Source organism: Streptomyces sp. NPDC001617, from assembly GCF_053596855.1.
Map to the genome: position 1 here is coordinate 1 of NZ_JBSFHA010000075.1, position 54,016 is coordinate 54,016.

General features: G+C 70.5%; 46 protein-coding genes, 1 tRNA gene and 2 pseudogenes. 25 read left to right on the forward strand and 24 right to left on the reverse strand.

The features are described from left to right. Positions 1-1,677 (forward strand): glutamate synthase-related protein (locus tag ACWC09_RS39230; RefSeq protein WP_450855833.1); only part of this gene is annotated, 1,677 nt, incomplete at its 5' end. After that, positions 1,670-3,133, forward strand: coding sequence for a glutamate synthase subunit beta (locus ACWC09_RS39235; RefSeq protein ID WP_450855834.1), 1,464 nt, complete (start codon positions 1,670-1,672; stop codon positions 3,131-3,133). The genes ACWC09_RS39230 and ACWC09_RS39235, both read left to right, overlap by 8 nt. 261 nt (positions 3,134-3,394) lie before the next feature. Here the strand turns inward: ACWC09_RS39235 and ACWC09_RS39240 are convergent, their stop codons facing one another. Further along, on the reverse strand, positions 3,395-4,306 hold the full coding sequence (locus tag ACWC09_RS39240) for a rhomboid family intramembrane serine protease (RefSeq protein ID WP_450855835.1): 912 nt from the start codon (positions 4,304-4,306) through the stop codon (positions 3,395-3,397). A gap of 128 nt (positions 4,307-4,434) precedes the next feature. Here ACWC09_RS39240 and ACWC09_RS39245 point away from each other — a divergent pair, with 128 nt between their 5' ends. Beyond that, entirely contained in the window at positions 4,435-5,157 is a 723-nt protein-coding gene (locus ACWC09_RS39245) for a vWA domain-containing protein (protein ID WP_450855836.1), read from the forward strand. An 84-nt stretch (positions 5,158-5,241) separates the two neighbouring features. Beyond that, on the forward strand, positions 5,242-6,936 hold the full coding sequence (gene qcrB / locus ACWC09_RS39250; RefSeq protein ID WP_450855837.1) for a cytochrome bc1 complex cytochrome b subunit: 1,695 nt from the start codon (positions 5,242-5,244) through the stop codon (positions 6,934-6,936). Here qcrB and ACWC09_RS39255 read toward each other — a convergent pair. Together ACWC09_RS39255 and ACWC09_RS39260 are read right to left on the reverse strand one after the other, a co-directional pair. Then, positions 6,911-7,984, reverse strand: coding sequence for an acyl-CoA dehydrogenase family protein (locus ACWC09_RS39255; RefSeq protein ID WP_450855838.1), 1,074 nt, complete (start codon positions 7,982-7,984; stop codon positions 6,911-6,913). The two genes, qcrB and ACWC09_RS39255, sit on opposite strands and share 26 nt — an antisense overlap. Beyond that, entirely contained in the window at positions 7,984-9,123 is a 1,140-nt protein-coding gene (locus ACWC09_RS39260; RefSeq protein WP_450855839.1) for an acyl-CoA dehydrogenase family protein, read from the reverse strand. The genes ACWC09_RS39255 and ACWC09_RS39260 overlap by 1 nt, the downstream gene beginning before the upstream one ends. Before the next feature lie 50 nt (positions 9,124-9,173). Here ACWC09_RS39260 and ACWC09_RS39265 point away from each other — a divergent pair, with 50 nt between their 5' ends. From ACWC09_RS39265 to ACWC09_RS39275, 3 genes are read left to right on the forward strand one after another with little or no spacing between them, the layout of a single operon-like run. Next, on the forward strand, positions 9,174-9,965 hold the full coding sequence (locus ACWC09_RS39265) for an SDR family oxidoreductase (protein ID WP_450855840.1): 792 nt from the start codon (positions 9,174-9,176) through the stop codon (positions 9,963-9,965). A gap of 26 nt (positions 9,966-9,991) precedes the next feature. Beyond that, a complete protein-coding gene (locus ACWC09_RS39270) occupies positions 9,992-10,603 on the forward strand; it encodes a TetR/AcrR family transcriptional regulator (RefSeq protein ID WP_450855841.1) in 612 nt (203 codons plus the stop codon). Positions 10,604-10,629: 26 nt separating this feature from the next. Continuing rightward, positions 10,630-11,787 carry an acetyl-CoA C-acetyltransferase gene (locus ACWC09_RS39275; RefSeq protein ID WP_450855842.1) on the forward strand — a complete coding sequence of 386 codons (1,158 nt, stop codon included), beginning with the start codon at positions 10,630-10,632 and terminating at the stop codon, positions 11,785-11,787. On the opposite strand, the gene ACWC09_RS39280 is transcribed toward ACWC09_RS39275, so the two are convergent. Genes ACWC09_RS39280 through ACWC09_RS39295 form a run of 4 tightly spaced genes read right to left on the reverse strand, consistent with a single transcriptional unit; the run spans position 11,771 to position 15,145 of the window. Further along, entirely contained in the window at positions 11,771-12,829 is a 1,059-nt protein-coding gene (locus ACWC09_RS39280; protein WP_450855843.1) for an NAD(P)H-dependent flavin oxidoreductase, read from the reverse strand. The two genes, ACWC09_RS39275 and ACWC09_RS39280, sit on opposite strands and share 17 nt — an antisense overlap. Next, on the reverse strand, positions 12,829-13,560 hold the full coding sequence (locus ACWC09_RS39285; RefSeq protein ID WP_450855844.1) for a CoA-transferase subunit beta: 732 nt from the start codon (positions 13,558-13,560) through the stop codon (positions 12,829-12,831). Before ACWC09_RS39285 ends, ACWC09_RS39280 begins: the two co-directional genes overlap by 1 nt. Beyond that, positions 13,557-14,393 carry a CoA transferase subunit A gene (locus ACWC09_RS39290; protein ID WP_450855845.1) on the reverse strand — a complete coding sequence of 279 codons (837 nt, stop codon included), beginning with the start codon at positions 14,391-14,393 and terminating at the stop codon, positions 13,557-13,559. The genes ACWC09_RS39285 and ACWC09_RS39290 overlap by 4 nt, the downstream gene beginning before the upstream one ends. Continuing rightward, positions 14,390-15,145 carry an enoyl-CoA hydratase family protein gene (locus ACWC09_RS39295; RefSeq protein ID WP_450855846.1) on the reverse strand — a complete coding sequence of 252 codons (756 nt, stop codon included), beginning with the start codon at positions 15,143-15,145 and terminating at the stop codon, positions 14,390-14,392. The genes ACWC09_RS39290 and ACWC09_RS39295 overlap by 4 nt, the downstream gene beginning before the upstream one ends. A 54-nt stretch (positions 15,146-15,199) precedes the next feature. Between ACWC09_RS39295 and ACWC09_RS39300 the strand changes: the two genes are divergently transcribed. Together ACWC09_RS39300 and ACWC09_RS39305 are read left to right on the forward strand one after the other, a co-directional pair. Next, the gene (locus tag ACWC09_RS39300) at positions 15,200-15,940 is read left to right on the forward strand and encodes an SDR family oxidoreductase (RefSeq protein ID WP_450855847.1); all 741 of its coding nucleotides are present in this window, start codon (positions 15,200-15,202) and stop codon (positions 15,938-15,940) included. A 1-nt stretch (position 15,941) separates the two neighbouring features. Continuing rightward, entirely contained in the window at positions 15,942-16,847 is a 906-nt protein-coding gene (locus tag ACWC09_RS39305; protein WP_450855848.1) for an SDR family oxidoreductase, read from the forward strand. 49 nt (positions 16,848-16,896) lie between these two features. On the opposite strand, the gene ACWC09_RS39310 is transcribed toward ACWC09_RS39305, so the two are convergent. After that, the gene (locus ACWC09_RS39310; protein ID WP_450855849.1) at positions 16,897-17,790 is read right to left on the reverse strand and encodes a hypothetical protein; all 894 of its coding nucleotides are present in this window, start codon (positions 17,788-17,790) and stop codon (positions 16,897-16,899) included. Positions 17,791-17,914: 124 nt separating this feature from the next. On the opposite strand from ACWC09_RS39310, the gene ACWC09_RS39315 reads away from it, so the two are divergent. Continuing rightward, entirely contained in the window at positions 17,915-18,697 is a 783-nt protein-coding gene (locus ACWC09_RS39315; protein WP_450855850.1) for a S1 family peptidase, read from the forward strand. Here ACWC09_RS39315 and ACWC09_RS39320 read toward each other — a convergent pair. After that, the gene (locus tag ACWC09_RS39320) at positions 18,694-20,451 is read right to left on the reverse strand and encodes a glycoside hydrolase family 35 protein (RefSeq protein WP_450855851.1); all 1,758 of its coding nucleotides are present in this window, start codon (positions 20,449-20,451) and stop codon (positions 18,694-18,696) included. The two genes, ACWC09_RS39315 and ACWC09_RS39320, sit on opposite strands and share 4 nt — an antisense overlap. A gap of 103 nt (positions 20,452-20,554) precedes the next feature. Between ACWC09_RS39320 and ACWC09_RS39325 the strand changes: the two genes are divergently transcribed. From ACWC09_RS39325 to ACWC09_RS39355, 7 genes are all read left to right on the forward strand, one after another. Then, complete coding sequence (locus ACWC09_RS39325; protein WP_450855852.1) at positions 20,555-21,445, forward strand: helix-turn-helix domain-containing protein; 891 nt, start codon at positions 20,555-20,557, stop codon at positions 21,443-21,445. An 11-nt stretch (positions 21,446-21,456) separates the two neighbouring features. After that, positions 21,457-21,807, forward strand: a complete 351-nt coding sequence (locus ACWC09_RS39330; RefSeq protein WP_450855853.1) for a chorismate mutase — start codon at positions 21,457-21,459, stop codon at positions 21,805-21,807. Positions 21,808-21,948: 141 nt separating this feature from the next. Further along, positions 21,949-22,503, forward strand: a complete 555-nt coding sequence (locus tag ACWC09_RS39335; protein WP_450855854.1) for a response regulator — start codon at positions 21,949-21,951, stop codon at positions 22,501-22,503. Between the two features lie 56 nt (positions 22,504-22,559). Continuing rightward, a complete protein-coding gene (gene pepN, locus ACWC09_RS39340; RefSeq protein ID WP_450855855.1) occupies positions 22,560-25,058 on the forward strand; it encodes an aminopeptidase N in 2,499 nt (832 codons plus the stop codon). Positions 25,059-25,229: 171 nt separating this feature from the next. Next, positions 25,230-26,633 carry a pyridoxal phosphate-dependent decarboxylase family protein gene (locus tag ACWC09_RS39345; protein ID WP_450855856.1) on the forward strand — a complete coding sequence of 468 codons (1,404 nt, stop codon included), beginning with the start codon at positions 25,230-25,232 and terminating at the stop codon, positions 26,631-26,633. Next, on the forward strand, positions 26,630-28,051 hold the full coding sequence (locus ACWC09_RS39350; RefSeq protein ID WP_450855857.1) for a lysine N(6)-hydroxylase/L-ornithine N(5)-oxygenase family protein: 1,422 nt from the start codon (positions 26,630-26,632) through the stop codon (positions 28,049-28,051). Before ACWC09_RS39345 ends, ACWC09_RS39350 begins: the two co-directional genes overlap by 4 nt. Before the next feature lie 52 nt (positions 28,052-28,103). Further along, the gene (locus ACWC09_RS39355; RefSeq protein ID WP_450855858.1) at positions 28,104-29,252 is read left to right on the forward strand and encodes a GDSL-type esterase/lipase family protein; all 1,149 of its coding nucleotides are present in this window, start codon (positions 28,104-28,106) and stop codon (positions 29,250-29,252) included. Between the two features lie 7 nt (positions 29,253-29,259). Here ACWC09_RS39355 and ACWC09_RS39360 read toward each other — a convergent pair. Next, positions 29,260-29,490 (reverse strand): annotated as a pseudogene (locus ACWC09_RS39360) (bifunctional metallophosphatase/5'-nucleotidase); the annotation flags it as partial. Continuing rightward, complete coding sequence (locus tag ACWC09_RS39365) at positions 29,445-29,783, reverse strand: twin-arginine translocation signal domain-containing protein (protein ID WP_450855859.1); 339 nt, start codon at positions 29,781-29,783, stop codon at positions 29,445-29,447. The gene ACWC09_RS39365 and the pseudogene ACWC09_RS39360, both read right to left, overlap by 46 nt. Positions 29,784-29,824: 41 nt before the next feature. On the opposite strand from ACWC09_RS39365, the gene ACWC09_RS39370 reads away from it, so the two are divergent. Both ACWC09_RS39370 and pyk read left to right on the forward strand, forming a co-directional pair. Further along, positions 29,825-30,541: an SIMPL domain-containing protein gene (locus ACWC09_RS39370; protein ID WP_450855860.1), complete on the forward strand. Its 717-nt coding sequence runs from the start codon at positions 29,825-29,827 to the stop codon at positions 30,539-30,541. Positions 30,542-30,685: 144 nt separating this feature from the next. Next, entirely contained in the window at positions 30,686-32,122 is a 1,437-nt protein-coding gene (gene pyk, locus ACWC09_RS39375; protein ID WP_450855861.1) for a pyruvate kinase, read from the forward strand. 11 nt (positions 32,123-32,133) lie between these two features. Here the strand turns inward: pyk and ACWC09_RS39380 are convergent. Continuing rightward, positions 32,134-32,922 (reverse strand): annotated as a pseudogene (locus tag ACWC09_RS39380) (helix-turn-helix domain-containing protein). 80 nt (positions 32,923-33,002) lie between these two features. Further along, positions 33,003-33,085, reverse strand: a tRNA-Leu gene (locus ACWC09_RS39385). 99 nt (positions 33,086-33,184) lie between these two features. Here ACWC09_RS39385 and ACWC09_RS39390 point away from each other — a divergent pair. Next, positions 33,185-33,841 carry an ANTAR domain-containing response regulator gene (locus ACWC09_RS39390; protein WP_450855862.1) on the forward strand — a complete coding sequence of 219 codons (657 nt, stop codon included), beginning with the start codon at positions 33,185-33,187 and terminating at the stop codon, positions 33,839-33,841. 79 nt (positions 33,842-33,920) lie between these two features. On the opposite strand, the gene ACWC09_RS39395 is transcribed toward ACWC09_RS39390, so the two are convergent. The 9 genes from ACWC09_RS39395 to ACWC09_RS39435 form a co-directional block, all read right to left on the reverse strand. Then, positions 33,921-34,637 carry an ABC transporter ATP-binding protein gene (locus ACWC09_RS39395; protein ID WP_450855863.1) on the reverse strand — a complete coding sequence of 239 codons (717 nt, stop codon included), beginning with the start codon at positions 34,635-34,637 and terminating at the stop codon, positions 33,921-33,923. Continuing rightward, positions 34,634-35,530 carry an ABC transporter ATP-binding protein gene (locus tag ACWC09_RS39400; protein WP_450855864.1) on the reverse strand — a complete coding sequence of 299 codons (897 nt, stop codon included), beginning with the start codon at positions 35,528-35,530 and terminating at the stop codon, positions 34,634-34,636. The genes ACWC09_RS39395 and ACWC09_RS39400 overlap by 4 nt, the downstream gene beginning before the upstream one ends. 6 nt (positions 35,531-35,536) lie before the next feature. Continuing rightward, a complete protein-coding gene (locus ACWC09_RS39405; RefSeq protein WP_450855865.1) occupies positions 35,537-37,363 on the reverse strand; it encodes a branched-chain amino acid ABC transporter permease in 1,827 nt (608 codons plus the stop codon). A gap of 5 nt (positions 37,364-37,368) precedes the next feature. Continuing rightward, positions 37,369-38,301, reverse strand: coding sequence for a branched-chain amino acid ABC transporter permease (locus tag ACWC09_RS39410; protein ID WP_450855866.1), 933 nt, complete (start codon positions 38,299-38,301; stop codon positions 37,369-37,371). A 121-nt stretch (positions 38,302-38,422) separates the two neighbouring features. Then, a complete protein-coding gene (locus tag ACWC09_RS39415) occupies positions 38,423-39,652 on the reverse strand; it encodes a branched-chain amino acid ABC transporter substrate-binding protein (protein WP_450855867.1) in 1,230 nt (409 codons plus the stop codon). A gap of 288 nt (positions 39,653-39,940) precedes the next feature. Next, the gene (locus tag ACWC09_RS39420) at positions 39,941-40,558 is read right to left on the reverse strand and encodes a Tat pathway signal sequence domain protein (protein WP_450855868.1); all 618 of its coding nucleotides are present in this window, start codon (positions 40,556-40,558) and stop codon (positions 39,941-39,943) included. Then, positions 40,555-40,965: a hypothetical protein gene (locus tag ACWC09_RS39425; RefSeq protein WP_450855869.1), complete on the reverse strand. Its 411-nt coding sequence runs from the start codon at positions 40,963-40,965 to the stop codon at positions 40,555-40,557. Before ACWC09_RS39425 ends, ACWC09_RS39420 begins: the two co-directional genes overlap by 4 nt. 59 nt (positions 40,966-41,024) lie before the next feature. Beyond that, entirely contained in the window at positions 41,025-41,513 is a 489-nt protein-coding gene (locus ACWC09_RS39430) for a hotdog fold thioesterase (protein ID WP_450855870.1), read from the reverse strand. A 52-nt stretch (positions 41,514-41,565) separates the two neighbouring features. After that, positions 41,566-43,845, reverse strand: a complete 2,280-nt coding sequence (locus tag ACWC09_RS39435; RefSeq protein ID WP_450855871.1) for an FdhF/YdeP family oxidoreductase — start codon at positions 43,843-43,845, stop codon at positions 41,566-41,568. Between the two features lie 146 nt (positions 43,846-43,991). Between ACWC09_RS39435 and polA the strand changes: the two genes are divergently transcribed. Continuing rightward, the gene (polA, locus tag ACWC09_RS39440; RefSeq protein ID WP_450855872.1) at positions 43,992-46,718 is read left to right on the forward strand and encodes a DNA polymerase I; all 2,727 of its coding nucleotides are present in this window, start codon (positions 43,992-43,994) and stop codon (positions 46,716-46,718) included. Between the two features lie 172 nt (positions 46,719-46,890). Continuing rightward, on the forward strand, positions 46,891-47,280 hold the full coding sequence (locus ACWC09_RS39445; protein ID WP_450855873.1) for a hypothetical protein: 390 nt from the start codon (positions 46,891-46,893) through the stop codon (positions 47,278-47,280). Here ACWC09_RS39445 and ACWC09_RS39450 read toward each other — a convergent pair. Continuing rightward, positions 47,246-48,103 (reverse strand): DUF4184 family protein, encoded by an 858-nt coding sequence (locus tag ACWC09_RS39450; RefSeq protein ID WP_450855874.1) that lies wholly within the window; start codon positions 48,101-48,103, stop codon positions 47,246-47,248. The genes ACWC09_RS39445 and ACWC09_RS39450 overlap by 35 nt on opposite strands. 309 nt (positions 48,104-48,412) lie before the next feature. On the opposite strand from ACWC09_RS39450, the gene ACWC09_RS39455 reads away from it, so the two are divergent. The 3 genes from ACWC09_RS39455 (at position 48,413) to ACWC09_RS39465 (ending at position 51,450) form a co-directional block, all read left to right on the forward strand. Further along, the gene (locus tag ACWC09_RS39455; RefSeq protein WP_450855875.1) at positions 48,413-50,131 is read left to right on the forward strand and encodes a lytic transglycosylase domain-containing protein; all 1,719 of its coding nucleotides are present in this window, start codon (positions 48,413-48,415) and stop codon (positions 50,129-50,131) included. A gap of 170 nt (positions 50,132-50,301) precedes the next feature. Beyond that, positions 50,302-50,436, forward strand: a complete 135-nt coding sequence (locus ACWC09_RS39460; protein WP_450855876.1) for an SPW_0924 family protein — start codon at positions 50,302-50,304, stop codon at positions 50,434-50,436. Positions 50,437-50,457: 21 nt separating this feature from the next. Further along, positions 50,458-51,450: a DUF3068 domain-containing protein gene (locus ACWC09_RS39465; protein WP_450855877.1), complete on the forward strand. Its 993-nt coding sequence runs from the start codon at positions 50,458-50,460 to the stop codon at positions 51,448-51,450. Here the strand turns inward: ACWC09_RS39465 and hrpB are convergent. After that, complete coding sequence (gene hrpB, locus ACWC09_RS39470; protein ID WP_450855878.1) at positions 51,440-53,917, reverse strand: ATP-dependent helicase HrpB; 2,478 nt, start codon at positions 53,915-53,917, stop codon at positions 51,440-51,442. The genes ACWC09_RS39465 and hrpB overlap by 11 nt on opposite strands. Between the last annotated feature and the right edge of the window lie 99 nt (positions 53,918-54,016).

A 54,016-nucleotide genomic window follows, 5' to 3' on the forward strand; every position in this document is an offset into this window, starting at 1 on the left:
CTTCGTGCTCGCCTTCGCCCTCGGCCTGCTCGGCGCGCTCGCCCGTGGATCCCGTCTCCTCGTGCTGCGCGCACCCGCCGCCGTCTACGTCGAGGCCACGACATCTACTCCATCGAGGACCTGGCCCAGCTGATCCACGACCTCAAGAACGCGAACCCGCAGGCGCGGATTCACGTCAAGCTGGTCTCCGAGGTCGGTGTCGGCACGGTCGCCGCGGGTGTCTCCAAGGCCCACGCGGACGTCGTGCTGATCTCGGGGCACGACGGTGGCACGGGCGCCTCCCCGCTGACGTCCCTCAAGCACGCCGGTGGTCCCTGGGAGCTGGGCCTCGCCGAGACCCAGCAGACCCTGCTGCTCAACGGCCTGCGCGACCGCATCGTCGTGCAGACGGACGGCCAGCTGAAGACCGGCCGTGACGTCGTCATCGCCGCGCTGCTCGGCGCCGAGGAGTTCGGTTTCGCGACCGCGCCGCTCGTCGTCTCCGGCTGCGTCATGATGCGCGTCTGCCACCTGGACACCTGCCCGGTCGGCATCGCCACCCAGAACCCGGTCCTGCGCGACCGCTTCTCCGGCAAGGCCGAGTACGTCGTCAACTTCTTCCGGTACATCGCCGAAGAGGTCCGCGAGATCCTCGCCGAGCTGGGCTTCCGCTCCATAGAGGAGGCCGTCGGCCAGGCCGGGACGCTCGACGTGACCCGTGCGGTGAACCACTGGAAGGCGCAGGGCCTGGACCTGTCCCCCCTGTTCTACGTGCCGGAGCTGCCCGAGGGCACCCCGCTCCACCAGGTCATCGAGCAGGACCACGGCCTGGCGAAGGCGCTCGACAACGAGCTGATCAAGCTCGCCGCGGACGCCCTCGCCGCCGACTCGGCGACCGATGCCCAGCCGGTCCGTGCCCAGGTCGCGATCCGTAACATCAACCGCACGGTCGGCACCATGCTCGGCCATGAGGTGACGAAGAAGTTCGGTGGCGCGGGCCTGCCCGACGACACCATCGACATCACCTTCACGGGCTCGGCCGGTCAGTCCTTCGGTGCCTTCCTCCCGCGTGGTGTCACGCTGCGCCTGGAGGGCGACGCCAACGACTACGTCGGCAAGGGCCTCTCCGGTGGCCGTGTCGTGGTCCGTCCGGACCGGGGCGCCGACCACCTCGCCGAGTTCTCGACGATCGCGGGCAACACCATCGCCTACGGCGCCACCGGCGGCGAGCTGTACCTGCGCGGTCGTACGGGCGAGCGGTTCTGTGTCCGCAACTCCGGTGCGCTGGTGGTCTCGGAGGGCGTGGGCGACCACGGCTGCGAGTACATGACCGGCGGTCGCGCGGTGGTCCTCGGCGAGACGGGCCGTAACTTCGCGGCCGGCATGTCCGGTGGCATCGCGTATGTGATCGATCTGAACATCGACAACGTCAACGTCGGCAACGTCAGCGCCGTGGAGGCCCTGGACGACACCGACAAGCAGTGGCTGCACGACGTGGTGCGCCGCCACCAGGAGGAGACCGGCTCGACGGTCGCCGAGAAGATCCTGGCCGAGTGGGACACCGCCGTCGACCGCTTCAGCAAGATCATCCCCAGCACGTACAAGGCAGTGCTCGCCGCCAAGGACGCCGCCGAGCAGGCGGGACTCTCCGAGTCCGAGATCACCGAGAAGATGATGGAGGCGGCGATCAATGGCTGACCCGAAGGGCTTTCTGAACCACGGCCGTGAGGTCGCCAAGTCCCGTCCCGTCGACGTGCGTCTGAAGGACTGGAACGAGGTCTACGTCCCCGGCTCCCTGCTGCCGATCATCAGCAAGCAGGCCAGCCGCTGCATGGACTGCGGCATCCCGTTCTGTCACAACGGCTGTCCGCTCGGGAACCTGATCCCCGAGTGGAACGACTACGCCTACCGCGAGGACTGGAGCGCCGCCTCCGAGCGCCTGCACGCGACCAACAACTTCCCGGAGTTCACCGGTCGCCTCTGCCCCGCTCCCTGCGAGTCGGCGTGTGTGCTCGGCATCAACCAGCCGGCCGTGACCATCAAGAACGTCGAGGTCTCGATCATCGACAAGGCCTGGGAGACGGGCGATGTCGCCCCGCAGGCTCCCGAGCGCCTGTCCGGCAAGACGGTCGCGGTCATCGGCTCGGGTCCCGCGGGCCTGGCCGCCGCCCAGCAGCTCACGCGGGCGGGCCACACCGTGGCGGTGTACGAGCGCGCGGACCGCATCGGCGGCCTGCTCCGCTACGGCATCCCCGAGTTCAAGATGGAGAAGCGGCACATCAACCGCCGTATCGAGCAGATGCGCGCGGAGGGCACCCGCTTCCGTACCGGTATCGAGATCGGCCGCGACCTCAAGGCGACCGACCTGAAGAAGCGGTACGACGCGATCGTGATCGCCGCCGGTGCGACGACCGCGCGTGACCTGCCGGTGCCGGGACGCGAGCTCAAGGGCATCTACCAGGCCATGGAGTACCTGCCCCTGTCGAACAAGGTCCAGGAGGGCGACTACGTCACCTCCCCGATCTCGGCCGAGGGCAAGCACGTGGTCGTCATCGGCGGTGGCGACACCGGCGCCGACTGCGTGGGCACCGCCCACCGCCAGGGCGCGGCCTCCGTCACGCAGCTGGAGATCATGCCCCGTCCGGGCGAGGAGCGGAACGCGGTCTCCCAGCCGTGGCCGACCTTCCCGATGCTGTACAAGGTGACGTCCGCGCACGAGGAGGGCGGCGAGCGGGTCTACTCCGTGTCGACCACCCACTTCGAGGGCGACGAGGACGGCAACGTCCAGTGGCTGCACCTGGTCGAGGTCGAGTTCGTCGACGGCAAGCTGACCCAGAAGCCGGGCACGGAGCGCAAGATCCCCGCCCAGCTGGTGACGCTGGCGATGGGCTTCACGGGCACCGACCGCGAGAACGGCCTCGTGGACCAGTTCGGCCTGGAGCTCGACGAGCGCGGCAACGTCGCCCGCGACGCCGACTTCCAGACCAACGTCCCCGGTGTCTTCGTCGCCGGTGACGCGGGCCGCGGCCAGTCGCTCATCGTCTGGGCGATCGCCGAGGGCCGCTCGGCCGCCCGCGGCACCGACCGCTTCCTGACCGGCGCCAGCGACCTGCCGGCCCCGATCCGGCCGACGGACCGCTCGCTGATGGTCTGATCACAGCCGCACAGACGTCCCGTACAAAGGCGTACGGAACACAGGACGGCGCCTGCCCCACAGTCCCCGACCGGACGATGGGCAGGCGCCGCCGCATTTCCGCGTCGTGCCCATGCGCTCGGCCTCAGGGTGATGATCAAGCCGCACGTCGACCTGCCGGGCGAGGTCGACTCCGAACAGTTCGCGGTGGGCACCGAACTCGCCGCCTACGCACGCCACCAGGACCGCCGCATCCTCTTCACCGAGGCCAGGCGGTGGTGGTCACACGGTCAGTTCCGCCACCTTCGCCATCGCCAGGATCACCAGCAGCGCCAAGAGGGCCACGCACGCGCCCGCCTGGACGAGGGTGCGGCGCTTGTCGCGGGGTGCGTACGCGTAGGCGAGGGTGATCACACCGCCCGCCAGCAGCCCGCCGAGGTGGCCCTGCCAGGAGGTGGCCCACGCGGAGATCACCAGCCACAGCATCAGGCCCGCCATGAACTGGTTGACGACCCTCATGTCCGCGCCGAGTCGGCGGGCCATGACGTAGTACGCCGCACCGAGCCCGAAGATCGCGCCGGACGCGCCCACGGTCGGGACGTCGGGCGCGATCAGCAGGACCAGGACCGAGCCGCCCAGCGCCGACAGGAAGTACAGGGCGATGTAGCGGATCCTGCCGAGCTGGGACTCGACCACACGGCCGATGTTCCACAGCGACACCATGTTCATCACGATGTGCGCGAGCCCGAACGTCCCCTCGGTGGGCGGCAGGTGCAGGAACGCTCCGGTGAGGAGGCGGTACCACTCACCGGCGACGACACCGTCGAGGTGGTAGACCGAGGGGTAGTCGGCCACCCACCCGAACTGGCCGCCGTCCGGCCCGATCAGCCCCCGGCCCAGCATCTGGAACCTGTCCACGATCGACGGACGCACCAACTCGCCCAGATACGCGAGCACGTTGAGCGCGATCAGTACGTACGTCACGACAGGCGCCGACGTGATCCGGCCGCCGAACGCCGTGCGCGCCTGCCGTACCGAGCGCGCCCCCTCCTTCACACACTCCGGGCACTGGTGGCCCACGGCCGCCTCGCGCATGCAGTCGGGGCAGATATAGCGGTCGCAGCGGGTGCAGCGGACGTGGGACTCCACCTTGGGGTGGCGATAGCAGGTGGTGACGGTGGACTCGGATTCCACGGCCGGCTCCTCGGAAGCGGATGGGGAGGGAGAGGGGAAGGGGTGGGGCAGATGGGACGGGTGGTGAGCCGGTGGGGCGGCGGCGAACAAAATAACGAACGCCGGTGACTGGTGGGAAAGTAGGGGCCATGGTTGCGATCAGTCTGAAGAAAGTCGAGGAGACCGCGCCCGCGCTGGTCAGCCTCTACAAGAGCGCCGGGGTCTCGCTGCGCAAGCACGGACTGGAGGGTCTACGGGCCGCGGTCTACCTGGTGGTCGACTACTCGGGCTCCATGAAGCCGTACTACCAGGACGGCTCGGTCCAGGCGCTCGCCGACCGTGTGCTCGGCCTGTCCGCGCACCTCGACGACGACGGACGTGTGCCGGTGGTCTTCTTCTCCACGGACGTCGACGCCGAGACCGACATCGCGCTGGCCGAGCACGAGGGCCGGATCGAGAAGATCGTGGCCGGCCTCGGACACATGGGCAAGACCAGCTACCACCTGGCGATGGACGCGGTCATCGACCACTACATGGACAGTGGGTCGAGTGAGCCCGCCCTCGTCGTCTTCCAGACCGACGGCGGCCCGATCAACAAACTCGCCGCGGAACGGTATCTGTGCAAGGCGGCGAAGCTGCCGCTGTTCTGGCAGTTCGTGGGCTTCGGGGACCCGGGCAGCAAGCAGTTCGACTTCCTGCGGAAACTGGACGAGCTGGCGGTGCCGGCCAGGCGGATCGTGGACAACGCAGGGTTCTTCCACGCCGGTGCCGATCCGGGCAGGGTCTCCGACGCGGAGCTGTACGACCGGCTGGTCGGGGAGTTCCCGCAGTGGCTGGTCGCCGCCCGGGCGCAGGGCATCGTACGGGCCTGAGTCACCCGTGCGGCTGTCCGCACCGTTGGCTTGGCCGGGCCTCCGTGCAACCCTGAGGATGATCCGACGGGGAGGCGACGACGTATGGACGGCGCACGAACGGAGAACGAGGCGGCCGGCACGACCGCGGCCGAAGGCGCCGCGGCGGGTGCCGCGCGTACGGGTTCCGGGCGCAGGGATGCGGCGAGCTCGGGCGAGAGGCTGGCCGACTGGGCCGACGGGCGGCTCGGCCTCTATGCGCTGGCCAAGGCCAATATGCGCAAGGTCTTCCCCGACAACTGGTCCTTCATGCTCGGCGAGATCTGCCTCTACAGCTTCCTCATCCTGATCCTCACCGGCGTCTATCTCACCCTGTTCTTCGAGCCGAGTGGCGCCGAGGTGATCTACCACGGCTCGTACGTGCCGCTCAACGGCATCCCGATGACCAAGGCGTACGAGTCGACGCTCCACATCAGCTTCGACGTACGCGGCGGCCTGCTGATCCGGCAGATCCACCACTGGGCGGCCGTGGTCTTCATCGCCGGCATGCTCATCCACATGATGCGGGTGTTCTTCACCGGCGCCTTCCGCAAGCCCCGCGAGCTCAACTGGCTGTTCGGCTGGACCCTGCTGATGCTCGGCATCATCACCGGTCTGACCGGCTACTCGCTCCCCGACGACCTGCTCTCCGGCACCGGTATCCGCTTCGCCGACGGTGCGATCCTCTCGGTCCCGATCGTCGGCACGTACCTGTCGATGTTCCTGTTCGGCGGGGAGTTCCCGGGCCACGACATCATCTCGCGGCTGTTCCCGGTCCATGTCCTGCTGCTGCCGGGGCTGATGCTGGGACTGGTGGTCGCCCATCTGATCCTGGTCTTCTACCACAAGCACACCCAGTATCCGGGGCCCGGACGCGACCAGAAGTCGGTCGTCGGCATGCCCTTCCTGCCGGTCTACATGGCCAAGGCCGGCGGCTTCTTCTTCCTCGTCTTCGGCGTGCTGGCGATCATGGGCGGCATCGCGAGCATCAACCCGGTGTGGGCCTTCGGCCCGTACCGCCCGGACCTGGTGACGACAGGTGCCCAACCCGACTGGTACCTGGGCTTCTCCGAGGGCCTGATCCGGGTGATGCCGGGATGGGAGCTCAACTTCTGGGGCCACACCCTGGAGCTGGGCGTCTTCATCCCCTTCTCGCTCTTCCCGCTCATCCTGCTCGCCCTCGGCCTCTACCCCTTCGTCGAGGCGTGGATCACCGGCGACAAACGCGAGCACCACATCCTGGACCGGCCGCGCAACGCTCCCGTCCGCACCGGACTGGGCGCCGCTTGGCTGGCCCTCTACGCGGTGCTGCTGATCGGCGGTGGCAACGACATCGTGGCCACGCATCTGCACCTCTCCATCAACACGATCACCTGGTTCGTACGGGTCTCCTTCTTCGTGGCGCCGGTCGTCGCCTTCATCGTCACCAAACGGGTCTGTATGGGCCTGCAGCGCCGGGACCGGGACAAGGTGCTGCACGGCAGGGAGACCGGCACGATCCGGCGGCTGCCGCACGGGGAGTTCGTCGAGGTGCACGAGCCCCTGGAGCAGGACCAGCTGTTCACCCTCACCCAGCACGAACAGGAGCAGCCGTACGAGATCGGGCCGCGCGTCGACGCCAATGGGGTGCGGCGGCCGGTCACCGTCTCCCAGCGGGTGCGCGCCCAGCTGGCCCGGGTGATGTTCGGGCCCGACGCGCGGATCCCGAAGCCGACGGCGGAGGAGTACCGGGAGCTCACCAGCGGCGACCACCACCACTGACGACCAGTGCCCGGCACTCCCGCGGGCTGCCCCAGGCGGTTCGCAGGGCCCGGGCCTTGGTCAGCCACAGGGACAGGTCGTACTCCGCGGTGTACCCGATCGCGCCGTGCAGCTGCAGCGCGGTGCGAGCGGTGGCGTACGCCGCCTCGCACGCCGTGACCTTGGCGGCGGCGACATCGGCGGGGGCCATGGTGAGCGCGGCGCCGAACAGCAGCGGGCGCGCGAACTCCAACGCGATCTTCGCATCGGCCAGTTGATGCTTGACGGCCTGGAACGAGCCGACGGGAACGCCGAACTGGGTGCGCTGCCTGACGTAGGCGACGGTCCTGGTGAGCAGCGCCTCACCGACGCCGAGGGCTTGGGCGGCGGCGGCCAGGCGGGCGTGGACGAGGGCCTGGGCGGCCGCCGAGGAGACCTGGGCGCCGGTGGCGAGGAGTTCGCCGCCGTGGGGGGCGGGGAAGAGGCGGCGGCCCGGGTCGAGGGAGGAGCGGGGGGTGTTGGGTGCGGGGCTGGAGGTCGGGCGGGCGGTTCCCGGCGCGGGAGCGAGGGTGGTGTCGGGTGTGTCCGGTGGGGGAGCGAGGGTGGTGTCGGGCGGGGGAGCGAGGCGCAGTTCGGCGGGTGTCCGCGACAGCGTCAGTCGTACGTCCGCCACGTCCGCGTCCAGTGCGTACGTACCCGTCGCCAGCGTCGCCGTCGACTCGCCGGAGGCCAGCGCGGGCAACAGGCGCTTGGCAGGGCCGGGGTCGTCCAGCGAGGCGAGCAGCGCGGCGGCCGCGACCGTCTCCACCAGCGGCCCCGGCACCGCATGCCGCCCCAACTCCACGAAGGCGACGGCGAGTTCGACGGGCCGGGCACCCAGTCCGCCGTACTCCTCCGGGACCGCCAGCGAGAACACCCCCGCGTCGCCGATACGGGACCACAGCGCCCGCCCGCTCGTGTGCTCACCCCGGCTCCAGTCCCGCACCACCGACGGCGTGTCCGCCGCCGTCAACATCGAGTCCAGGGACCCCGCGAACGCCCGCTGTTCGGCATCGAGCAGGAAACGCATCAGCGGCGTCCCTTCGGCAGGCCGAGGAGGCGCTCGGCGATGATGTCCCGCTGGATCTCGTTCGTGCCCGCGTAGATCGGGCCGGCGAGGGAGAAGACGTAGCCCTCGGACCAGGCGGTGTCGGCCAACTCGCCCTCCTCGCCCAGCAGATCGAGGGCCGTCTCGTGCAGCGCGATGTCGTACTCGGACCAGAACACCTTGTTCAGGCTGGACTCCGGGCCGATGGACTCGCCCTCCAGGAAGCGGGATGCGGCCGCGGAAGTGAACAGCTGGTAGGCGCGGGCACCTATCAGCGCGTCGGCCACCCGGTCGTGTGCGTGCTGCGGACTTCCCTGGTCCGCCCAGAGCCTGCGCAGCCTGTCCGCCGAGGCGAGGAAGCGGCCGGGAGAGCGCAGCATCAGCCCCCGCTCGTTGCCCGCCGTCGACATCGCGATCCGCCAGCCCTCGCCGGGCGCCCCGATCACGTCCTCGTCCGGCACGAACACCTCGTCCAGGAACAGCTCGGCGAACGCCGGCTTGCCGTCCAGCCGGCCGATCGGGCGGACCGTGACGCCGGGTGCGTGCAGGTCGAACATCAGGTACGTCAGGCCCTGGTGGGGTTTCGGGGTGTCAGGGTCGCTGCGGAAGAGGCCGAAGGCGCGGTCGGCGAAGGCGGCCCGTGACGACCATGTCTTCTGCCCGCTGAGGCGCCAACCGCCCTCCGCGCGCACGGCTCTGGAGCGCAGGGACGCCAGGTCGGACCCCGCCTCCGGCTCCGACCAGGCCTGCGCCCAGACGACCTCACCGGTCGCCATCGACGGCAGCACCCGCGCCCGCTGCTCCTCCGTGCCGTGGTCGAAGAGGGTCGGCGCGAGCAGGCTGATCCCGTTCTGACCGACCCGGCCGGGCGCGCCCGCCGCCCAGTACTCCTCCTCGAAGGCCAGCCATCGCAGCAGTCCGGAGTCCCGGCCGCCGTACTCCACCGGCCAGTGGACGACCGACCAGCGGTCCGCGGCCAGCTCGGCCTCCCAGGCGCGGTGGGCCGCGAAGCCCTCCTCGGTCTCCAGGGACGGCAGGGGCTCGCGCGGCACACGGTCCGCGAGCCAGGCCCGGGCCTCGGCACGGAAGGCCTCGTCGGCGCGCGATGCGGTCAGGTCCACGGTCGTCGCCCTCCTTCCCTAACAAGTGTTTGGTAGATTAGCGTGGTGCTATGACAACGGTCGAGACTCCGGCCCCGGTTCCCGGTCACGGGCTGCTGAAAGGCCGTACCGCAGTGATCACCGCGGCGGCCGGCGCCGGCATCGGCGGCGCTACCGCGCGGCGCTTCCTGGAGGAGGGTGCCCGCGTGCTGATCAGCGACGCGCACGGGCGGCGGCTGAAGGAGTACGAGGCCGAGCTGGCCGGGGAGTTCGGCGCGGAGTCGGTCGGCGCGGTGGTGTGCGACGTGACCGACGAGGCGCAGGTGCGGGCGCTGTTCGACGCGGCCGTACGGGAGCACGGGCGGATGGACGTCGTCGTCAACAACGCCGGTCTGGGCGGTACCTCGGACCTCGTCGACATGACCGACGAGCAGTGGTCGAGGGTGCTGGACGTGACCTTGAACGGCACTTTCCGCTGCACCCGTGCGGCGTTGCGGCTCCTGCGCGAGCAGGGCCGCGGCGGTGTGATCGTCAACAACGCCTCCGTCGTAGGCTGGCGTGCCCAGGCCGGGCAGGCGCACTACGCCGCCGCCAAGGCCGGGGTGATGGCGCTGACCCGGTGCGCGGCGCTGGAGGCCGCCGAGTACGGGGTGCGGGTGAACGCCGTCTCGCCGAGCCTCGCCATGCACCCGCACCTGGTGAAGGTGACGACACCCGAACTGCTGGAGGAACTGACCGCGCGCGAGGCCTTCGGGCGGTACGCGGAGCCCTGGGAGGTGGCCAACGTGATCGTGTTCCTGGCGTCCGGCTACTCCTCGTACATGACCGGAGAGGTCGTCTCCGTCAGCAGCCAGCACCCCTGAGGACCGGAGCAGACGAGAATGGACCCGTGCCGACCAAGAAGAAGCCCCAGGTGACCGCCGCGCACGCCCGGCGCGCCGAACTCCTCGAGACCGCCGCCGAGGTCTTCGCCGAGCAGGGCTACAACGCCACCACCGTACGCAAGATCGCCGACCATGCGGGCATGCTCGCGGGCAGCCTCTATTACCACTTCGACTCCAAGGAATCGATGCTGGAGGAGATCCTGCGCACCTTCCTCGACGAGCTCTGGGGCGGCTACGACGCCGTCCTGGAGGCCGAGCTGGGGCCGCGGGAGACGCTGGAGGCCCTGGTCACGGAGTCGTTCCGGGAGATCGACCGGCACCGCGCCGCCGTCGCGATCTACCAGAAGGAGAGCAGGCAGCTGGTGGCGCAGGAGCGGTTCGCGTTCCTCGCCGAGTCGCAGCGCAGGTTCGAGAAGGCGTGGCTGTCCACGCTGGAGCGCGGGGTCGCCGCCCGGGTGTTCCGCGCCGACCTCGACGTCCGCCTCACCTACCGGTTCGTGCGCGACACCGTGTGGGTGGCCGCCTCCTGGTACCGGCCCGGCGGACAGCACAGCCCTGAGGAGATCGCCCGGCAGTACCTGTCGATGGTGCTGGACGGGATCGCCGTGCGCACATAACTCATTGTTCCCACAGGGGAGTTGTCATGGCCGAGGCCTACATAGTCGAAGCGGTCCGCACGCCCGTCGGGCGGCGCCGGGGCGGGCTGAGCGGGGTCCACCCGGCCGACCTCGGCGCGCATGTGCTGAAGGAGCTGGTCGCGCGCTCGGGCGTGGACCCGGCCGCGGTCGAGGACGTCGTCTTCGGCTGCCTGGACACGGTGGGACCGCAGGCCGGGGACATCGCGCGGACCTGCTGGCTGGCGGCCGGGCTGCCCGAGGAGGTGCCGGGCGTGACGGTCGACCGGCAGTGCGGTTCCTCGCAGCAGGCCGTGCACTTCGCGGCGCAGGGCGTCCTGTCCGGCACACAGGACCTGGTGGTCGCGGGCGGCGTCCAGAACATGTCGCAGATCCCGATCGCCTTCGCGACCCGGCAGGCCGCCGAGCCGCTGGGCTTCACCCAGGGGCCGTTCGCGGGGAGCGAGGGCTGGCGGGCGCGGTACGGGGACCGGCCCGTCAACCAGTTCGTGGGCGCCGAGATGATCGCGGCGAAGTGGGGGATCAGCCGGGAGGACCAGGAGGAGTTCGCGCTGCGGTCCCATCGGCGGGCCCTGCGGGCGATCGACGAGGGCCGGTTCGAGCGGGAGATCGTGGCGTACGGGGAGGTCGCCGTCGACGAGGGGCCGCGTCGGGACACCTCGCTGGAGAAGATGGCGGGGCTGAAGCCGGTCCTCGACGGCGGCACCATCACCGCCGCCTGCTCCTCGCAGGTCTCCGACGGGGCGGCGGCGATGCTGCTGGCCTCGGAGCGGGCGGTGCGCGAGCACGGGCTCACGCCACGCGCGCGCGTGCACCACCTCTCCGTACGTGGCGAGGACCCCATCCGTATGCTCTCCGCCCCCATCCCGGCCACCGCCCACGCCCTCAAGAAGACCGGCCTGACCATCGACGACATCGACCTCGTCGAGATCAACGAAGCCTTCGCACCGGTCGTCCTGGCCTGGCTGAAGGAGACCGGCGCCGACCCGGAGAAGGTCAATGCCAACGGCGGCGCGATCGCCCTCGGGCATCCGCTGGGCGCGACGGGCGTCAAGCTGATGACGACCCTGCTCCACGAACTGGAGCGCACCGGCGGCCGGTTCGGACTCCAGACGATGTGTGAGGGTGGGGGACAGGCCAATGTGACGATCATCGAACGGCTCTGAGCGACTCCAGGGACTTCAGGGTCTCCTCCGCCTCCTTCATGATCCGCTCCACCAGCTCCGCACACGACGGCAGGTCGTCGATCACCCCGGCGACCTGCCCGGACGCCATCACCCCGAGGTCCGTACGGCCGTCCACCATGGCCGACTTGAGCAGCATCGGCGTGTTGGCGGCGAGCAGGACCTGACTCCAGGACAGCTCCTTCCCGTGCTTGAGGGCGAGTCCGTCACGCACCATCTGCGGCCAGGTCAGTCCGGACAGCTTGCGGAAGCCGGCCGCCCGGCGGACCGCCTGGAACAGGGTCTTCGCGCGGCCGGAGTGCTGCAGGGCGGACACCAGTTCCGTACGCAGCATGCGGTGCGGCAGGCCGTCCACGGCCGTGGTGACGGTGACGTCCTTGACCGTCGCCGTCAGGTACCGCGCCTTCACCGCGTCCGGCACCGTCGAGTCGGAGGTGAGCAGGAACCGCGTGCCCATCGCGACCCCCGCCGCCCCGTAGGCCAGCGCCGCCACCAGCCCCCGCCCGTCGAAGAAGCCGCCCGCCGCCACGACCGGTATGCCGACCGCGTCCACCACCTGCGGCAACAGCACCGTCGTCGCCACCTCGCCGGTGTGGCCGCCGCCCTCTCCGCCCTGCACGATCACGGCGTCCGCCCCCCACGCCGCGACCTTCTCCGCATGCCGCCGGGCGCCGATGGAGGGAATGACGACGACGCCCGCCTCCTTGAGCCCGGCGATCAGCTCGGGGGAGGGCGCGAGGGCGAAGGACGCGACCCGGACACCCTCCTCGACCATGATGCGGACCCGGTCGGCGGCGTCCACCGCGTCGGCACGGAGATTGACCCCGAACGGCGCGTCCGTACGGGACCTGACCTCCCGTATCGCCTCACGCAACCGGTCCGTCGTCATCGTCGCGGAGGCCAGGATGCCCAGCGCTCCCGCGTTCGCCGTCGCCGCGACCAGACGCGGGCCCGCCACCCAGCCCATGCCCGTCTGCACGATCGGATGCCGGACCCCGACCAGCCGGGTGAGCGCGGTGTCCATCAGGAGCCGACCTCCCTGGAGCGGGTGTTCCGCGGATCGAGCACCTCGCGGATCAACTTCAGCTCCTCCGAGGTCGGTTCACGCGTGTACGGCACGTCGTCCGGGACCGTCAGCGCGAACCCCGTCGCCTCGCGGACCTGTTCGACGGTCGACCCGGGATGCAGCGAGGCCAGCCGCATCGAGTGGTCCGGCGTCGCGAAGTCGAAGACACCCAGGTCGGAGACGACACGCGGGATGCGGTGGAAGCGGCTCGTGTCCGGATGCGCGGCCGCATGGTCGTACCCCACCCCGCACACCATGTCGACCTTCTCCACGAAGACCCGTCGGGAGTGCTTCGGCACCCAGTAACTGGTCGGGTTGTTGAGGGTGTTGACCGGCGCTCCCCGCACCCCGAGCAACTGCCGCTTCGGCCGCTCCCAGTCGCCGATGCACGAGATGTTCTGGTTGCCGAACCGGTCGATCTGGCTCGCTCCCATCATCACGTGCCGTCGCCCGCCGCTGACCAGGGCCAGATGCTGCCGGTACGGCAGCCAGCCCTCGACGGTGCCGTCCGGGCGGACCAGCAGGGCCTCGCCGTCGGTCAGCAGCAGGTCCGGCGAGAACGTCAGGCGGGCCAGCCGGGCTCCCACGGAGGGGATCAGCCCCATCGGGCTCGCCAGGATCTCGCCCGCGTCGCGCCAGGCCTCGGCGCAGGCGATCACGCAGTACTCGGCGCGGGTGGGCCCCGTCATGAGTCCTCCCTGACCGCGGACTGATAGGCCTGCTCGTCCCCGGCGAGGAACCGCTCCGCGAACTCGGGCCAGGGCGTGGCCGCGTATTTCCCCTGGAACGCCTCGTCCCTCCCGTAGTCCGGCGCACAGGACGTGAAGTGCGCGCCGTTCGGAGCCTCCACGACGCCGGTGACGGTGTGCCGCTTGATCAGCAGCGACTGGGGCGCGGCCTCCTTCGACAGCTCGGCCGTGTCCACGATCCGTTCGCACGACATGTACGCCGCGTCCGCCGCCTCGCAGAATAGGTCGTCGAAGTACGGGTCGGGCCCGAGACACCGCCCGTTGCCCAGCCGGTCGGCGCGCCCCATGTGCACCAGGGCCGCGTCCATCCGCAGGGCGGGCATCGCCACGAACGTCTCCCCGTCCTCGTACGGTGAAGTCACCGTCCGCAGGCCGGGGTTGACCCGCATCACGTCCGAACCGATCCCGGCCCGCACCGGCAGGAACGGCAGCCGGTTCGCCGCCGCGTGCAGCCCCCACATGAACATCGCCTCGTCGATCTCCATCAGCTCGAAGGCGCCGCGCTCGCGGGCCGCGCGGTAGTGCGGTTCCAGCGGGATCGAGTCGAGGGTGACGAAGGCGGTCACCAGCCTGCGGATCCGGCCGGCGGCCGCCAGCATGCCGATGTCCGGGCCGCCGTACGAGACGATCGTGAGGTCGGTGACATCGGACCGCAGCAACGCCCGCACCAGGGCCATCGGTTTACGGCGCGAGCCCCAGCCGCCGATGCCGAGGGTCATGCCGCTCTCCAGACGGGAGACGACCTCCTCGGCGCTCATCGTCTTGTCGCTCACTCCTGTGCACCCTCCCTCTCCCTGCCGAACGTGTCGCGGACCCGGTCGGCCACCCCGACCGTGCTCGCCTCGTACGTGAAGCCCTGCTCGAAGCGGTAGCTGCGGCGCACGTCGACCGGATCGATGCCGTTGATGGCGGCCTTGGCCAGCCGCAGCAGCTGCCCGTCCTTGGCGGCTATCTCGCGTGCCAACTCCAGTGCCGCGGCGTGCAGTTCGGTGCGCGGCACCACGCGCCACACCGAACCGTGCGCATGCAGCTCGGCCGCGGTCGCCGTGCGCGAGGTGTAGTACAGGGCACGCATCAGGTGCTGCGGGACCAGCCGGGCGAGGTGGGTGGCCGCGCCCAGGGCGCCCCGGTCCAGCTCGGGCAGCCCGAAGGTGGCGTCCTCGCTCGCCACGATCACATCGGCGTTCCCGACCAGCCCGATGCCGCCGCCCAGGCAGTGGCCGTGCACCGCCGCCACCACCGGCACCTCGCACTCGTACACCGCCGCGAACGCCTCGAAACAGCCCCGGTTGGCGCCGACAAGCGCGCTCGTCCCCTGCGCCTGTATCTCCTTGATGTCCACGCCCGCGTTGAACCCCCTCCCCTCGGCGGTCAGCACCACGCACCGCGTCCGCGGGTCGCGGCCGGCCGCGCGCACGGCGTCGGCCAGGGCGTACCAGCCGCTCACCGGCAGGGCGTTCACCGGTGGGAAGTCGACCGCGACTACGGAAATCCCCTTTTCCGGGGAGGAGGTGGAGACACTCATGGGCGCATCAGCTACCTTTCCACCAAACATTTGTTAGGTGGAGGGTAGCGGCGAATGGAGTTGAACGGGAAGGTCGTGGTCGTCACCGGCGGCACGCGGGGCGTCGGGGCGGGTATCGCCCAGGCGTTCGCCGAGGCCGGGGCCGATGTCGTCGTCTGTGCTCGTCGGCCGCCCGAAGTTCCGGTCGAGGGCGTCGAGTTCAGCTCCCTCGACCTGCGGGACCCCGACGCCGTGCGTGCCTTCTTCAGTGCCCTGCCCCGGCTCGACGTGCTCGTCAACAACGCGGGCGGCGCCCCCTACCGTCGGCTCGCGGACGCGGATGCCGAGCGGCACGCACGGGTCGTCGAGCTCAACCTCATCGCGCCGCTGACGGCCTCCGTGGCCGCGTACGAACAGCTTCGACTGACCGGCGGCTCGGTCGTCATGATCGGCAGCGTCAGCGGCAGCCGGCCCTCGCCCGGCTCGGCGGCGTACGGGGCGGCGAAGGCGGGGCTGGAGCACCTGGCCCGTTCGATGGCCGTGGAGTGGGCGCCGGAGGTGCGGGTCAACACCCTGGTCGTCGGCATGGTGCGCACCGAACTGGCCCATCTGCACTACGGGGGCGAGGAGGGCGTCGAGGCGGTCTCCCGGACCGTGCCGCTCGGCCGGCTGGCGACCCCCGCCGATGTGGGCGCGGCCGCCGTCTTCCTCGCCTCCGATGCCGCCGCCTACATCACCGGGGCGAGCCTGCTCGTGCACGGGGGCGGGGAGCGGCCGGCCTTTCTGGATGCCGCAACTGCCAACAAGGAGACGTGAGATGAGCGGAATCTGCCACGGCCGGGTCGTCGTCGTCAGCGGGGCGGGACGGGGGCTCGGACGGGCGCACGCGCGCGCGTTCGCGGCGGAGGGGGCGCGGGTCGTCGTGAACGACCTGGGTGTCGGGCCGGCCGGGGAGCCGGGGGCCGACAGCCCGGCACAGGCCGTCGTGGACGAGATCCGCGCGGCGGGCGGCGAGGCGGTCGCCCATGGAGGCGACATCGCGACCACCGAGGGGGCGGCCTCCCTCGTCGCGACCGCCCTGGAGACGTACGGCCGCCTCGACACCCTGGTCAACAACGCCGGGTTTCTGCGCGACCGGATGCTGGTCAACCTCGGCGAGGACGACTGGGACGCGGTCATGCGGGTCCACCTCAAGGGACACTTCCTGCCGCTGAAGCACGCCGCCGCGCACTGGCGGGCGGAGGCCAAGGCGGGGCGGACACCGGTGGCGCGGATCGTCAACACCAGCAGCGGGGCGGGCCTGCTGGGGTCGCTCGGGCAGGGGAACTACAGCGCGGCGAAGGCCGGCATCGTCGGGCTGACGCTGGTCGCCGCGGCCGAACTCGCCCGCTATGGCGTCCAGGTCAACGCGATCGCGCCCGCGGCCCGGACCCGGATGACCGAGCGGACGTTCGCCGAGACGATGGCCGCCCCGGCGGACGGTTTCGACGCGATGGCGCCCGAGAACGTGTCCCCGCTCGTCGTCTGGCTCGGCTCCGCGGCGAGCGCGGGTGTGACGGGCCGGGTGTTCGAGGCGGAGGGCGGCCGGATCACCGTCATGGAGGGCTGGCGACCGGGGCCGAGCGCCGACAGGGGGGCGCGCTGGAGTCCGGCCGAGGCGGGGGAGACGGCGCTGAAGCTGCTGGCTGAGGCCGAAGTGCAGGGGGCGGTGTACGGGGCCTGAGTGCCCAGCCGGTCTGGGGGGAGCCCCCAGCACCACGGCCACCGAATGTCTATGTGTCGCACTCCAGCACCGTCCGGCACAGGCCGCACCGTGCCCGTACCCGCCCCTTCACCGGCACCCTGATCCGCTGATGGCAGGTCGGGCACGGGAACGAGACCCTGAGGGGGCCGTGGCCGTCCGGGGTGAAGGCGTAGGGGACCTCCGGGTGGGACGGGGCGGGGTGGTCCTGGGCGTGGCGGCGGTCACGGGCATAGCGCCGGCGCCCTGCCCACCCTGCTGCCGTGAGCGGGGGCTGTTGTTCGTCGCGGCGGGCCATGGTCATGCCCCGGGTGTAGGCCTCGTAGGCCTGGGGGCTGGTGAACCAGATGGACGGGTCCTCGTCGAAGACCAGGGCGCGTTTCGCCAGGACGTAGCCGAACTCCTCGGGGGTGAGGTAGCCGAGTTTCTGGGAGGAGGCGGAGTCCTCGCGGTAGGCGTCCAGGAGGAGCCAGCCCGCGCCCAGATACGTCGTCGCCGTGTCCGTGAGGATCTCGTTGTCGCGGGTGCCGGGGAAGGACAGGTCCATGCGGTGCAGGTACACGTGCATGATCTCGTGGGCCAGGGCGGCCCCGATGTCCCGGCGGTGGGTGCGGAAGCGGTCGTTGAGTTCGACGAAGTACTCGGGGCCCGCGGCGAGTTCGATGTTCGCCGCGTGTGTCATCTCGCGGAAGCCGACGATCAGGCGGGCGTCGGGGAGGCGGTAGTGGCGGACCAGTTCGCGGGCCACACGTTGGGCTCCGAGGTAGAGATCGTCGGTGTCGCAGAAGGCCACGTCGGCCGGGAGCACGCTGGTGGAGAAGGTCTGGACGGTGTCGTAGGACAGCCGCTTCCAGAGCGCGGTGATGGCGGCCCGCACCGTCTCCAGGTGTGGGTAGCCGTGCTCGACCGGTCCGCCGTTCGCCACGCCCGAACCCCCAAGACGCCGTGAACCCGACTCCACTCTACGGGGAGGCGAGCGGAATTTCCCTGGTCGGGTTGCTCGGTCCCGGCGTGAGATCCCTCCTTGTCATGTCTTCTTCCTGATCTTCATGCTGTGGGGCGCTCAACCTTCCACCCAAGGACACACGTTGATCCGTATCGCCGCCGTCGCCCTCGCCCTGGCCGCCGCAGTCTCTCCCGTCGCCTCTCCCGTCGTAGGGGGAACGCCTGCCGGGCAGAGCGAGTTCCCGTTCATGGTCCATCTCTCGATGGGCTGCGGCGGGGCGCTCTACAAGAAGGACGTCGTCCTGACCGCGGCCCACTGTGTGCACAGCGCCTCCGGCCCCAACACCAAGATCACCATCACCGCCGGGGTCGTCGACCTCCGCTCCGCCTCCGCGATCAAGGTGAAGTCGACCGAGGTCGTGCGGGCCCCCGGCTTCCAGGGCGAGACCAAGGGCAAGGACTGGGCGCTGATCAAGCTCGCCCGGCCGATCGACCTGCCCACCCTGAAGATCGCCACGACCACGCGCTACGACCGGGGGAGGTTCACCATCATCGGCTGGGGCACCACCAAGGAGCATGGCGGGAGCGGCTCGAACAAGCTCCTCAAGGCGACCGTCCCCTACGTCTCCGACAGCACCTGCAAGCGGCACTACGGCGACCGGTTGTTGGCCAAGGACGACATCTGCGCCGGCTACCCCCAGGGCGGCGTCGACACCTGCTCGGGCGACTCCGGCGGCCCCATGTTCCGCAAGGACGACGCCGGCCGCTGGGTCGAGGTCGGCATCACCAGCTGGGGCGACGGCTGCGCCCGCCCGGGCGCGCCCGGCATCTACACGCAGGTCAGCACCTTCGCGAGCGCCATCGCCCGGGCGGCCGACAAGCTCTAGGGGGTGCGCAGGAGGATGCCGTCCGTGCCTGCCGGGGCCGACTCCTCCAGCTCCAGCAGCCACACGTCGTTCTCGCCCTCACGCAGCACCGGACCGGGCACACACAGCGACCGCTGCGGGCCCGCCGACCAGTAGCGACCCAGGTTGAACCCGTTCACCCAGACGAACCCCCGGGTCCAGCCCGGCAGTTCGAGCCGCGCGTCCCCGGCGCCGCGCACCGTGACGGTGCCCCGGTACAGCCCCGGGGCGCCGTCCACCACGAGCGGCTCCAAGGCGACGTCCCCGATGTCGTCCAGCGCGTCCAGACGCAGCCCACGCGCGCGTACCTCGTGCAGATACTGCCGTTCGTGCAGCAGCCCCCCGGTGATGCCCTTCGGTTCGCCGCTGCGCGGCCCGTAGTTGACCCGTCCCAGGGACTCCACCCACAGCTCCACGCGCGCGTGCCCGGCGACGGGCTCCTTGAGCTGCTCGTCGCCCTCGGCGAGCACACCGGCCCGCTCCCCGTCGACGTACACGACCGCCAGGTCCCGCAGCCCCCGCGCGATGAGGGGGTACGGCTGCCGGGGGCCGGGGACTGTCACCTCGTACCGTACGAGGCCCCGGTCCACGTCCAGTTCCTCGAAGGTCGGCGGGACGGGTGCCGACGTCTCCGGGCCCCCGAGCGTCTCCAGTACGGCGGCCAGGGGCGCCCTGCCGGTCAGCCGCACCTCGGCCTCCGTGCCCAACCGCGGGGGAGCGGGCGGCGGTTCGGGCAGCGGCCCCCGCGCGTACTCGGCGAGCACCTCCCGGAAGCGCCAGAACTTGGCGGTCGGGTTTCCGAACTCGTCGATCGGGGCGTCGTAGTCGTACGAGGTGGTGTCCGGCTCCAGCGGGCCGTCGTGCAGGGCGCCGCCGCCCCGGTTGGCGCCCGCCCAGCCGGCGAAGTTGGTGCCGCCGTGCGCCATGTAGAGGTTGACGGAGGCACCGCACTCCAGGATCTCGCGCAGTGCGGCCGTGGCGTCCTCGGCATCCCGGGTGATGTGCTCGCCGCCCCAGTGGTCGAACCAGCCGCACCAGAACTCCATGCACATCAACGGCCCCCGGGGGCGGTACCGGCGCAGGATCTCGAACGCCTCGCGCGCGTGGGAGCCGAAGTTCACCGTGGCGAGGACACCGGGGATCGAGCCGCCCGTCAGCATGTGCTCCTCGGGGCCGTCCGAGGTGACCAGCGGGACGGTGACACCCTGCTCGCGCAGCAGCTCGACGAGCCGGCCCAGGTACACGGTGTCCGAGCCGTAGCTGCCGTACTCGTTCTCGGCCTGCACCATGATCACCGGGCCGCCGCGGTCGATCTGCCGGTCCACGACCTGGGGCAGCAGGGCACCGAACCAGCGCTCCAGGTGCTCCAGGAACCGCTCGTCCCGCGTACGCGCGCGTGGGCCCAGCTCGGCGGTCAGCCAGTGCGGCAGCCCGCCGTTCTCCCACTCGGCGCAGATGTACGGCCCCGGCCGCACGATCGCCGGCAGACCCGCCTCGTGGGCCGCGTCCAGGAAGCGGCCGAGGGCCTCCACGTCGTCGTAGGTGCCCGGCCCCGGCTCGTGGAGGTTCCACGGCACGTACGTCTCCACGCAGTTGAGGCCCATCGCCCGCAGCATCGCCAGCCGGTGACTCCAGTGCTCCTCGTGCACCCGGAAGTAGTGCAGCGCACCGGACAGCAGCCGCACCGGCCGCCCGTCCAGCAGGAAATCCGTCTCCCCCACCTTGAACTCGGTCATGACCCCCAGCCTCACCTCTTGGCGGCGATCACGTCCATGGACAAAGATCACCGCTACTTGGACCGAAACAACGGGCCGCGACACCGACGGAAGGGGCGCGCGGATGTACCACACCTGGATGCGGTTCTTCTCGCCCGGCCCGGCCCACCACCGGCTCGGCCTGGTCTGTCTCGGCGTCGGGCTGCAGTACGGCGCGCTGCCCACCGTCGGCCCCCGCACCCTCGACCACCATGTCGCCGTCGTCGTCAGCGCGGGCGGCGGCTGGTACGAGAGCCCCGACGGACGCCGTACGACCGTCACCGCACCCGCACTGCTCTGGCTCACCCCCGGAGTGCCGCACCACTACGCGCCCGACCCCGACGGCGGCTGGGACGAGGGGTTCGTCGACTTCACCGGGCCCGCCGCCGCCACGTACACCGAACTCGGCTACATAGAGCCGGACCGGCCCGTGGTGCCGCTCTCGGACGCCGCCGGGCCGCGCGGCGTCATCGGCCGTATCGCGCGGGCCGCCCGCCGCGGCAACCCCCTCCTGGAGGTCGAGACCGGCGCCGCCGTCCACGAGCTCCTCGTCGCCCTGCGCCGCGCCCGCGCCGACCTCGCCCCCGACGGCGACCCGGTCCTCAAGGCCCTGGCACGCGACGCCTGCCTGCCGCTGACCGTCGCCGACCACGCCGCCCGGCACGGGATGACGCCCGCCGAACTGCGCACGGCCGTCCGGCGCGGCGCCGGATGCAGTCCCAAGGACTATCTGCTCGGCATCCGCCTGGGCCGCGCCAAGGAGCTGTTGGCCGCCACCGAACTGCCCGTCGCCGCCGTCGCCCGCCGCGTCGGCTACGACGATCCGGCCTACTTCTCCCGCCTGTTCACCCGCCGCGTAGGCACCCCTCCGGTCCGCTTCCGTGCCCAGCAGGGCCGCACCGTCCCCGGCGGCTGGAGCAACCAGGTACCCGATCCGGACGATCCACCCATGATCGAACCTTTGACCGCCACGTAGGCTGGGCGCCCATGACCACCAGCAACAACGCGACCGGCGGCGTCGACCCGGAGGTCCGCGCCGAACTCGCCCGGCTGCGCGACAGCATCGACAACATCGACGCGGCCGTCATCCACATGCTCGCCGAACGCTTCAAGGCCACCCAGCAGGTCGGCCACCTCAAGGCCCGACACCAGCTGCCGCCCGCCGACCCGGCCCGCGAGGCCCGCCAGATCGAGCGGCTGCGCGCGCTCGCCGAAAGCGCCAGGCTCGACCCGGCGTTCGCTGAGAAGTTCCTGAATTTCATCATCGCCGAGGTCATCCGCCACCATGAGCGCATCGCCGAGGACGCCGTGAACGGCTCCGCAAAAACGGCGAATTGACCTCGGTGAATGCGGCAGAGGGAGTGACACGCGGTCCCGCGCGCGGCATGCTGCCCTGTGCACTCCTTGTCAGCTGACGCACACACCGCGTCAGCGGTTCGGTCATAAGCTGGTTGTCCCACGCGGGAGGGACGTCGGGCCATGCCGGATGCCAAGATCCTCATCGTCGACGACCACGAGGACACGCTGTACGCGCTGGAGAGCGCCCTGTCCCCGCTGGGCTACCTGCTGGGCCGCGCCACCAGCGGTGACGAGGCGCTCAAGCAGGTGCTCCGAGGGCAGGTCGGCCTCCTCCTGCTCGACGTCCGTATGCCCGGCGTCAGCGGCCTCGACGTGGTGCGCTACATGCGGCGCGTGGAACAGACCCAGCACATACCGGTCATCCTGCTCACCGGCTTCGGCGCGGACCACGAACTGACCTCCACCGCCTTCGGACTGGGGGTCGCGGACCTGGTCATGAAGCCCATCGACCCCTGGGCCCTGCGCACCAAGGTCCGCTACCTCTACGACACCCACCGCCGCCGGCTCGCCCTCGAACAGGAGATCCGCGAACTGCGCGCCCTCGTCAAGGACGGGGCCGCGGCACGCGCGGCACGCCCGGCCCTGCCCCACCCGGACACCCGCGTCCCCTCGCAGCGCGACGCACAGAACGCGACCCCCGCACAGAACGCGACCCCCGCGCGGGACCGGACATAGGGCGCGTACCGATCCGCCCCTGTGCGTTGTCAGTGGCATCGGGCAGCATTACCCGCATGTCCGTACTGACGCGCGACGAAGCGCAGACCCGTGCCAAGCTCCTCGACGTCCACCGCTACACGATCGACCTCGATCTGACGGCCGGCGACGAGACCTTCGACTCCCGCACCGTCATCCGCTTCAGCGCCGGCACGGACGCCTCCACCTTCGTCGAGCTCAAACCGGCCGAGCTGCGCTCCGCCACCCTCGACGGACAGCCCCTGGACCCGGAGACCCTCGACGGCAACCGCCTGCCCCTGAAGAACCTCACCGCCGGCGAGCACGAGCTGCGCATCGACGCGTGCATGCGCTACTCCCGCACCGGCGAGGGCATGCACCGCTTCACCGACCCCACCGACGGCGAGACCTACGTCTACACCCAGCTGTTCATGGAGGACGTCCAGCGCGTCTTCGCCGCCTTCGACCAGCCCGACCTCAAGGCCGTCTTCGACCTCACCGTCAAGGCGCCCGAACGCTGGACCGTCCTCGCCAACGGCATCACCGAGTACCTCGGCGACGGCCGCTGGCAGGCCGCCCCCACCCCGCTGATCTCCACCTACCTCGTCGCCGTCGCCGCCGGCCCCTGGCACTCCGTGCGCACCGAACACCGCGGCCTGCCCTTCGGCCTCCACTGCCGCCGCTCCCTCGCGCCGTACCTGGACGTGGACGCCGACGAGCTCTTCGAGATCACCCGGCAGTGCTACGACCGCTACCACGAGAAGTTCGAGGAGCCCTACCCCTTCGACTCCTACGACCAGGCGTTCGTCCCCGAGTTCAACGCCGGCGCCATGGAGAACCCGGGTCTGGTCACCTTCCGCGACGAGTTCGTCTACCGCTCCGCCGTCACCGACACCGAGCGCCAGACCCGCGCCATGGTCATCGCCCATGAGATGGCCCACATGTGGTTCGGCGACCTCGTCACCCTGCGCTGGTGGGACGACATCTGGCTGAACGAGTCCTTCGCCGAGTACATGGGCTACCAGACCCTCACCGAGGCCACCCGCTTCACCGACACCTGGACCGACTTCGGCGTCGTCCGCAAGGCCTGGGGCTACGACGCCGACCAGCGCCCCTCCACCCACCCCGTCGCCCCGGAGAACGTCGACGACACCGCCTCCGCCCTCCTCAACTTCGACGGCATCTCCTACGCCAAGGGTGCCTCCGCCCTGCGCCAACTGGTCGCCTGGCTCGGCGAGAAGGACTTCCTGGCCGGCATCAACACCCACTTCGCCCGCCACCGGTTCGCCAACGCCACCCTCGCCGACTTCATCGACTCCCTCGCCTCCGCCACCGAACGCGACGTCCACGCCTGGGCCGACGCCTGGCTGCGCACCACCGGCGTCGACACGCTCAGGCCCGTCGTCTCCCCCGGCGAGGACGGCGGCACCTGCACCCTCACCGTCCAGCACACCGGCAGCCGCCCCCACCACATCGCCGTCGGCCTCTACGACCAGGACATCGCCGGCGAGGGCCGCCACCTCACCCTGCGCGAACGCCTCGACCTCGACGTCCCGCAGACCACTCCCCAGCCCCTCGGCAAGCGCCCCGCCCTGCTCCTCCTCAACGACGGCGACCTCACCTACGCCAAGATCCGCTTCGACACCGACTCCTTCGAAGCCGTCCGCAGCAGCCTCTCCGGCCTGCCCGACCCGCTCACCCGCGCGGTCGTCTGGAACGCCCTGCGCGACGCCGTCCGCGACGGCGAACTGGCCCCCGCCGCCTACCTGGAGGCCGCTCGCGCCCACCTCCCGCACGAGACCGACCTCGCGCTCGTCCAGGGCGTCCTCGCCTTCGCCGCCGCCCAGATCGCCGACCGCTACGTCACCCCCGACGACCGTCCGGCGGCCCTCGCCACGCTCTCCTCCCTCAGCCGCGACCTCATCCGCCGCACCGAGGACGGCGACAACCCCGGCCTGCGCCTGATCGCCGTACGCCACTTCATCGACGTCGCCTCACAGCCCGACACCATCGCCGCCTGGCTCGCCGACGGCACCGTCCCCGGCGGCCCCGAGCTCGACCCCGAGCTGCGCTGGCGCGTCCTCGCCCGGCTCGCCGTCCTGGGCGCCACCGATGAGGCCGCGATCGCCGCCGAACTCGACCGCGACCTCTCGGCCACCGGCCAGGAGGGCGCCGCCCGCTGCCGTGCCGCCCTGCCGGACGCCGAGGCCAAGTCCAGGGCCTGGGATGCGATGTTCGCCACCGACGACCTCACCGATCTGTCCAACTACCTCTTCACCGCCACCGCCCAGGGCTTCTGGCAGCCCGAACAGGCCGACCTCGTCCGCGAGTACGTGCCGCGCTACTACGAGGACGCGGTCGCCGTCGCCGCCCGCCGCGGCCCCGCCATCGCCGAAGCCGCCGGCCGCTGGGCCTTCCCGGTCCACGCCGTCGACGCGGAGACACTCCGCCTGGGCGAGACCTGCCTGGCCGACGCCGACCCGATCCCGTCCCTGCGCCGCAAGCTGGTCGACCAACTGGACGACCTGGGGCGGGCTTTGCGAGTCCGGGAGGCATGACGCCACAGGAGTGATCCCGGGGCGCGGGAACACCTGGGATCACTCACCCAACAGGTTTTCCCCCGCACGGACGCACCCCCCTGCGGGTTTCGATCGTTGGACTTTTCGGGCGCGTCGTCACCACCGCGTACAAGCTGGAACTCCCTCTGTTCCGCGCCCCGGAGGACGACGATGAGCACGCCGCCGCTGGCTTCAGGTCCCGAAGGCCCACACGCCCTGCGCCCGCTGCTCGCCACCGTCCTCGACGCCCTGGCCGACGGAACACACGCGCGCGGAGGCCCCCTGCCGGCGGGCGGCCCGGAGGCGGTCGCGACACGGGTGCGGGAGGCGGTGGGGGACGTACTCCCGGACGAGGGCGATCCGGACGCTCTACGGCACCTCGTACGCGCGTTGGCGGAAGGTTCCGCCGATCCCGCCGACCCCTTGTGCGCCGCCCACCTGCACTGCCCACCCCTGGCCGTCGCCACCGCAGCAGACCTTGCCGTGTCCGCCCTCAACCCGTCGATGGACTCGTGGGACCAGGCCCCGGCGGCCTCAGAGCTGGAGGAGCTGGTGACGCGGGCACTTGCAAGCGAGGTCTACAACGCACCCGCACCCCACAACGCACCAGACGCCTTGGTAACGACCGGCGGCACCGAATCAAACCAACTGGCCCTCCTCCTGGCCCGCGAGACCTTCGGCTCCGGAGTCCGTCTCGTGTGCGGCGCCCATGCCCACCACTCGCTCCCTCGCGCCGCCTGGCTCCTCGGCCTGCCCGACCCCGTGATCGTCCCCGCACCCGCGGGCACCCTCGATCCAGCCGCCCTCGACGAAGCCCTCACCACCCTCCCGGGCCCCCATCTCGTCGCCGCCACCGCCGGCACCACCGACGCCGGACTCATCGACCCGCTCCCCGAGATCGCCGCCGTCTGCCAGACCCGCGGCGCCCGCCTCCACATCGACGCCGCCTACGGCGGAGGCCTCCTCTTCAGCGACCGGCACCGCGGCAAGCTCACCGGTCTGAGCGCCGCAGACACCGTCACGCTCGACCTGCACAAACTCGGCTGGCAGCCCGTCGCCGCCGGACTCCTCGCCGTCCGTGACCCCCGCGATCTCACCGCGTTGCAGTACCGCGCGGACTACCTCAACGCCGACGACGACACCGAAGCCGGCCTCCCCGACCTCCTCGGCCGCTCCCTGCGCACCACCCGCCGACCCGACGTCCTCAAGATCGCCGTCACCCTCAAGACCCTCGGCCGCACCGGACTCGCCGCACTCGTCGACCAGGTCTGCGACCGGGCACGGGAGTTCGCGGACCTCGTACAGGGCAGCCCCGGCTTCGAGCTCTATGACCCGCCCGTCATCAGCACGGTCCTGTTCCGCCCCACACACGCCACCGACGACGCCGTCGCAGCCGTACGCCGCCATCTCCTGCACCAGGGCCGTGCCGTCCTCGGCCGGGCCCGCCTCGACGGCCGCCTCTGGCTCAAGGCCACCCTGCTCAACCCCCACACCCGGCCCGACGACCTGACCCCACTCCTCAAGGCCGTCGAGCACCTCGCGGATCGACTCGCGAAAGGAAACACCCCCTCATGAGCACCACCCCCAACCCCCCGCAGCACGAGCCCGACACGCCCCGCGACCTGGTCGGCATCGGCATCGGCCCCTTCAACCTCTCCCTCGCGGCCCTCGCCCACCCCCTCGCCGAACTCGACACCGCCTTCTACGAGCAGCGCCCCGCCTTCGACTGGCACCCCGGCCTGCTCATCAAGGGCGCCCGCATCCAAGTCCCTTACCTGGCCGACTTGGTGACCCTCGCCGACCCCACCAGCCCCTGGACCTTCCTCAACCACCTCAAGGCCCGCGACCGGCTCTTCCCCTTCTACTTCGCCGAGCGCTTCCACATCGAGCGCGCCGAGTACGACGCCTACTGCCGCTGGGTCACCGACCACCTCCCGGGCCTGTACTTCGGCCATCAGGTCGACGCCGTCCGCTGGAACCCCGAACAGGACGTCTTCGAGGTCGACTTCACCCAGCTCGACAGCGACGGAGAGGCAGAGGCCCTCGGGCGGACGTACACGAGGAACATCGTCCTCGGCGTCGGCACCGAGCCCTACGTCCCCGAACCCCTCAAGCCGCTCGTCGAGGCGCCCACCGTCCCCGTCGTCCACGCCGCCGACTACGCCGCCCACCGCCACACGATCCTCGCCGCCGACCACGTCACCGTCGTCGGCTCGGGCCAGTCAGGCGCCGAGATCTTCCTCGACCTGCTGCGCACCCGCCCCGCCGGCCGCGAGCGACTCCACTGGCTCGGCCGCACCGAGGCCTTCGCCCCCATGGAGTACTCCAAGCTCGGCCTCGAACACTTCACCCCCGACTACACCCGCTACTTCCACGCCCTGCCCGAAGGCGTCCGCGACCGCCTCGTCACCACCCAGTGGCAGCTCCACAAGGGCATCGACGCTGACACCATCGCCGCCATCCACGACGAGCTCTACCGCCGTACCCTGCACGGCGGCTGGCCGGACGCCGTCCTCACGCCCGGCGTCCGCGTCCGCACGGCGGGCAGAATCGCGACGACCAAGGTGGAACTCCACCTGGAACACGTCCAGGAGAACACCCGCTCCCGCCTCACCACCGACGCCGTCGTCCTCGCCACCGGCTACCGCGAACGCCCCCTCGACCGCATCCTCGCCGGCCTCGACCCCTACCTCCGCCGCGACAGCCGCGAACGCCCGCGTGTGGACGAGCAGTTCAGGCTCGTCTGCGATCCGTCCGTCACCGGCTCGATCTACGTCCAGAACGCCGAACGCCATACCCATGGCGTCGGCACCCCCGACCTCGGCCTCGCCGCCTGGCGCAGCGCCACCATCCTCAACACCCTGACGGGGAAGGAGACGTATCCGCTGCCCACCCGGACCGCCTTCACCAGCTTCGGACTCGACCAGCAGCAGCCGCAGATCCCGCAGGCCCGCCAGGCACAGGTCCTCACCCCGCTGGTCGAAGGGAGGTAGGAGAACACGAAGGGGAGGAAGAACTCCGGCAGCGGTGGTGTTGGGGCATGCCATGACCACGACCTGGATCGCCGCCCACCGCTCCGCCGTCATCAACCCCCACGAGGCCTTCCGCCTCTTCGAACCCCGCGCGTTCCACGACCAGACCGTCCGCCAGTCCCTGCGACTGGCCGGAGGCGGCGAAGCCCTCCGCATACGGCTCAGCAACCGCTACGGCAAGGAACCACTTCTCATCGGCGGCGCCCACCTCGCCGTGCGCACCCGCGGCAGCCGCATCGACCCCACCAGCGACACACCCCTGCGCTTCACCGGCGCCGAGACGGTCACCGTCCCCGTCGGCGAGGAGATCGTCAGCGACCCGGTCGAACTGCCCGTGAGCGCCGGCGAGGAACTCACGGTCAGCCTCTATCTGCCGGGCGACACGGGCCTCGCCACCTACAGCGCGGTCCCGTACGACATCGGACACGCCGTCCCCGGTGACCAGCTCTCCGCCGAACTCCTGGAAGACGCGGAGGAGTTGCCCTGCGGCCACTTCCTCACCGGCGTCGACGTCCTCGCCCCCGAGGGCACCCGCATCGCCGTCGCCTTCGGCGACTCCTGGATCGAGGGCGCGGCCACCACCCCCGGCGCCGACAACAGCTTCCCCTCCCAGCTCGGCCGTCGTCTGGCCCGCGGCTGGATCGTCAACCAGGGCATCTCCGGCAACCGCCTGCTCACCGACGAGATCGGCGACCACCTCCTGTCGCGCATCGACCGCGACGTCCTCGACGTCCCCGGCGTCAGCCACGTCATCGTCCACATCGGCCTCAACGACCTCGGGCTGCCCGGCCACATCGCCCACCCGGAGCCCGCCGAGGGCCCCACCGCCGCCGAGTTCATCGCCGGCCTGACCGCACTGGCCGACCGCCTGCACGCCGCCGGACTCACCGTCGTCGGCTCCACCATCGGCCCCTACCGCGGCACCGTCCACGACGGCTACGACACCGAGACCGGCCAGGCCGTACGCCACGAGGTCAACGCCCGCCTCCTGGCCGGCGACCACCCCTTCGACGCGCTCGTCGACCTCGCCGCCGCCGTCGCGGACCCCGACCGACCGGACCGGATCCGCGCCGAGTTCAACGCGGGCGACGGCCTCCACGTCAACGACGCCGGCGCGAAAGCCATCGCCGACGCCGTCGACGTAACCCTGCTGGAACTGTAGGAGACCGCTAGAAGACCGGCGTGCCGTTCCTCGTCAGCTTCCAGTCCACCGACGCGAAGTCCTTCGGGTCCAGCACGCCCTTCGCGGTCACCCACTCCGCGATCCGCGTGCGGATCTCCGTCGACTCCGACCACAGCTCGGTCGCGGAGGCCACGTGCGGGAACGCGCCGCCGCCGTTGGCACGGTAGTTGTTCACCGCGAACACGAACTTCTGCGTGTCGTCCAGCGCCGCACTTCCCAGTTGAAGACGTGCCCGTGCAGGTCGGTCGTGCCCATGACGGTCAGCGAGTACCGCTTCGCCGGCTTCTTCGCCGCCGTCGGCTCCGCGGCCTGCGCCGCCGGAGCCGCCACCGCGCTCGCGATCGCCACCCCCGCTCCGGTCACGGCGGACTTCTTCAGGAACTTCCGGCGGTTCAAGGGCATGTCTAGATCTCCTCGGGGAACGGTCAACGACGCGCGTAGATTCTGACCCGAGCATGGCAAGCGGCAACAGGTCCGGCAGGTTTCGATCTGGTGACCCAACCTGCGCATCCTGGGCCTGTAACCAGCCAAGACATGCCAGAGTGGGGCGTATGACCACCCCTGGCACGGACGACCCACGCCCCGCCGTCCCCTACGGCACCCCCGACTCCCCCCGCATCGCCGTCCGCGGCGAGGCCCGCCTCGAAGTCGACCCCGAAATCGCCCGCATCGGCATCACCGTCGCCGCCCGCGGCAAGGACCGCCGCGCCGCCCTCGACGACCTCACCCGCCGCAACGCCACCGCGCTGGACCTCATCAAGACCTACGGAGAGGCGGTCGAGCGCCTCGAAACCGGCGCCTTCTCCATCAGCCCCGAACTCAAGGACAAGGGCCGCGGCGAACGCATCCACGCCTACCACGGACGCGTCCACATCACCGCCGAACTGACCGACTTCACCGCCCTCGGCGAACTCACCACCCGGCTGGCCGACTTGGAGCTGACGAGGGTGGACGGCCCATGGTGGGCCCTGCGTCCCGACTCACCCGCCCACCGCCGAGCCCGACAGCAGGCGGTGAAGGAAGCGGTCCAACGGGCGCGTGAGTACGCGGAAGCACTCGGCACCTCACTCGCCGCGCTCGTGGAACTGGCCGACATCGGCGCCGAGAACGCCCAGCCCTACCCCCCGGCCCCCGGCCGCATGCGCTCCATGGCCTACGGCGCCGCCGCGGAGGACACCGCGGCAGCGGCCCTCGACCTGGAACCCCAGCGGCAGAACGTCTACGCGGCGGTCAACGCCCGGTTCACCATGGCCCCGCCGCAGCTCTAGAAAGGCGGCCGGGGTGCCGTAGAAATGCTCATCGGAGCGCGGCCGTGCACAATTCAATACTTGTCAACACCCCTTCACTCAAAGGTTGTTGAGTGGTCATGCACGGCCAATTCTCTACCCATCGGTAAGGCCTAGGCTCGAATCATGCGCCGAGCAAAGATCGTCTGTACCCTGGGCCCCGCCACCGACTCGTACGACCAGATCAAAGCCCTGGTCGAAGCCGGAATGGACGTTGCCCGCCTCAACCTCAGCCACGGCACCCACGGCGAGCACGAGGAGCGTTACCAGCGCGTCCGCAAGGCCGCCGACGAGACCGGCCGCAGCGTCGGCATCCTCGCCGACCTTCAGGGCCCGAAGATCCGACTCGGCCACTTCACCGAAGGCCCCGTACTCCTTGAACGCGGCGACACCTTCACCATCACGGTCGAGGAGGGCGCCGAAGGCGACCGTCACACCTGCGGCACCACCTACTCCGGACTCGCCGCCGACGTCACCCCCGGCGAACGCATCCTCGTCGACGACGGCAAGGTCTGCCTCGAAGTCAGCTCGGTCGACGGCCCCCGCGTCCACACCACGGTCGTGGAAGGCGGCATGGTGTCCGACCACAAGGGCCTGAACCTGCCCGGGGTGGCCGTGTCCGTCCCCGCCCTCTCCGAGAAGGACGAGGAGGACCTGCGCTGGGCCCTGCGCACGGGGTGTGACGTCATCGCGCTCTCGTTCGTGAGGAGTGGCCGGGACATCGAGGACGTCCATCGCATCATGGACGAGGAGGGCCGTCGCCTCCCCGTCATCGCCAAGGTCGAGAAGCCCCAGGCCGTCGAGGCCATCGACGACATCGTCGCCGCCTTCGACGGCATCATGGTCGCGCGCGGCGACCTCGGCGTGGAGATGCCGCTCGAACAGGTCCCGATCGTCCAGAAGCGCGCGGTCAAGCTGGCCAAGCGGAACGCCAAGCCGGTCATCGTCGCCACCCAGATGCTCGACTCGATGATCGACAACTCCCGCCCCACGCGCGCGGAGGCGTCGGACGTCGCCAACGCCGTCATCGACGGCACGGACGCCGTGATGCTGTCCGGCGAGACCAGCGTCGGCAAGTACCCCATCGAGACGGTCCGGACGATGGCGAAGATCGTGGAGGCCGCCGAGGAGGACATCCTCGCCAAGGGCCTCCCGCCCCTGACCGAACGCAACAAGCCCCGCACACAAGGCGGCGCGGTCGCCCGGGCGGCGGCAGAGATGGGCGACTTCCTCGGCGCCCGCTTCCTGGTCGCCTTCACCCAGTCGGGCGACACGGTCCGCCGCCTGTCGCGCTACCGCTCCCCGATCCCGCTGCTGGCCTTCACTCCGGAGCCGGCGACCCGCTCCCAGCTGAGCCTTACGTGGGGCACGGAGACGTTCCTGGGTCCCCACGTGGACTCGACCGACGCGATGGTCGACCAGGTGGACGAGCTGTTGTTGAAGTACGGGCGGTGCGAGAAGGGTGACGTTGTGGTGATCACGGCGGGTTCGCCTCCGGGGGTATCCGGGTCGACGAACCTCGTCCGTGTGCACCATGTGGGGGAGGACGACAGCCCCAAGTAGGCCGATGGGGCTCAGTGCTTGAGGCCTACGTGGATGTCCATCAGGGCTACGGAGCTTTGCGGGCGATGGAGATGTTGAAAGGATCGCTGCCGCGAGCGAGGGTCGTCCACTCGACGCCGACCTTGTTGAGGGTGTCGGTGCAGAGCTTCCGGATGTCGTCCGACTTGTTGGAGAAGAAGTACCGCGGGTACTCGTAGCGCTTGGGCTCGCCAGCGACGAGGCGGGTGGTCCAGTTGGTGATGCGGCAGCCGATCGGAGTGGATGAGGCCGCGGATGAATTCCCAGGGGTGGGTGTCGACGATTTCCCGTTGCCAGGGTTCGAGGGCGATCAAGCGTTGGTGCTTCTTGCCGGGGCCGTGCTGGGGGAACAGGCAGTGCAGGTGTTTTGAGTAGACCTTCACATTGCGGCAGCCTGTCTTGCGGACACGGCACACGGCGTTGTCAGGGAACACACGCCGCATGGCCTGCTCGCAGTGATCCATGAGGCCGGGCCACGACTCGGCACACGTGATCATGAGGTTGGGGACGCGGTGTGCGGAGTAGTGGCTGATGTGGCCGTCGCCCAAGTAGAGGCCGAGCAGGTAGCTGTACGAGGCCGGGTCCAGGTCTCGGCCGTCGCACCGGGGGCATCTCGGATCATGGCGCCCGGGGCACTCGCCGCGTTTTGCCCGGTCGAGGTGTTTCCAGTACGCGATTGTGCCGCGAGGGACGCCGAATTTGCGGGCGACGTCGGCGTTCTTCGCACCGTTGCGCAGCAGTGTCAGCGCGTGCTGTCGAACCTCAGTTCCGTGGAAGATCATGCGGCACCTTGCGGAAGCGGCCTGGGTGACACGCAGCAAAAAGCGGAAGATCACGCGAACGTGACCTTCCGCTTCATGGGTGCCGGGTGCGGGAGTCGAACCCGCACGTCCTTTCGGACAGATGTGTTTGAGACATCAGCGTCTGCCATTCCGCCAACCCGGCTGGCCAACCCCAGAGGAGTGTACCGGTTCCCCGCATGGAGTCGCAGCTAGGTAGGCTGCTCGCAGCAGTACCTGCCCCGGCCCGCAACAAGGAGCCCCCGTGACCGCCCCCGAGTCGCCCCAGCCCGTAGACGCGCCCGACGACGACAAGTCGCACGTGCCTCCGCTGACGACCCGTGTCGTCATCGCCGAGGACGAGGCCCTTATCCGGCTCGACCTCAAAGAGATGCTGGAGGAAGAGGGCTACTCCGTCGTCGGCGAGGCCGGTGACGGCGAGCAGGCGATCGAGCTTGCCCGCGAGCACCAGCCGGATCTGGTGATCCTCGACGTGAAGATGCCCAAGCTGGACGGGATCTCGGCCGCCGAGAAGATCGCGGAGGAGCGCATCGCCCCGGTGCTCATGCTCACCGCCTTCTCCCAGCGGGATCTGGTCGAGCGGGCCCGTGATGCCGGTGCCATGGCCTACCTCGTGAAGCCGTTCAGCAAGAGTGATGTCGTGCCGGCCATTGAGATGGCGGTGTCGCGGTTCACCGAGTTGAAGGAGCTGGAGAGGGAGGTCGCCGACCTCACGCTCCGGCTGGAGACGCGGAAGCTCGTCGACCGGGCCAAGTCGATTCTCCAGACCGAGTACGGGCTGACCGAGCCCGCCGCCTTCCGTTGGATCCAGAAGACCTCCATGGACCGCCGTATGTCCATGCAGCAGGTCGCCGAGGCCGTCATTCAGGACGCCGACGAGAAGAAGGCCAACAAGGGCTGAGACGCCGTACGGAGCAAGCAGCGAGGCCCGCGTCCCTGCAAGCAGGGGCGCGGGCCTCGTCGTACATCCAAAAGGACCGTCAGTCCTCGCCGAGGTACGCCTTTCGGACCGACTCGTCGTGCAGCAGGTCCTGGCCGGTGCCGGAGAGGACGATGTTGCCGACCTCCATGACGTGGCCGTGGTCGGCCAATGACAAGGCCGCCTGGGCGTTCTGTTCGACCAGGAGGATGGTCGTGCCCTGGGACTTCAGCTCCACGATCGTCGCCATGATCTTCTGCATCATGATCGGGGAGAGGCCCATCGACGGTTCGTCGAGCATGAGGAGCTTGGGCTGGGACATGAGCGCGCGGCCCATGGCCAGCATCTGCTGCTCGCCGCCGGAGAGGGTTCCCGCGGCCTGCTTGCGACGCTCGCCCAGGATCGGGAAGAGGTCGTAGGCGCGCTGGATGTCCTTCTCGATGCCCGCCTTGTCGCTGCGGAGGAAGGCGCCGAGGCGGAGGTTGTCCTCGATCGTCATGCGGGGGAAAATGTGCCGCCCTTCGGGGGAGTGCGCCAGGCCGAGGGAGACGATCTGGTGGGCGGGGGTCTTCTTGAGCGACTTGCCGTCGAACTTGATCTGGCCGCCGACGGGCTTCAACAGACCGGACAGGGTGCGCAGGGTCGTCGTCTTGCCGGCGCCGTTGGTGCCGATGAGGGTGACGACCTCGCCTGCCTCGACCTTGAAGGAGATGCCCTTGACGGCCTCGATCTTGCCGTAGGCGACACGGAGGTCCTCGACCTCGAGGAGTGCGGTCATCGGTCGTTCTCCTTGCCGGGCGCGGCGTCGGACTGTGCCTCTGCGGCTTCGACCTCGGCGATCTCCTCGTTGCCGGGGGCGTTGTCGAAGGGTTCTCCGAGGTAGGCGGCGATGACGCGTTCGTCGCCCTGGACGGTGGCGCTGTCGCCTTCCACGAGTTTTTCGCCCTGGACGAGTACGGCGACACGGTCGCAGAGATTGAAGATGAACCGCATGTCGTGCTCGATGACGAGGACGGCGATGCCCTTGTCGCGGATGGCGAAGACCAGCTCTTCCGTGGCCCGCGTCTCCTGCGGGTTCATACCCGCCGTCGGCTCGTCGAGCAGGAGCAGGCCCGGCTCGCTCGCCAGCGCTCGCGCGATCTCGAGCTTGCGCTGTTCGCCGTAGGGGAGGTTGCGGGCGAGGTGGTCGGCCTTGTGCTGGAGGCCGATGAACTCGAGGAGTTCCATGGCGCGTTCGCGGGAGGCCTTCTCCGCGCGGTGGAAGCCGGGGCCGCGCAGGACGGCGGACCAGAAGCCTTCCTTGGTGCGGGTGTGGCGGCCGACGAGGACGTTCTCCAGGACCGTCATGTTGCCGAACAGGCGGATGTTCTGGAAGGTGCGGGCGATGCCGGCGGCGGTGACCTTGAAGGACTTGGGCGGCAGGACGTCGCCCTTGAAGCGGACCTCGCCCTCGGTGGGGATGTAGAGGCCGGTGAGGCAGTTGAAGAAGGTCGTCTTGCCGGCGCCGTTGGGGCCGATCAGGCCGACGATCTCGCCGGTGTTGACGGTGAGGTCGACGTTGCGGACGGCGGTGAGGCCGCCGAAGCGCATGGTGACGCCGCGGGCGTCGAGGACGACCTCGCCGGGGGCGGTGGCCGGGGTGCTGCCCTGGGTGGTGGTGTCGGTGGTCATGTGTGGTCAGGCCCCTGTCTTGCTCAGGACGGTGGGCGCTTCGGCCTCTTCGTGGAACTCCAGCTGGCGGCGCCGGTTGGCGACGAGGCCTTCGGGGCGGAAGCGCATCAGCAGGATGAGCGCGACGCCGAAGGCGAAGAGCTGATAGTCGCCGAGGAACTGGAGCTTGTTGGGGATGAGGTAGAGCAGGGAGGCGCCGATCAGGGGGCCGCCGATGGTGCCCATGCCGCCGAGGACGACCGCGGCGAGCAGGAAGGCGGAGTTGGGCGGGATGGGCCCGGCGAACTGGTACTGCTCGGGGGTGACGGTGTAGGTCACGTGGGCCTGGACGGTGCCGGCGAGGCCGGCGAGGGAGGCGCCGACGGCGAAGGCGATGAGCTTGACCTTGAAGCCGTTGATGCCCATGGCGAGGGCGGCGGTCTCGTCCTCGCGGATGGCGACCCAGGCGCGGCCGATCCGGGAGTCGCCACTGCGTCGGAAGACGAGGACGACGACGGCCGTGATGAGCAGCATCAGCAGGAAGTAGTTGGCGAACCGGCCGATCGTGAAGCCGAATACGTCGTGCGTGGCGCCGAGGTCCCAGCCGAGGATGTTCAGGTCCGGGATCGAGGAGATGCCGTTGGAGCCGTTGGTGAGGTCGGGTCCGGAGGTGCCGTCCAGGTTGTTGGCGGTGATCCGGAAGATCTCACCGAAGCCGAGGGTGACGATGGCGAGGTAGTCGCCGCGCAGTCGCAGGGTGGGGGCGCCGATGAGGACGCCGAAGGTGAGCGAGGCGGCGGCGCCGACGAGGACGGCGGCCCAGAACGGGAAGTGCACGTTCCACGGTGAGGTGGGCGATCCGGAGACCAGGGCCGCGGCGTAGGCGCCGACGCCGAGGAAGGCGACGTAGCCGAGGTCGAGGAGGCCGGCGAGGCCGACGACGATGTTGAGGCCGAGGGCGACGGTGGCGAAGATCAGGATGTAGACGCCGATGGTCGCGTACTGGTCATCGGTCTGGGTGAAGGGGAACAGGGCCGCCGCGATGAAGGCGCCGAAGACGGTGATGGTCTGGTGCCGGGCGGTGATCTGAGTGGCCTGGGCGACGAGGCCGGCCTTGTTGAGGGCCGCGAAGCCGAAGCCGGCGGTGATGAGGAAGCCGACGAAGAGTTCGTCGTACTGGGTGCCGATGCCGTAGGTGAAGACGAGCAGGCCGAGGGCCATGACGGCGACGATGACCAGGATCTCGACGTAGGACGGGAGCTTGCCGACCGGGCGGGGGGCGTCGGCGGCGAAGGCGGCCTTGATGGTTGCCCGCTTGTGGGCGGCCTTGTTCTTGAACTGTTCCCAGGCGTCGTCGTCGGGGTCGATCGGGTCGGGCTCGGGCTTCTCGAACGGCAGGGCCAGGGCGCCGACGAGGGCGGCGAGCGTGGCGATGGCGACGACGAAGCCGCCCGGGTCGAGGTTGACGACGCCGCCGAGTTCGTCGCTGATCGCGATGACCGTGTACCAGGCGGTGGCGAAGGTGGCGAGGGCGGCGAATCTGAGGGCGGCGTCGCCACCGGCGGGGACGAGGTGGCGCACGCCCTTGACGCCATAGCCGGCCAGGGCGAACAGGGCGGTGAGGGCGCCGCCGATGAGGACGAGGACCTGCAGGCCGCCCGGGTAGCCGTAGACGGTGAGGTCGCCGGGGAACTTGTCGGTCCAGGTCCAGGACATGAACGTGGAGACGATGGTGAGGGCGGCGCCGCCCAGCGCGAGGGCGCGGGCGACGCGCGGCGGGATGCCGATGAGGCCGCTCTGGGGTGCCGCGGCGGGGGTGCCCGGGGTCTCGGGCGCGGTGGTCTGTGTCGTCATCGGTGTCACGCCCTGTCCGCGACGCGCTCGCCGAGCAGGCCCTGTGGCCTGAAGAGGAGCACGAGGATGAGGAGTACGAAGGCCCAGACGTCGGCCCAGGACTGGCTGCCGAACTTTTCCATGCCGGGGATGTCGGAGATGTAGGCGGAGGCGAGGGTCTCGGCGACTCCGAGGACGACGCCGCCGATCATGGCGCCGTAGATGTTGCCGATGCCGCCGAGGACCGCCGCGGTGAAGGCCTTGAGGCCGAGGAGGAAGCCCATCTTGAAGTTGACCTCGCCGTACTTGAGGCCGTAGGCGACGCCTCCGATGGCGGCGAAGGTGGCGCCGAGGGCGAAGGCGACCACGATGATGCGGTCGGTGTTGATGCCCATGAGCTTGGCGGTGTCCGGGTCCTGGGCGGTGGCCTGCATGCCGCGGCCGGTGCGGGTCTTCATGACGAAGTAGGCGAGCACGGCCATGCTGATGGGGGCGGCGATCAGCAGGAAGATATCACCGGTCTGGATGGTGACGTTGCCGATGTGGAAGGGGCCGCCGTCGATCTGCGGGAAGGTGATCGAGGACTTGGCGTCCGGGTACCAGGCCCAGACCGCCTGCTGCAAGGCGAGGGAGAGGCCGATGGCGGTGATGAGGGGCGCGAGGCGGGGCGCAGTGCGTAGGGGGCGGTAGGCGAACCGTTCCGCTCCGACGGCGACCGTGACGGCGACGATGATCGCGCCGATGAGCATCAGCGGCAGGGCGACCCACATGGACGTGCCGTCGGGCAACACGTACAGGTAGACCGTCAGAGCGCCGAAGGCTCCGGTCATGAAGATCTCACCGTGGGCGAAGTTGATGAGCTGGACGATGCCATAGACCATCGTGTAGCCGATGGCGACCAGCCCGTACATGGATCCCAGTAGCAGGCCGTTGACCAGCTGCTGCGGCAGTTCGTTCACCGCATGTCCTCCGAGACTGTTCGGATCTTTTCGACGGATTTCGTCATTGCGCCGGATGCGAGAACGCGCGGGGCGCCTGTGGAACAGCGCCCCGCGCGGCTCGTGAGTGGTGCGGGAGGGGTCAGCCGGTGAAGGTGCCGGACTTGACGGCCGCCCAGGCACCATTCTTGACGGCGTAGACGGTGAGCTGCTTGTTGGTGGCGTCACCGAACTCGTCGAAGGAGACCTTGCCGGTCACTCCGTCGAAGGAGACGTTCTGCATGGCGGCGGTGACCTTGGCGCGGGCGTCCGAAGGCAGCTTGCCGCCGTTGTCGTCGACGACCTTCTTCACGGCCTGGATGATCGCCCAGGTGGAGTCGTAGGAGTAGCCGCCGTAGGCGCCGTACTCCTCCGAGTAGCCGCCCGCCTTGTAGTCCTCGACGAACTTCTTGGCGGAGTCGAGCGTCTCGACCGGGGCACCGACCGAGGTGGCGAGGTCACCGGTGCTGTTGGTGCCGGCCAGCTTGATGAAGGTCGGGTCGAAGATGCCGTCGCCGCCGGCCAGCGGGATGTTGGCGCCCGCGGCCTTGATCTGCTTGCTGAGCGGGCCCGCCTGCGGGTACTCGCCGCCGTAGTAGACCGCCTCGGCACCGGAGTTCTTCACCTGGGTGGCGACAGAGGTGAAGTCCTTGGTGTCGGGGTTGATGTGCTGGGTGCCGACGACCGTGCCGCCGAGCTTCTTGAACTCCTGGGTGAAGGTGGCGGCGAGACCGGCGCCGTAGGTCTTCTTGTCGTCGATGACGAAGACCTTCTTCTTCTTGGCCGTGTTGTAGATGTACTCGGCGGCGAACGGGCCCTGGATGGCGTCCGTGGTCGCGGTGCGGAAGTACGACTTGAACGGGCGGACCTTCTTGGTCTGCCAGTTGGTGCCCTGGGTCAGGTCCGGGCTGGTGTTGGCCGGAGAGACCTCGACCAGGCTCGCGGAGTCGAAGACCTTCTGCATGGACTGCGCGACGGAGGAGTTCAGCGGGCCGACGACGCCGAGGACGCTCTTGTCGGCGACCAGGGCGGTGGCGTTCTGCTGGCCGGAGGAGGCCTGCGCCTGGTCGTCCTTGGCCACGAGCTTGAACGTGACGCCGTCGACGACCTTGTCCTTGTTGGCCGTCTTGACGGCCAGGTCGGCGGAGTTCTTGATGCCCAGGCCCAGCGCGGACAGGTCGCCCGTCAGCGGGGCGTCGACTCCGATGGTGACGGTGGTGCCGCCGCTGCCGGAGTTCCCCTTGTCGTTGCTGTCGCGCGAGCCGCAGGCGGTGAGGGTGAGTGCTCCCGCCGCCAGCGCGGCGGTGATGGCGATGAGCGAACGTTGACGCACGATCAGTCCTTTCCCTGGCGCGGCCCCTCCCCCCTGGAAGTGGCCGAGTCACTGCGCCGGGCCGAAGTGTTTTTCCGGCTGCACGGTGACTGGGCGTGACTCTAAGCGGGTCGGGGAACCCTGGAGGAGGGTCTGGGTGAGGCTGTGACGCTCTTGTTATGACACGAGGTAATGCAGAGCGGTGCTCAGTGGGTAGTACAGCGGAATTCCGGCCGATTCGCCCCGTCCGCATTCTGAGAACCCGCAGGACCCGCCGGGGGGTGTCAGGTGCTTCGAGGCTTTTGGTAATTACCCTGAACTGGGGTTGCAGATCGCTTCCAGGGCGTCGGACAGATGCTGTGCGTAGCGCTGCCCCAGGATGAAACTGTGCACCTCTATTGCGCGCGTATTACGCAGAGTTACGTCGAGGAAAGGGAGCCCTGCCCTTTCGGGCACACTTCGGCATTCGGTGACGTGCATAGTGATCACGATCGTGCGACTTCTGCCCGCACGCGTTCGGAAAGGTGTACTGGGGTCGGTGGTCAGGGACAGCCCGGCGTACGGCTGGCCGATCTCCCTGACGGTGACCGGCGGGCCGGAGTCCACGCTCAGGTCCACGGCGAAGCTGAAGCTGTGCGGCCGTACGCCTTTCGGGGTGGTCACGGGGTCGAGGTACGTGATGTCCACGACCTGGGAGGGGTACGGCGGTGCCGCGGGCGCCGGCTTGTGCGGCCGGGTGAGGTAGAGATAGCCGCCGGCCGCGATCAGGACGACGGCCAGGACGGCGGCGAGAACGGCGCGCCGGTGCCGGTCGTACCACTCGGGGAGCCGTCCGCGCGGGCGGCGCGACACAACGGTGGTGGCGCCCTCCGGGGTGTCCCGGGCCCGGGTGCCCTCGCCGGGCTCGACGGGGCCGACGCCGCTCATCCCCACGGTCCGTTGCTCGGACCGCCCGTGCGGTACCAGTCGCGGCAGCCCTCGCGTGCTCGCCGCCCGATCAGCTCGTCGGCCGCCTGGGCGCCTTGGGCCCTCTTGGTGACCCGCGCGGCGTCCACGACCTTCCGCAGGATGTCGTACTGCCCGTTCGACAGGCCCATCGTCTGGTAGTCGCCGTAGGTGTGGCTGTCGAGCACCTTGCGCGACCAGTACGCGACGACCCGCGTGCACAGGTCCTCGGGCGAGGTGGTCGACGCCGAGGGCGTGACCGTGACGGTGCGTTCGGCGGTCTGGCTGCCCGACCCTCCGCACCCGGTGCACAGTCCGCCCGTCACCAGTGCCAGCGCCAGCCCGCAGCCGAGTACGGCCCCCGGACGGGTGGCTCCTCCCGTTTTCATGACATGACGCTAGGGCCTCTCCGGCGCCTCGGGCCAGAGGCGGGTCGAGCGAGCCGTGCTCAGCCGGCGATGCCCAGGTGCCGCGCGTCGCTCGGGTTCACGTCCCGCAGCAGGCAGGTCAGGCGTGCGGTGCACACGCGCCGCCCCTCCTCGTCGCTGATCACGATCTCGTACGTCGCCGTCGAGCGTCCCCGGTGCACGGGCGTCGCCACTCCCGTCACCAGCCCCGAGCGCACGCCCCGGTGGTGCGTGCAGTTCAGGTCGACGCCGACCGCGATCTTGGAGCTGCCGGCGTGCAGCATCGAGCCCACGGAGCCCAGCGTCTCGGCGAGCACGGCCGAGGCCCCGCCGTGCAGCAGCCCGTACGGCTGGGTGTTGCCCTCGACCGGCATCCTGCCGACGACACGGTCCGCCGAGGCCTCCACGATCTCCACGCCCATGCGGGTCCCCAGGTGCCCCGCGGAGAACAGGGCCGGGAGGTCGACGCCGAGCGCGGCGTACTCGGCGATGACCTCCTGCGGGAACCTCACATGCTGCTGCTCGCCCATGGGCCGTGCTCCGTTCGTCGTGATCAGTCCTGCAGCCTGCCTGAGCAAACGCTCAGTCGGCTGTCGATTGTTCCAGACGTACGACGACGGACTTGCTGGCCGGGGTGTTGCTGATGTCGGCGGTGGAGTCCAGGGGAACCAGGACGTTGGTCTCCGGGTAGTAGGCGGCGGCACACGCGCGTGCCGTCGGGTAGTGCACGACCCGGAAGCCGGGCGCCCGCCGCTCGACGCCGTCCTTCCACTCGCTCACCAGGTCGACGTACGACCCGTCCGCGACGCCGAGTTTCCGCGCGTCCTCGGGGTTGACCAGCACGACCCGGCGGCCGTTCGTGATCCCCCGGTAGCGGTCGTCGAGGCCGTAGATCGTGGTGTTGTACTGGTCGTGCGAGCGCAGGGTCTGCAGCAGGAGACGGCCCTCGGGCAGCTCCGGGTACTCCACGGGGGCGGCCGTGAAGTTGGCCTTGCCGGTCTTGGTCGGGAAGCGACGCTCGTCGCGCGGGGCGTGCGGGAGGGCGAAGCCGCCGGGGTGCGCCGCGCGCGCGTTGAAGTCCTGGAAGCCGGGGATCACGCGCTCGATGCGGTCGCGGACGGTGGCGTAGTCCTTCTCGAACTCCTCCCACGGCACCACGCTGTTCTCGCCCAGCACGCGGCGGGCCAGACGGCAGACGATGGCCGGCTCGGACAGCAGGTGCGTGCTCGCGGGCTCCAGGCGGCCGCGGGAGGCGTGCACGATGCCCATCGAGTCCTCGACGGTCACGAACTGCTCGCCGCTGCCCTGCAGGTCTCGCTCGGTGCGGCCCAGGGTGGGCAGGATCAGGGCACGCGCGCCCGTGACCGCGTGCGAGCGGTTCAGCTTGGTCGACACGTGCACGGTCAGACGGGCGCGCCGCATGGCCGCCTCGGTGACGTCGGTGTCGGGGGAGGCGGAGACGAAGTTGCCGCCCATCGCGAAGAACACCTTCGCCTTGCCGTCGCGCAGGGCGCGGATGGCCTGGACGACGTCGAAGCCGTGCTCGCGCGGGGGCGCGAAGCCGAACTCCTTCTCCAGGGCGTCCAGGAAGGCGGGTGCGGGGCGCTCGAAGATGCCCATGGTGCGGTCGCCCTGCACGTTGCTGTGCCCGCGCACCGGGCACACGCCCGCGCCCGGGCGGCCGATGTTCCCGCGCAGGAGAAGGAAGTTGACCACCTCGCGGATGGTCGGCACGGAGTGCTTGTGCTGGGTCAGGCCCATCGCCCAGCACACGATGGTGCGCTTCGAGGCGAGCACCATGCGCAGGGTCTGCTCGATCTCCTCGCGGGTCAGACCGGTCGCGGCGAGGGTCTCGTCCCAGTCGGCGGCCTTGGCCGCGGCCACGAACTCCTCGTAGCCGTGGGTGTGTTCGCGGACGAACTCCTCGTCGACCGCGCCCTGGGTCTCCAGGATCAGCTTGTTGAGGAGGCGGAAGAGGGCCTGGTCGCCGCCGATGCGGATCTGGAGGAACAGATCGTTGAGCGCGACACCCTTGAGCATGCCCTGGGGGGTCTGCGGGTTCTTGAACCGCTCCAGGCCGGCCTCGGGCAGCGGATTGACGCTGACGATCCGCGCGCCGTTCGCCTTCGCCTTCTCCAGGGCGGCGAGCATGCGCGGGTGGTTGGTGCCCGGGTTCTGGCCGGCGACGATGATCAGGTCGGCCTTGTAGAGGTCCTCGAGCGAGACGCTTCCCTTGCCGATGCCGATCGTCTCGGTCAGTGCCGAACCGGACGACTCATGGCACATGTTCGAGCAGTCGGGCAGGTTGTTGGTGCCCAGCTCGCGGGCGAACAGCTGGTAGAGGAACGCGGCCTCGTTGCTGGTGCGGCCCGAGGTGTAGAAGACGGCCTCGTCGGGCGAGGACAGCTGCGCGATCTCCTCGGCGACGATGTCGAAGGCACGCTCCCAGCTCACCGGCTCGTAGTGCGTGCCGCCCTCGGGCAGGTACACGGGGTGCGTCAGCCGCCCCTGCTGCCCCAGCCAGTAGCCGCTCCTGTTCGCCAGGTCGGCGACGGTGTGCGCCGCGAAGAACTCCGGGGTGACCCGGCGCAGGGTGGCTTCCTCCGCGACCGCCTTCGCGCCGTTCTCGCAGAACTCGGCCTTGTGCCGGTGGTCCGGCTCCGGCCAGGCACAGCCCGGGCAGTCGAAGCCGTTCTTCTGGTTGACGCTCAGCAGCGTCAGCATGGTGCGCTTCACGCCCATCTGCTGCTGGGCGATGCGCAGGGTGTGTCCGATGGCCGACAGCCCCGCCGCCGCGTGCTTCGGCCCGGCGACCTGCGGCGCGTCCTGAACCGGATCGCCCTTGGGCGGTTTGGTGGCCATGACGCACTCTCCTTCACGCACACCTGCACATCTGGTTACGTCTTCGATCCTCGCACGGGCCGCCGACAGCGAAGTCCGACGGTGGAAAACAGCCCGTGAGCCCCGGTGGCGGCCGACTGTCAGTGGCACATGGCAGGATCGGGTCCGTGGCAGAGACAGCATCGAAGAAGACCGAGACGACCTCCGGCAGCAACCGGCCCCGCCTCATGCTCATGGACGGGCACTCGCTGGCGTACCGCGCGTTCTTCGCGCTGCCCGCGGAGAACTTCACGACGGCGACGGGCCAGCCGACGAACGCGATCTACGGCTTCGCGTCGATGCTGGCCAACACCCTGCGTGACGAGGAACCCACGCACTTCGCGGTGGCCTTCGACGTCTCCCGCAAGACCTGGCGCTCCGAGGAGTTCACGGAGTACAAGGCCAACCGCTCCAAGACACCGGACGAGTTCAAGGGCCAGGTCGAGCTGATCGGCGAGCTCCTCGACACGATGCAGGTGTCGCGGTTCGCGGTCGACGGCTTCGAGGCCGACGACATCATCGCCACGCTCGCCACCCAGGCCGAGGCCGAGGGCTTCGAGGTGCTGATCGTCACCGGCGACCGCGACTCCTTCCAGCTGGTCACCGAGCACACGACCGTGCTGTATCCGACGAAGGGCGTCTCGGAGCTGACCCGGTTCACTCCGGAGAAGGTCTTCGAGAAGTACGGGCTGACGCCCGCGCAGTACCCCGACTTCGCGGCCCTGCGCGGCGACCCGTCCGACAACCTGCCGGGCATCCCGGGCGTCGGCGAGAAGACCGCCGCGAAGTGGATCAATCAGTTCGGCTCCTTCGCCGACCTGGTCGAGCGCGTCGAGGAGGTCAAGGGCAAGGCCGGGCAGAACCTGCGCGACCATCTGGAGGCCGTCAAGCTCAACCGCCGCCTCACGGAGATGGTGCGCACGGTCGAGCTGCCGAAGACGGTCGCCGACCTGGAGCGGGCGCCGTACGACCGCAAGGGCCTGGCGATGGTCCTCGACACCCTGGAGATCAGGAACCCCTCCCTGCGCGAGCGGCTGCTCGCCGTCGACCCGGGCGCGGCGGAGGCCGAGGAGACGCCGGTCGTCGCGGACGGCGTGGAGCTGGACGGCACGGTCCTCGGCACCGGCGAACTCGCGCCCTGGCTCGCCGGGCACGGCACCGGCACCCTCGGCGTCGCCACCGTCGACACCTGGGCGCTGGGCACCGGCTCGGTCGCCGAGGTCGCGCTCGCCACGGCCGACGGTCCCGCCGCCTGGTTCGACCCGTCCCAGCTGGACGAGGCCGACGAGACCGCGTTCGCCGGCTGGCTGGCCGACGAGGCGAGGCCCAAGGTGCTGCACAACGCCAAGGGCGCGATGCGGGTCTTCGCGGAGCACGGCTGGAGCGTCGCCGGCGTCTCCATGGACACCGCGCTCGCCGCCTACCTGGTCAAGCCGGGCCGCCGCTCCTTCGACCTGGACGCGCTCTCCCTGGAGTACCTGGGCCGCGAGCTGGCCCCCGCCGCGGCGGCCGACGGCCAGCTGGCCTTCGGCACGGACGACGGTGCCGAGGCGGAGGCGCTGATGATCCAGGCCCGCGCGGTGCTGGACCTCGGTGAGGCCTTCACGGACCGCCTCCAGGAGGTCGGCGCCGCGGACCTCCTCCGGGACATGGAGCTGCCGACCTCCATCCTCCTCGCCCGCATGGAGCGATACGGCATCGCGGCCGACCGGGCCCATCTGGAGGCCATGGAGCAGATGTTCGCGGGCGCCGTCCAGCAGGCGGTGAAGGAGGCGCACGCCGCGGCCGGGCACGAGTTCAACCTGGGCTCGCCCAAGCAGCTCCAGGAGGTCCTCTTCGGTGAGCTGGCACTCCCCAGGACGAAGAAGACCAAGACCGGTTACACCACGGACGCCGACGCCCTGGCCTGGCTCGCCACCCAGACGGACAACGAACTCCCGGTGATCATGCTCCGTCACCGCGAGCAGGCGAAGCTCCGGGTCACGGTCGAAGGCCTGATCAAGACGATCGCGACCGACGGCCGCATCCACACCACCTTCAACCAGACGGTCGCCGCCACCGGCCGCCTCTCCTCCACCGACCCGAACCTGCAGAACATCCCGGTCCGCACGGACGAAGGCCGCGCGATCCGCCGGGGCTTCGTGGTGGGCGAGGGCTTCGAATCCCTCATGACCGCCGACTACAGCCAGATCGAACTCCGCGTGATGGCCCACCTCTCCGAGGACGCGGGCCTGATCGAGGCGTTCACCTCCGGCGAGGACCTGCACACCACGGCGGCCTCCCAGGTCTTCGCGGTCGACCGGGAGCACGTCGACGCGGAGATGCGGCGCAAGATCAAGGCGATGTCGTACGGCCTGGCGTACGGTCTGTCGGCCTTCGGCCTCTCGGCGCAGCTGAACATCGACGCGGGCGAGGCCCGGGCACTGATGGACGCGTACTTCGAGCGTTTCGGCGGCGTACGGGACTACCTCCGCCGGGTCGTCGACGAGGCACGGGCGACCGGCTACACGGCCACCCTCTTCGGCCGCCGCCGTTACCTCCCCGACCTCAACAGCGACAACCGCCAGCGCCGCGAGGCCGCCGAGCGGATGGCCCTCAACGCCCCCATCCAGGGCACGGCCGCCGACATCGTCAAGCTCGCCATGCTCCGCGTGGACGGCGCCCTGCGCGAGGCCGACCTCAAGTCCCGCATGCTCCTCCAGGTCCACGACGAAATCGTCCTGGAGATCGCCCCCGGCGAGCGCGGGGCAGTGGAGGACGTCGTCCGCCGCGAAATGTCCGACGCGGTCCACCTGAGGGTGCCGCTGGGGGTTTCGGTCGGCGTGGGGGCGGACTGGGAGTCGGCCGCTCACTAGGTGCCGTCACCGTGGTTGCTCATCACCGGTGCAAGCAGAGTCCCACCGCGACGGTGAGCAACCACGACGGCGCCTTTCGGCGATGCCGAACCGACCGGAGCCCCTCGGTCGGGTCACCCGGGTGGCCCTCGCAAAGAGGCCCTCTCCACCTCCGTGCCGTAAGGATGCGGGCATGGGTATACGCATGCTCCACCGCCGGACGGCGTCACCGCAGGCGAGCACCGACAGGACTCCCCGCACGCCGTACCCCCCGGTCCCGGTCTTCGCGGCCGACGCAAGCACCGCCCGCATCCCCACCGGCCTCGCCACGGTCCTGCGCCGCACGGCACACCGCACCGCCGGGGACCTCCGCCGCAGGCTCGCCGCCGCCACCGCGGAGCCGGCCACCTGGCGCCTGTGGGCCGACCTGGGCTGCACCTACGCCGCCGGCCTGGCCGACCGCGTCCGCAGAGCCGCCGGCCTCCTCGCCCGCGTCCGCCGCGGCCGCCCCGCAGTCACGATGTTCGTGGTCACCGACGGCGGCATCGTCAGCGACCGCCCGGACGGCCCTGTCCCACGCTGACCCGCTCGGGCTCCGCACCGACCACCGCCGGACGCCACACCCGCACCCCGACCACGTACAGCAGCAGCCCCAGCACGAGCCCCGCGCCCACCCCGAAGCACAGCGGCGCGATCAGCTCCCACGGCCTCGCCGTGGCCCGCCAGTAGGCCCACCACCGCGCCGCCCGCTCCACCCCCACGACCACCGCACACCCGCCGATCACGACCCCGGCCAGCAACCGGTCCCGTACCGACAGCACGGGGACCGCCGCCTCCGACGTATCGACCGGCACCCCCCGCAGCGCCCGCCCCACCCACACGGCGATCACCACAGCCCCCACCACCGAGCCCCCGTACTGCATGTACCAATACAGCGGGGACCCCGCGAGCGTGTCGTTCAGCACCGGAAACACTCGGACCCCCCACCGGTCGTGATGGGTGAACGCGTCCCACACCACATGTGTCAGCGCACCCAGCGCCGCCGACGCGTACCACCGCACCACCAGTGACGGCCGTACGCGCGCGGGGGGTGTCCCGCAGCGCAGCAGTGCGGCCGGGCGGGGCTGCCAGGTCCTCGGCAGCAGTGCCACCAGCGGCTCACGGATCAGCAGCCACAGCCCCACCAGCGCCCAGGCCACGGCCACGTCGACCGTGAAGACGCCCGGGATGGAGTGGGTGAAGCTCCCGAACTCCATCGCCCCGGGAATCGCGCTCGCCGCGAAATAGGTCATGTCGGGAGAGAAGGAACCGGCCACGAGCACGGCCGGAACCAGCCGTCCTCGGCCGCTGCCGTCGGTGTGCACGGCGGGCAGTACGGCCGCCGCATGGCTCAGGGTGAACGGCAACGGGGCTCCTCGGAGGGGACGTTGGGCGGGACCGCGGCCCCGGAGATCGCTCCGGTCCAGTATGCGGGCCCGGCCACGCCACCGGCCGAAGATGGCCAACCGGTGAATAACGGGCACGAACGGGTGCCCATGGCAAGGAAGTTGTCGTAGGGTCGCCTGGGTCGTCGTGCGGGGGAAGCACGGTCGAACACGCGAACAGAACACGGATCCGCCCCACGAGGGCAACCACCACCGTGGGTCGATCGTCACAACAAGGCGAGCAGGCAGACAGAGACGGGCGCTCGGGCGTCCACGGGAGGGGTTCACTCTATGGCGGCGCAATTCGGCAGGAGGCTGGCCAAGGGAGCGGCGACCACCGCTGTGGCGGCACTCGCGGTCGCGGCCCTCTCCGCGTCCCAGGCGCCCGGGGTCACGGTCGACGACCACGGCAGACAGACCGCCTCGGACGCCCAGCCGTCCCCCGACGCCACCGCCGACGACGGCACCGCCACCGGCAACTCGCGGTACTACACCGACCTGCCGCCGCTGAACAGCCCCAACCCCTCGCCGAGCGCGAGCAACGGCACCGGCACCGGCACCTCCGCGCCGACGGGCTCCGGCGAGGCCGGCATCCCCGCGACCGTCCTCGACGCCTACAAGAAGGCCGAGGCGGCCCTCAAGGAGGCCAAGCCCGGCTGCAACCTCCCCTGGCAGCTGCTGGCGGCCATCGGCAAGGTCGAGTCCGGCCAGGCCCGCGGCGGAAACGTCACGGCGGACGGCACCACGATCACCCCGATCCTGGGCCCGCAGCTCGACGGCAACGGCTTCGCTCTCATCAAGGACACGGACGGCGGCAAGTACGACGGCAACAGCAGCTACGACCAGGCCGTCGGCCCCATGCAGTTCATCCCGTCCACCTGGGCGTGGGCGGGCCGCGACGGCAACGGCGACGGGGTCAAGGACCCCAACAACGTCTACGACGCCGCCCTCGCCGCCGGCCACTACCTGTGCCGCAACGGCTGGGACATGTCCACCCAGTCCGGCCTCGACAGCGCGATCCTCAGCTACAACAACTCGCAGGACTACCTGAACACCGTCCTGTCGTGGCTGGAGTACTACCGCAAGGGCACCCACTCGATCCCGGACGGCACCGGCACACTCCCGTCGCACAGCAGCGACGACGGCCAGAAGGCCAACCCCAAGCCGTCGCCCACGCCGCCCAGGACGCCCTCGACGCCGCCGAGCACCGGCTCCCCGAGCACGCCGAGTGCCCCCAGCACACCGAGCACGCCCGGCACGCCGTCCCCCACGCCCACCGACACGGTGGACCATCTGGAGGACGCGGGCACCGCGAAGCTCACCGCGATGGCCGGCGACGCGTTCACCAAGAAGATCAGCACCAAGGCCGAGACCAAGGCCGGCAAGGCCGTCGGCAAGGTGCGCATCCGCTTCTCCATCATCGGCGACACCGACGCCACCTTCATGGGCGGCGAGAAGGTCGCCTCGATCGTCACCAACGCCTCCGGCGTGGCCGTCGCGCCCACGCTCCAGGCGGGCGAGAAGACCGGCGACTTCACGGTCCGCGCCACCGTCGTGGGCCGCGCCGTCACCGGCCTCGACTACACGGCCTCCGTCACGGAGCGGGTCGCCGACACCCTCGCCCGCACCGGCGACACGGCGCTCACCTGCACCCCGGGCGGCGAGTTCGCCGACCAGGTCGAGGTGAAGGCGACCTACAAGACCGCCGTCGCCGACAAGGTCGCGGTCACCGCCACGCTGATCAAGTCCAAGCTCGACGCGACCGAGAACGACAAGGGCCCCTACTTCAAGGACGCGGACGGCAAGACCATACGCACCCTCACGGGCCTGACCACGGACGCCGACGGCAAGCTGAAGCTGCCCAAGCTGTACGCCGACGACACCACCGGCACTTTCCTGCTCCGCCTCACCACCGCGGGCGGCGCCACCCTCGACGTCGAGCTGACGGTCGCGGCGGCCGACACCTCGGCGAGCCCGTCGCCCAGCCCCTCGGCGAGCGCGAGTTCGTAGGCCCGTACACCACGCGTTTGCTACGACGACGACGGCGTCCCTCACCCGAGGGGCGCCGTCGTCGTGTGCAACGTGTTCTCATCTCGCCCACCCGTTGCTACGGTGCCGGACCTGACGATGTATCAGCTCCAGTCAGCTCCAGTCAGCTCCACGTCCGTCGGGAGGCAGGCATGCGCGCCCTGATCGCCGCCGCGACCGGTCTCGCCGTCGCGTTCGCGCTGATCCTCACGATCACCGCGATGGGGACGCCGACGGGAGAGACGTCCCCGAAACCGCTGCTGACGACGGTGCCCGCCCACCCCTAGCCGTCCGCCCGGGAGGCCGAGATGCGCCGCAAGGCCAGTCTGGTCCTGCTCGCCTTCGCCGTGTTCTTCGCGGCGCTGTCCCCATTGATGCGCTGGTACGCCTTCCCGCGCCTGGCCAAGATCCCGGCCGACCAGTACCAGGACATGGTCCTGGAGGCGAAGGGCGCGACCCTCCTCGACTACGGCACGATGAAGGCCCGCAAGGTCTCCAAGGTCACCATCGTGCAGACCCTCAAGGGCAACGTGGAGGCGGCGAAGAAGATCGACAGGACGGCCGGCCGGGACGTCGTCGTCTGGGACGGCCTCTCCTACGTCCAGGGCCCCGACGGCAAGATGGTCTCCAAGATCCCCGAGCGCTACATCTTCGACGCCCACAGCCAGGCCCCCGTGCACGCCACCGGCGAGATGGTCGACGGCGACCCGGTGAAGCGGACCGGCATCGAGTTCAAGTGGCCCTTCCTGACCCAGAAACGGGACTACGAGTACTTCGACGCCCAGACCCGCACCACCAACCCCATTCACTACAAGGGCACCCAGAACTTCCGCGGCCTCAAGGTCTACTACTTCGAGCAGACCATTCCCTGGACCAAGGTCCACTTCCCCAAGGCCATGCCGGTGGCGGGCATCACCGCCGACTCGATCGCCAAGACCGGCACGAGCATCTGGTACACCACGGTCCGCAAGTTCTGGGTCGAGCCGGTCACCGGCGCCCCCGTCTACGGCGAGGAGCTCCACAAGGAGGAACTGCGCGGCGGCACCCTCCTCGGCGACCGCGACAAGGTGACGGCGTTCGCCGGCGACGTGAGGATGCGCGAGGACTACGTCAAGCACACGGTCGCCCTGGTCGAGCACAACCGCACCCTCGTCCTGCTGATGACGTCGTACCTCCCCTGGGGCTTCCTGATCCTCGGCGTCCTGCTCCTCGCCCTCTCCCTCTGGCTGGAGGCCCGCAGCCGCCGCCCGGCCGACCCCGAACCGGCCCACTCCGAGGCGCCCGAACCGGTCACCGCCTGAGCCGCGCGTTGGTGTACCGCGTCGGCTCGGCGGTCGCGGGGTCCTCGGGCCACGGATGCTTCGGATACCGCCCCCGCAGCTCGGCCCGCACTCCCTTGTAGCCGTCCTTCCAGAAGGAGGCGAGATCGGCGGTGACGGCGGCGGGCCGCCCGGCCGGGGAGAGCAGATGCACGAGCAACGGCACACCGGCCACGGCCGGCGACGCGTGCAGCCCGAACATCTCCTGCAACTTCACGGCGAGAACGGGCTGTTCGGGGTTGTCGTAGTCGATCCGGATCCTGGACCCACTGGGTACGGCGATCCGCTCCGGCGCCAACTCGTCGAGCCGCCCCGCCTCTCCGGAGGCCCAGGGAAGCAGCCGGTCGAGCGCCTGCCCCGCCTCGATCCGCCCCAGGTCGGCCCGTCGCCGGGCCCTGCCGAGCTCCGGCTCCAACCACTCGTCCACGCGCGCGTGGAGCGCGTCGTCGGAGACATCCGGCCAGGGCTCACCCAGGTGCAGACGCAGAAAGGCGAGCCGCTGTCGCCGTACGAGTGCGTCGGGCGTCCACCGCAACAGCCCGAACCCTTCCTGCCGCAGCCCTTCGAGCAGCGCGTCGCGTACGAGAGCCGGGTCGGCGTCCTTCAACGCCCGCGCCGCCAGCTCGATCGCCCCCAGCCGCTCCACCCGCCGTGCGACGACATCCCCGTCGGCCCAGCGCACCTCATGTGCCTCGGAGTACAGCGAGGCCGCCGCGGACCGGGCCATGCCCTCGTCCACCACGGCGGCGAGCTGCACGCGCGCGTGCCCCTTTCCGACGGGACGATCCGCGACCGCCACGGCGATCCAGGGGGCGCCGCGCAAGGGACTGCCGTCACCGAGCTCGGCGCGTGTACCGGAGACCATGAGGTAGGAACCGGCGTCGGCCTTGGCGATCCGTTCGGGGAACGCGAGCGCGGCGACGAGTCCCACGGTGCGGTCGTCCGCGCCGTGTGCCGATGCGCGCCCGTCGTTCGTCCGCAGGCGCCGTACCTCGGCCCGCCAGCGCCCCGCATAGGCGTCACCCCCACGCCGAGCTGCCCGCAACGCGGCCGCCAGGTCGTCGCCGTACTCCCTCGGCGCCTCCTCCGACAGCAGCGCGACCACCTCGGCGCCGTCGCCGGGAGTGTCCAACAGTGCTCGCCCCAGCCGGGGGTGCAGCCCCAGCCGCGCCAGCCGCAAGCCCCGTTCCGTGGCCCGGCCCAGGGAGTCCACCGCCCCGATCGCCGTCAGGACACTCCTCGCCGCCGTCATCGCCCCGCCCGGCGGTGCGTCCAGCAGGGCCAGCCCGGACGCGTCCGGATCGCCCCAGCAGGCCGCCTGGAGCGCGAACGCCGTCAGGTCGGCCACCTTGATCTCCGGCGCCGGGAAACGCGGCAGACGCGCGTCCTCGGCCTCCGCCCAGCAGCGGTACACCGCCCCCGCCGCCTCACGCCCGGCCCGCCCCGCCCGCTGCCGCCCGGCAGCCTGTGAGGCCCGTACCGTCGCCAGTGCGCTCAGCCCGCGCGCGTGGTCGACGCGCGGCTCCCGGGCGAGCCCGGAGTCGACGACCACCCGCACCCCCGGAACCGTCAGGGACGACTCCGCCACCGAAGTGGCCAGGACGACCCGGCGCCGCGCTCCAGGAGCCAGCACCGCGTCCTGGACCGCGGCCGGAGCGCGCCCGTGCACCTGAAGCACGTCCACGTCACCCAACGCCCCCAACTGCCCCGCCACGCGCGCGATCTCGCCCACGCCGGGCAGGAAGCACAGCACGTCCCCGTCCCGCTCGGTCAGCGCCCGCCGTACCGTCGACGCCACGTGCGTGAGCAGCGCCGGGTCCACCCGCATGCCGTGCGGGGGCCGTACGGGCCGGGCCGGCGGCGACCAGACCACCTCGACGGGATGCGAGACCCCTTGTGCCTCGACCACGGGGGCCCCGCCGAGCAGCGCCGCCCACCCCTCGGCATCGGTCGTCGCCGACGCCGCCAGCAGCCGCAGCTCGGGCCGCAGGGTCTCCCGGACGTCCCACAGGAACGCGGCCACCGTGTCGGCGTCCAGATGCCGCTCGTGGCACTCGTCGAGCACCACCACGTCCACGCCGGCCAGCTCCTGGTCCCGCTGCAGCCGCTGCAGCAGCACACCGGTCGTCACGACCTCCACGCGAGCGCGGCGCCCGACCACCCGCTCGCCGCGCACGGTGTACCCGACGCTCTCGCCGACCTTCTCGCCCAGCAGCCACGCCATCCGCCGGGCGGCGGCGCGGGCCGCGATCCGGCGAGGCTCGGCGACGACGACCCGGCGTGCCGGTCCCTCGCCCAGCAGCCCGGCGAGGGCCAGCGGTACGAGAGTCGTCTTGCCGGTGCCCGGCGGGGCCACGAGAACCGCCGTGCCGTGTCCCTCCAGGGCGTCGTCCAAGGCGGACAGGGCGTCGCGTACGGGCAGCGCGTCCAGGGCGTCGTAACGGATCACGCCCCTAGTAGGACTCCGTTAGGTTGCTCTGGCTCTTGGGCTCTGGCCGGTGGTGGATGTTCTGGGCAGGGGGCGGTGGCAGGTGGTGCAGGTGCCGGT

Coding starts and splice junctions, on each gene's coding strand:
- ACWC09_RS39235 (WP_450855834.1), top strand. CDS start 1,670: ATGGCTGACCCGAAGGGCTTTCTGAACCACGGCCGTGAGGTCGCCAAG.
- ACWC09_RS39245 (WP_450855836.1), top strand. CDS start 4,435: ATGGTTGCGATCAGTCTGAAGAAAGTCGAGGAGACCGCGCCCGCGCTG.
- qcrB (WP_450855837.1), top strand. CDS start 5,242: ATGGACGGCGCACGAACGGAGAACGAGGCGGCCGGCACGACCGCGGCC.
- ACWC09_RS39255 (WP_450855838.1), bottom strand. CDS start 7,984: ATGCGTTTCCTGCTCGATGCCGAACAGCGGGCGTTCGCGGGGTCCCTG.
- ACWC09_RS39265 (WP_450855840.1), top strand. CDS start 9,174: ATGACAACGGTCGAGACTCCGGCCCCGGTTCCCGGTCACGGGCTGCTG.
- ACWC09_RS39275 (WP_450855842.1), top strand. CDS start 10,630: ATGGCCGAGGCCTACATAGTCGAAGCGGTCCGCACGCCCGTCGGGCGG.
- ACWC09_RS39280 (WP_450855843.1), bottom strand. CDS start 12,829: ATGGACACCGCGCTCACCCGGCTGGTCGGGGTCCGGCATCCGATCGTG.
- ACWC09_RS39285 (WP_450855844.1), bottom strand. CDS start 13,560: ATGACGGGGCCCACCCGCGCCGAGTACTGCGTGATCGCCTGCGCCGAG.
- ACWC09_RS39295 (WP_450855846.1), bottom strand. CDS start 15,145: ATGAGTGTCTCCACCTCCTCCCCGGAAAAGGGGATTTCCGTAGTCGCG.
- ACWC09_RS39300 (WP_450855847.1), top strand. CDS start 15,200: ATGGAGTTGAACGGGAAGGTCGTGGTCGTCACCGGCGGCACGCGGGGC.
- ACWC09_RS39305 (WP_450855848.1), top strand. CDS start 15,942: ATGAGCGGAATCTGCCACGGCCGGGTCGTCGTCGTCAGCGGGGCGGGA.
- ACWC09_RS39315 (WP_450855850.1), top strand. CDS start 17,915: ATGCTGTGGGGCGCTCAACCTTCCACCCAAGGACACACGTTGATCCGT.
- ACWC09_RS39320 (WP_450855851.1), bottom strand. CDS start 20,451: ATGACCGAGTTCAAGGTGGGGGAGACGGATTTCCTGCTGGACGGGCGG.
- ACWC09_RS39325 (WP_450855852.1), top strand. CDS start 20,555: ATGTACCACACCTGGATGCGGTTCTTCTCGCCCGGCCCGGCCCACCAC.
- ACWC09_RS39330 (WP_450855853.1), top strand. CDS start 21,457: ATGACCACCAGCAACAACGCGACCGGCGGCGTCGACCCGGAGGTCCGC.
- ACWC09_RS39335 (WP_450855854.1), top strand. CDS start 21,949: ATGCCGGATGCCAAGATCCTCATCGTCGACGACCACGAGGACACGCTG.
- pepN (WP_450855855.1), top strand. CDS start 22,560: ATGTCCGTACTGACGCGCGACGAAGCGCAGACCCGTGCCAAGCTCCTC.
- ACWC09_RS39345 (WP_450855856.1), top strand. CDS start 25,230: ATGAGCACGCCGCCGCTGGCTTCAGGTCCCGAAGGCCCACACGCCCTG.
- ACWC09_RS39350 (WP_450855857.1), top strand. CDS start 26,630: ATGAGCACCACCCCCAACCCCCCGCAGCACGAGCCCGACACGCCCCGC.
- ACWC09_RS39355 (WP_450855858.1), top strand. CDS start 28,104: ATGACCACGACCTGGATCGCCGCCCACCGCTCCGCCGTCATCAACCCC.
- ACWC09_RS39365 (WP_450855859.1), bottom strand. CDS start 29,783: ATGCGCAGGTTGGGTCACCAGATCGAAACCTGCCGGACCTGTTGCCGC.
- ACWC09_RS39370 (WP_450855860.1), top strand. CDS start 29,825: ATGACCACCCCTGGCACGGACGACCCACGCCCCGCCGTCCCCTACGGC.
- pyk (WP_450855861.1), top strand. CDS start 30,686: ATGCGCCGAGCAAAGATCGTCTGTACCCTGGGCCCCGCCACCGACTCG.
- ACWC09_RS39395 (WP_450855863.1), bottom strand. CDS start 34,637: ATGACCGCACTCCTCGAGGTCGAGGACCTCCGTGTCGCCTACGGCAAG.
- ACWC09_RS39400 (WP_450855864.1), bottom strand. CDS start 35,530: ATGACCACCGACACCACCACCCAGGGCAGCACCCCGGCCACCGCCCCC.
- ACWC09_RS39405 (WP_450855865.1), bottom strand. CDS start 37,363: ATGACGACACAGACCACCGCGCCCGAGACCCCGGGCACCCCCGCCGCG.
- ACWC09_RS39420 (WP_450855868.1), bottom strand. CDS start 40,558: ATGAGCGGCGTCGGCCCCGTCGAGCCCGGCGAGGGCACCCGGGCCCGG.
- ACWC09_RS39425 (WP_450855869.1), bottom strand. CDS start 40,965: ATGAAAACGGGAGGAGCCACCCGTCCGGGGGCCGTACTCGGCTGCGGG.
- ACWC09_RS39430 (WP_450855870.1), bottom strand. CDS start 41,513: ATGGGCGAGCAGCAGCATGTGAGGTTCCCGCAGGAGGTCATCGCCGAG.
- ACWC09_RS39435 (WP_450855871.1), bottom strand. CDS start 43,845: ATGGCCACCAAACCGCCCAAGGGCGATCCGGTTCAGGACGCGCCGCAG.
- ACWC09_RS39445 (WP_450855873.1), top strand. CDS start 46,891: ATGGGTATACGCATGCTCCACCGCCGGACGGCGTCACCGCAGGCGAGC.
- ACWC09_RS39455 (WP_450855875.1), top strand. CDS start 48,413: ATGGCGGCGCAATTCGGCAGGAGGCTGGCCAAGGGAGCGGCGACCACC.
- ACWC09_RS39460 (WP_450855876.1), top strand. CDS start 50,302: ATGCGCGCCCTGATCGCCGCCGCGACCGGTCTCGCCGTCGCGTTCGCG.
- ACWC09_RS39465 (WP_450855877.1), top strand. CDS start 50,458: ATGCGCCGCAAGGCCAGTCTGGTCCTGCTCGCCTTCGCCGTGTTCTTC.